This is a genomic window from Streptomyces sp. NPDC057623, assembly GCF_042800355.1.
GTDB lineage: Bacteria > Actinomycetota > Actinomycetes > Streptomycetales > Streptomycetaceae > Streptomyces.
In genome coordinates this window covers 1-48,474 of the sequence record NZ_JBHVGZ010000074.1, presented here as the reverse complement: position 1 = coordinate 48,474, position 48,474 = coordinate 1, and the positions used below count along the sequence as shown (strand labels likewise).

At 70.6% G+C, this 48,474-nt stretch carries 49 protein-coding genes; 20 read left to right on the top strand and 29 right to left on the bottom strand.

Translation table 11 applies throughout. The annotated features are described in order from the left end of the window. Positions 1–57 precede the first annotated feature (57 nt). The 8 genes from ACFU95_RS42505 to ilvA form a co-directional block, all read right to left on the bottom strand. Entirely contained in the window at positions 58–747 is a 690-nt protein-coding gene (locus ACFU95_RS42505) for a methyltransferase domain-containing protein (RefSeq protein ID WP_383840322.1), read from the bottom strand. Further along, positions 744–875: a hypothetical protein gene (locus ACFU95_RS42500; RefSeq protein WP_268248680.1), complete on the bottom strand. Its 132-nt coding sequence runs from the start codon at positions 873–875 to the stop codon at positions 744–746. The genes ACFU95_RS42505 and ACFU95_RS42500 overlap by 4 nt, the downstream gene beginning before the upstream one ends. 397 nt (positions 876–1,272) lie before the next feature. Further along, on the bottom strand, positions 1,273–1,521 hold the full coding sequence (locus ACFU95_RS42495) for a hypothetical protein (protein WP_383455516.1): 249 nt from the start codon (positions 1,519–1,521) through the stop codon (positions 1,273–1,275). A gap of 93 nt (positions 1,522–1,614) precedes the next feature. After that, positions 1,615–2,850 (bottom strand): helix-turn-helix domain-containing protein, encoded by a 1,236-nt coding sequence (locus ACFU95_RS42490; RefSeq protein WP_383840318.1) that lies wholly within the window; start codon positions 2,848–2,850, stop codon positions 1,615–1,617. A gap of 122 nt (positions 2,851–2,972) precedes the next feature. Continuing rightward, positions 2,973–3,770 (bottom strand): ABC transporter permease, encoded by a 798-nt coding sequence (locus ACFU95_RS42485; protein ID WP_383840337.1) that lies wholly within the window; start codon positions 3,768–3,770, stop codon positions 2,973–2,975. Between the two features lie 5 nt (positions 3,771–3,775). Next, positions 3,776–3,979: an integral membrane transport protein gene (locus ACFU95_RS42480; protein ID WP_383840315.1), complete on the bottom strand. Its 204-nt coding sequence runs from the start codon at positions 3,977–3,979 to the stop codon at positions 3,776–3,778. Next, positions 3,976–4,953: an ATP-binding cassette domain-containing protein gene (locus ACFU95_RS42475; protein WP_383840313.1), complete on the bottom strand. Its 978-nt coding sequence runs from the start codon at positions 4,951–4,953 to the stop codon at positions 3,976–3,978. Before ACFU95_RS42475 ends, ACFU95_RS42480 begins: the two co-directional genes overlap by 4 nt. 174 nt (positions 4,954–5,127) lie before the next feature. Further along, complete coding sequence (gene ilvA / locus ACFU95_RS42470; RefSeq protein WP_383840310.1) at positions 5,128–6,357, bottom strand: threonine ammonia-lyase; 1,230 nt, start codon at positions 6,355–6,357, stop codon at positions 5,128–5,130. A gap of 163 nt (positions 6,358–6,520) precedes the next feature. On the opposite strand from ilvA, the gene ACFU95_RS42465 reads away from it, so the two are divergent. From ACFU95_RS42465 to ACFU95_RS42455, 3 genes are all read left to right on the top strand, one after another. After that, a complete protein-coding gene (locus tag ACFU95_RS42465) occupies positions 6,521–7,027 on the top strand; it encodes a MarR family winged helix-turn-helix transcriptional regulator (RefSeq protein ID WP_383840334.1) in 507 nt (168 codons plus the stop codon). Between the two features lie 136 nt (positions 7,028–7,163). After that, on the top strand, positions 7,164–7,676 hold the full coding sequence (locus tag ACFU95_RS42460) for a sigma factor-like helix-turn-helix DNA-binding protein (protein WP_383840307.1): 513 nt from the start codon (positions 7,164–7,166) through the stop codon (positions 7,674–7,676). Further along, positions 7,673–7,921, top strand: coding sequence for a hypothetical protein (locus ACFU95_RS42455; RefSeq protein ID WP_383840304.1), 249 nt, complete (start codon positions 7,673–7,675; stop codon positions 7,919–7,921). The genes ACFU95_RS42460 and ACFU95_RS42455 overlap by 4 nt, the downstream gene beginning before the upstream one ends. A 9-nt stretch (positions 7,922–7,930) precedes the next feature. Here ACFU95_RS42455 and ACFU95_RS42450 read toward each other — a convergent pair whose 3' ends face one another. Continuing rightward, on the bottom strand, positions 7,931–9,085 hold the full coding sequence (locus ACFU95_RS42450; RefSeq protein WP_383840301.1) for a cystathionine gamma-synthase: 1,155 nt from the start codon (positions 9,083–9,085) through the stop codon (positions 7,931–7,933). Between the two features lie 281 nt (positions 9,086–9,366). Between ACFU95_RS42450 and ACFU95_RS42445 the strand changes: the two genes are divergently transcribed. The 3 genes from ACFU95_RS42445 (at position 9,367) to ACFU95_RS42435 (ending at position 11,895) form a co-directional block, all read left to right on the top strand. Next, positions 9,367–10,485, top strand: a complete 1,119-nt coding sequence (locus ACFU95_RS42445; RefSeq protein WP_383840299.1) for a hypothetical protein — start codon at positions 9,367–9,369, stop codon at positions 10,483–10,485. Positions 10,486–10,636: 151 nt separating this feature from the next. Beyond that, entirely contained in the window at positions 10,637–11,302 is a 666-nt protein-coding gene (gene msrA / locus ACFU95_RS42440; protein ID WP_383840296.1) for a peptide-methionine (S)-S-oxide reductase MsrA, read from the top strand. Then, positions 11,299–11,895 carry a hypothetical protein gene (locus ACFU95_RS42435; RefSeq protein ID WP_383840294.1) on the top strand — a complete coding sequence of 199 codons (597 nt, stop codon included), beginning with the start codon at positions 11,299–11,301 and terminating at the stop codon, positions 11,893–11,895. Before msrA ends, ACFU95_RS42435 begins: the two co-directional genes overlap by 4 nt. 42 nt (positions 11,896–11,937) lie before the next feature. On the opposite strand, the gene ACFU95_RS42430 is transcribed toward ACFU95_RS42435, so the two are convergent. Beyond that, the gene (locus ACFU95_RS42430) at positions 11,938–12,720 is read right to left on the bottom strand and encodes a carbon-nitrogen family hydrolase (protein ID WP_383840291.1); all 783 of its coding nucleotides are present in this window, start codon (positions 12,718–12,720) and stop codon (positions 11,938–11,940) included. Positions 12,721–12,862: 142 nt separating this feature from the next. On the opposite strand from ACFU95_RS42430, the gene ACFU95_RS42425 reads away from it, so the two are divergent. Further along, entirely contained in the window at positions 12,863–13,330 is a 468-nt protein-coding gene (locus ACFU95_RS42425) for an SRPBCC family protein (RefSeq protein WP_383840288.1), read from the top strand. A 4-nt stretch (positions 13,331–13,334) separates the two neighbouring features. Here the strand turns inward: ACFU95_RS42425 and ACFU95_RS42420 are convergent, their stop codons facing one another. After that, positions 13,335–14,324 carry a helix-turn-helix domain-containing protein gene (locus tag ACFU95_RS42420; RefSeq protein ID WP_383840285.1) on the bottom strand — a complete coding sequence of 330 codons (990 nt, stop codon included), beginning with the start codon at positions 14,322–14,324 and terminating at the stop codon, positions 13,335–13,337. 183 nt (positions 14,325–14,507) lie between these two features. On the opposite strand from ACFU95_RS42420, the gene ACFU95_RS42415 reads away from it, so the two are divergent. Then, positions 14,508–15,548: an NAD(P)-dependent alcohol dehydrogenase gene (locus ACFU95_RS42415; RefSeq protein ID WP_383840283.1), complete on the top strand. Its 1,041-nt coding sequence runs from the start codon at positions 14,508–14,510 to the stop codon at positions 15,546–15,548. Between the two features lie 77 nt (positions 15,549–15,625). On the opposite strand, the gene ACFU95_RS42410 is transcribed toward ACFU95_RS42415, so the two are convergent. Genes ACFU95_RS42410 through ACFU95_RS42400 form a run of 3 tightly spaced genes read right to left on the bottom strand, consistent with a single transcriptional unit; the run spans position 15,626 to position 18,758 of the window. Next, positions 15,626–16,681, bottom strand: a complete 1,056-nt coding sequence (locus ACFU95_RS42410; protein WP_383840280.1) for a FecCD family ABC transporter permease — start codon at positions 16,679–16,681, stop codon at positions 15,626–15,628. Further along, positions 16,678–17,664, bottom strand: a complete 987-nt coding sequence (locus ACFU95_RS42405) for a FecCD family ABC transporter permease (RefSeq protein WP_383840331.1) — start codon at positions 17,662–17,664, stop codon at positions 16,678–16,680. The genes ACFU95_RS42410 and ACFU95_RS42405 overlap by 4 nt, the downstream gene beginning before the upstream one ends. A 38-nt stretch (positions 17,665–17,702) precedes the next feature. Beyond that, positions 17,703–18,758 (bottom strand): ABC transporter substrate-binding protein, encoded by a 1,056-nt coding sequence (locus ACFU95_RS42400; RefSeq protein WP_383840277.1) that lies wholly within the window; start codon positions 18,756–18,758, stop codon positions 17,703–17,705. Positions 18,759–18,970: 212 nt separating this feature from the next. Here ACFU95_RS42400 and ACFU95_RS42395 point away from each other — a divergent pair, with 212 nt between their 5' ends. After that, positions 18,971–19,354, top strand: a complete 384-nt coding sequence (locus tag ACFU95_RS42395) for a VOC family protein (protein WP_383840274.1) — start codon at positions 18,971–18,973, stop codon at positions 19,352–19,354. Positions 19,355–19,399: 45 nt separating this feature from the next. On the opposite strand, the gene ACFU95_RS42390 is transcribed toward ACFU95_RS42395, so the two are convergent. From ACFU95_RS42390 to ACFU95_RS42365, 6 genes are all read right to left on the bottom strand, one after another. Further along, the gene (locus ACFU95_RS42390; RefSeq protein WP_383840271.1) at positions 19,400–20,170 is read right to left on the bottom strand and encodes a group II truncated hemoglobin; all 771 of its coding nucleotides are present in this window, start codon (positions 20,168–20,170) and stop codon (positions 19,400–19,402) included. A gap of 101 nt (positions 20,171–20,271) precedes the next feature. Continuing rightward, positions 20,272–23,511, bottom strand: a complete 3,240-nt coding sequence (locus tag ACFU95_RS42385) for a S8 family serine peptidase (RefSeq protein WP_383840328.1) — start codon at positions 23,509–23,511, stop codon at positions 20,272–20,274. A gap of 266 nt (positions 23,512–23,777) precedes the next feature. Beyond that, a complete protein-coding gene (locus ACFU95_RS42380) occupies positions 23,778–24,461 on the bottom strand; it encodes an ABC transporter ATP-binding protein (protein ID WP_383840268.1) in 684 nt (227 codons plus the stop codon). Between the two features lie 446 nt (positions 24,462–24,907). Next, positions 24,908–26,386, bottom strand: a complete 1,479-nt coding sequence (locus ACFU95_RS42375) for an ABC transporter permease (RefSeq protein WP_383840265.1) — start codon at positions 26,384–26,386, stop codon at positions 24,908–24,910. A 158-nt stretch (positions 26,387–26,544) separates the two neighbouring features. Further along, the gene (locus ACFU95_RS42370; protein ID WP_383840262.1) at positions 26,545–27,795 is read right to left on the bottom strand and encodes an Ig-like domain-containing protein; all 1,251 of its coding nucleotides are present in this window, start codon (positions 27,793–27,795) and stop codon (positions 26,545–26,547) included. A 219-nt stretch (positions 27,796–28,014) separates the two neighbouring features. Beyond that, a complete protein-coding gene (locus ACFU95_RS42365) occupies positions 28,015–28,368 on the bottom strand; it encodes a hypothetical protein (protein WP_383840258.1) in 354 nt (117 codons plus the stop codon). 109 nt (positions 28,369–28,477) lie between these two features. Between ACFU95_RS42365 and ACFU95_RS42360 the strand changes: the two genes are divergently transcribed. Beyond that, the gene (locus tag ACFU95_RS42360) at positions 28,478–28,816 is read left to right on the top strand and encodes a hypothetical protein (RefSeq protein ID WP_383840255.1); all 339 of its coding nucleotides are present in this window, start codon (positions 28,478–28,480) and stop codon (positions 28,814–28,816) included. A 42-nt stretch (positions 28,817–28,858) separates the two neighbouring features. Next, positions 28,859–29,623 carry a hypothetical protein gene (locus ACFU95_RS42355; RefSeq protein ID WP_383840252.1) on the top strand — a complete coding sequence of 255 codons (765 nt, stop codon included), beginning with the start codon at positions 28,859–28,861 and terminating at the stop codon, positions 29,621–29,623. Between the two features lie 54 nt (positions 29,624–29,677). Here the strand turns inward: ACFU95_RS42355 and hutH are convergent, their stop codons facing one another. The 3 genes from hutH to ACFU95_RS42340 all read right to left on the bottom strand — a co-directional run bounded on the left by hutH (position 29,678) and on the right by ACFU95_RS42340 (position 33,936). Further along, a complete protein-coding gene (gene hutH, locus ACFU95_RS42350) occupies positions 29,678–31,216 on the bottom strand; it encodes a histidine ammonia-lyase (protein WP_383840325.1) in 1,539 nt (512 codons plus the stop codon). 137 nt (positions 31,217–31,353) lie between these two features. After that, positions 31,354–32,499 (bottom strand): diguanylate cyclase domain-containing protein, encoded by a 1,146-nt coding sequence (locus ACFU95_RS42345; protein ID WP_383840249.1) that lies wholly within the window; start codon positions 32,497–32,499, stop codon positions 31,354–31,356. 627 nt (positions 32,500–33,126) lie between these two features. Next, on the bottom strand, positions 33,127–33,936 hold the full coding sequence (locus tag ACFU95_RS42340) for an enoyl-CoA hydratase/isomerase family protein (protein ID WP_383840246.1): 810 nt from the start codon (positions 33,934–33,936) through the stop codon (positions 33,127–33,129). Between the two features lie 192 nt (positions 33,937–34,128). On the opposite strand from ACFU95_RS42340, the gene ACFU95_RS42335 reads away from it, so the two are divergent. Beyond that, positions 34,129–34,752 carry a hypothetical protein gene (locus tag ACFU95_RS42335; RefSeq protein WP_383840243.1) on the top strand — a complete coding sequence of 208 codons (624 nt, stop codon included), beginning with the start codon at positions 34,129–34,131 and terminating at the stop codon, positions 34,750–34,752. 63 nt (positions 34,753–34,815) lie between these two features. Here the strand turns inward: ACFU95_RS42335 and ACFU95_RS42330 are convergent, their stop codons facing one another. Further along, positions 34,816–35,949 carry an adenylate/guanylate cyclase domain-containing protein gene (locus tag ACFU95_RS42330; protein ID WP_383840240.1) on the bottom strand — a complete coding sequence of 378 codons (1,134 nt, stop codon included), beginning with the start codon at positions 35,947–35,949 and terminating at the stop codon, positions 34,816–34,818. 98 nt (positions 35,950–36,047) lie between these two features. Then, positions 36,048–36,908 carry a biotin--[acetyl-CoA-carboxylase] ligase gene (locus tag ACFU95_RS42325; protein WP_383840237.1) on the bottom strand — a complete coding sequence of 287 codons (861 nt, stop codon included), beginning with the start codon at positions 36,906–36,908 and terminating at the stop codon, positions 36,048–36,050. A 110-nt stretch (positions 36,909–37,018) separates the two neighbouring features. On the opposite strand from ACFU95_RS42325, the gene ACFU95_RS42320 reads away from it, so the two are divergent. Then, positions 37,019–38,632: an acyl-CoA carboxylase subunit beta gene (locus ACFU95_RS42320; protein ID WP_383840234.1), complete on the top strand. Its 1,614-nt coding sequence runs from the start codon at positions 37,019–37,021 to the stop codon at positions 38,630–38,632. A 17-nt stretch (positions 38,633–38,649) separates the two neighbouring features. Continuing rightward, positions 38,650–38,859 carry an acyl-CoA carboxylase epsilon subunit gene (locus ACFU95_RS42315; RefSeq protein WP_383840231.1) on the top strand — a complete coding sequence of 70 codons (210 nt, stop codon included), beginning with the start codon at positions 38,650–38,652 and terminating at the stop codon, positions 38,857–38,859. On the opposite strand, the gene ACFU95_RS42310 is transcribed toward ACFU95_RS42315, so the two are convergent. After that, a complete protein-coding gene (locus ACFU95_RS42310) occupies positions 38,856–39,986 on the bottom strand; it encodes an SGNH/GDSL hydrolase family protein (protein WP_383840228.1) in 1,131 nt (376 codons plus the stop codon). The two genes, ACFU95_RS42315 and ACFU95_RS42310, sit on opposite strands and share 4 nt — an antisense overlap. 120 nt (positions 39,987–40,106) lie before the next feature. Between ACFU95_RS42310 and mmpB the strand changes: the two genes are divergently transcribed. Both mmpB and ACFU95_RS42300 read left to right on the top strand, forming a co-directional pair. Next, positions 40,107–40,235, top strand: coding sequence for a morphogenic membrane protein MmpB (gene mmpB, locus ACFU95_RS42305; RefSeq protein WP_093747104.1), 129 nt, complete (start codon positions 40,107–40,109; stop codon positions 40,233–40,235). A gap of 31 nt (positions 40,236–40,266) precedes the next feature. After that, entirely contained in the window at positions 40,267–40,887 is a 621-nt protein-coding gene (locus ACFU95_RS42300) for a Maf family protein (protein WP_383840225.1), read from the top strand. Here the strand turns inward: ACFU95_RS42300 and ACFU95_RS42295 are convergent. Beyond that, complete coding sequence (locus ACFU95_RS42295) at positions 40,856–41,377, bottom strand: hypothetical protein (protein ID WP_383840222.1); 522 nt, start codon at positions 41,375–41,377, stop codon at positions 40,856–40,858. The genes ACFU95_RS42300 and ACFU95_RS42295 overlap by 32 nt on opposite strands. 418 nt (positions 41,378–41,795) lie before the next feature. Here ACFU95_RS42295 and ACFU95_RS42290 point away from each other — a divergent pair, with 418 nt between their 5' ends. Next, positions 41,796–43,568, top strand: a complete 1,773-nt coding sequence (locus ACFU95_RS42290; protein ID WP_383840219.1) for an acetyl/propionyl/methylcrotonyl-CoA carboxylase subunit alpha — start codon at positions 41,796–41,798, stop codon at positions 43,566–43,568. A 117-nt stretch (positions 43,569–43,685) separates the two neighbouring features. Then, complete coding sequence (locus tag ACFU95_RS42285) at positions 43,686–44,291, top strand: TetR/AcrR family transcriptional regulator (RefSeq protein WP_383840216.1); 606 nt, start codon at positions 43,686–43,688, stop codon at positions 44,289–44,291. A gap of 27 nt (positions 44,292–44,318) precedes the next feature. Here ACFU95_RS42285 and ACFU95_RS42280 read toward each other — a convergent pair whose 3' ends face one another. Together ACFU95_RS42280 and ACFU95_RS42275 are read right to left on the bottom strand one after the other, a co-directional pair. Continuing rightward, the gene (locus tag ACFU95_RS42280) at positions 44,319–45,254 is read right to left on the bottom strand and encodes a DeoR/GlpR family DNA-binding transcription regulator (RefSeq protein ID WP_383840213.1); all 936 of its coding nucleotides are present in this window, start codon (positions 45,252–45,254) and stop codon (positions 44,319–44,321) included. A 166-nt stretch (positions 45,255–45,420) separates the two neighbouring features. Then, positions 45,421–46,869: an NAD(P)H-quinone dehydrogenase gene (locus ACFU95_RS42275; protein WP_383840211.1), complete on the bottom strand. Its 1,449-nt coding sequence runs from the start codon at positions 46,867–46,869 to the stop codon at positions 45,421–45,423. Between the two features lie 98 nt (positions 46,870–46,967). On the opposite strand from ACFU95_RS42275, the gene ACFU95_RS42270 reads away from it, so the two are divergent. Together ACFU95_RS42270 and ACFU95_RS42265 are read left to right on the top strand one after the other, a co-directional pair. Continuing rightward, the gene (locus ACFU95_RS42270) at positions 46,968–47,405 is read left to right on the top strand and encodes a gamma-glutamylcyclotransferase (RefSeq protein WP_383840208.1); all 438 of its coding nucleotides are present in this window, start codon (positions 46,968–46,970) and stop codon (positions 47,403–47,405) included. A 130-nt stretch (positions 47,406–47,535) separates the two neighbouring features. Continuing rightward, on the top strand, positions 47,536–48,372 hold the full coding sequence (locus tag ACFU95_RS42265) for a purine-nucleoside phosphorylase (protein ID WP_383840205.1): 837 nt from the start codon (positions 47,536–47,538) through the stop codon (positions 48,370–48,372). Positions 48,373–48,474: the final 102 nt, after the last annotated feature.

The window sequence follows — 48,474 nt, the reverse complement described above, 5'->3', positions numbered from 1 at the left end:
CGTATACGGACTTGGACGTGCCACTTGCTGCTTCCCTCGATTCCTTACAGGACAACCCTATTGGGTCCCTGTCCGGGATCTTCGGGGCCCCTCAGTGGTGGCGTACGGGGCGACGATGACCCCGCCCGTGCGGACCTGGCCGATCACCCGGTACGGCACTTCGGTCAGAGCGGCCGTGACGAGGACACGGTCATACGGCGCCCCTTCGCGGTACCCCTCGAAGCCGTCGCCCACTATCAGAGTCGGGTGGTAGCCCGCCGACTCGATCCGCTCACGTGCCGATTTCGCGTTCTCCTCGTCGACCTCTACAGAGACGACGTTGCCCGGACCGACCCGCTCAGACAGGAGCGCGGCATTCCAACCGGTACCCGTGCCGATCTCCAGGACTCGACTGGATTCCTGGACGTCGAGTGCAGCGAGCATCGAGAAGACCATGGACGGTTGCGAGTTCGAACACGTCGGCGTCCTCCCCTTGCCGGTGCCCGAGTGCTGCCCGTCGTCCCATTGCGTCGTCAGGGACACGTCCGAGTAGACCGCGCGGAACCATGCCTCAGGGTCCTCGTTGCGGTCGATCGCATCGCCCTGCCCCGTGCCCTTGGACTGGCCCGGCCACATCAGATCCGGCACGAACGACTCGCGCGGAACGGCGGCGAAGGCCGGTAGCCAGTCCGAGCGCAGCGCACCCATCCCCTTGAGCCGGGAGGCCAACCCGTGAAGGCTGGCCTCCCGCATTTCGTGCTCAGTCACCGGCTGGAGCCGCCGTTCGTGTCGCTGTGGCCCGAGTCGTCGCCCTCACTGCCTCCACCGCCGTGCTTGTTGCCCGAGTTGCTGTCGTCCTCGCCGCCGCGCACGATCCAGGGGCACTCGTCGCGCATGTGACACTCCTCGATTCCGTAGGGATGGTGCTCTGCACTTGCTGACCCGCCTCGGCCATCAAGACTGGCCGGGGCGGGGGTTGGGCGGCCTTTCCCGCGCGCCCGGGGGAACACTGCTCGGAAAAGGCCAGTCTCAGGGATTCGCCATCACGTACGTGGCGACCAGAACGAATCCGATAGTGGGGGCCTCGATCCGCCATCTCTGGCGGATCGAGGGTCTAGGGGGACGTGGTCCCGGATGCAGCGGTGACGCCCAGCACGAAGCCGCACGAGCCCGAGATCATGATGATCAGCAGCGGGGCTGTGAAGCGGGCTAACCAGCCAAGCGCGCGCCTCATCACGCGTGCCACACGCGGGCGATACGTGTGCCACACGAGGGTGATGATCTCCCTGCACATCACAGGCCCGCCCTGGACATGGCATTTCTTATGTCGTTGCGAACCGACAGCTCTTCGCGTTGGGTCAGGTGCCTCACTCGGAAGGCTTCCCACTCCCGGCCCCCGCGAACGGGGCGGAGCTGTACGCGGTCCGGGCCGTGATGCCCCATCACTACGCCAACTTTGCCGGTCTCAATGTCCATCACCAGGCTGTCGAGCGCGCAGCTTTCCGGGGCCACGGCCGTCTGGTCTCTCTCCGTCGTGGCCATGCATCGAAACTACGAGCCGCGACCGAACGGCTCCAGACAGCAACGTTGGTAGTTACCCAACGCTCCGTCAACTACTACCAATTTACTTGGTAGTTACCCGGCAATTCCCAGGTGGGAGGCCATGTCACGCATGTCCTGAGTAAGGGTCCGTTTCCGGTTGGCAAGGATGTCCCGCATGATCCGCCGGGCCATCGACTGATGCTTAAGCCATTCCGGAGACGACGCCTTGATGCCGGTCAGTTCGTCCATGGCGTCCTGGTGTGACCCGAGCAGGACGTGAGCCTTCGCGACGTCCAAGCGGTGCCTGTCCCAGTTGTTCGGGCTCGTCCGGCCGAGCTTCTTCAGGGCCTTACCGCTCACAGGGCCATCGTCGGCCCGACTGAGGACACCCCGCGCATCACCGATAAGCGCCAGATCCTCAATCACCTTGGTCTCGGCAGTCACCGGCCCGAACGTAGCCCAGTGCTCCCGGAAGTCCATGTGCTCCCGCCCCAGCGCACTCGCGGCCGTCGTCGCCATGCGGCGGGCCTCCCTGGCGACGTCCGGACGGTTGTTGCGGAACGAGGCGGACGCCACGCGCTGAAGCAGCTCACCCCAGACGGCCAGTTCGCCAGGAGTGGCCTTCGACATGCGCGGCTCGACGCTGTCAGCGGTTCGGGTCGCCAGTTGCTCGGCCTCGTCGAAGCGGTCTTGCCGAAGGAGTAGCCAGCCCATGCCGACGACGCCGTTCGTGGCGAGCTGGACCTGTCCGGTCTCCCTTGCGTCTTGGATGCCACGCGAGAGGGCGTGGTACGCCATGTCGTAGCGCCTCACCTGGGTCAGGTACTTGCCCGCGAGCAGGAAGGCCCCGGCACGCACGATGACGGCACGCCGGCGGTCCTCTCCGTCGTCGCTGGTGGCAACCGCAGCCTCGGCGGCGCGCAGGATGCCCGGCAGCTTCTTCGCCACGCTGTCGTAGCGGTCGGTGCGATAGAGAGCGTGCTGATCGTCAATGTCCCGCTGGATCGTGGACAGAGCGACAGGTTGCACCGGCTCCATGATCGTCTCGGACAGACCCACCGGCGGCATGAGGGCTCGGCGCAGTTCCATGAGCCTGGGGCCCTCACTGGAGTCCACCTCAATGGGTGACGGCACCTCAGTTGCAAAGAGACTCGACGTCGTGGTGTCCAGTGCACGGGCGAAGGAGTTCAGCATCTCGACGGACGCATTTCCGCCCTGCTCGACGATGCGGACTGTACCGACCGAGGCGCCCGCAGCTTCGGCAAGCTGCTCTTGCGTCCAGCCCTTCAGACGGCGGTAGTTCTTGACGTTCTCTCCGAGCGACGACATCGAATCACCTCCACTTCAGCGTACGACGCTTGGCCTACTGGCAGTTGTTCCTCCAGTGAGAGATACCCGAACATGAACAAGCCCCCGTCCTTGAGGGCGGGGGCCTGCGGGAAGGTGGAGCATCAACCGTCTGCCCGGCGGTACTTGCGGACCGCGAGCGTGCGGAAAATGGCGATGATCAGGATCGAGTAGATCAGCGACGCCCACACCGGGTGCTGCATCGGCCAGGCGCCGGATTGGGACAGGCCAGGGTCGCCGAAGAGTTGACGGCATGCCTGCACGGTCGCGCTGAACGGGTTCCACTCGGCGATGTGTCGCAGCCAGGGCGTCATCTGACCGGCGTCCACGAACGCCGTCGAGATGAACGTCACCGGGAAGAGCCAGATCAGCCCTCCCGAGGTCGCCGCCTCCGGAGTGCGTACGGTCAGACCGATCAGCGCGCCGATCCAGGTGAAGGCGTATCCCAGAAGAAGCAGCAGGCCGAAGCCGCCCAAGATGTTTCCGAAGTTGGTCGGCTCCGCAGAGCCGGGGCGCCAGCCCACGAGCAGCGCGACGATCGCGAGGACAAGCAGGGTCAGGGCCGTCTGGACGAGATCCGCAACGGTACGACCGGTCAGCACCGCACCACGCGCCATCGGCAGCGAGCGGAACCGGTCGATGAGGCCCTTGTGCATGTCGTCTGCAATACCGGCCCCCGCGCCCGCAGTGGCGAAGGTGACCGTCTGGGCGAAGATGCCCGCCATCAGGAAGTTCTTGTAGACGTCCGGATCGGTGGTGTTGCCGATCTTCATCGAGCCACCGAAGACGTAGGTGAAGAGCACCACGAACATCACAGGCTGAATCAGGCCAAACAGAATCATCTCAGGAATTCGGGACATCCGAATCAGATTCCGTCGGGCGATGACCAGGGAATCGTTCATCACGCTCACTTCGCCTGCCCCTTCCCGGCGCTCACGTGCAGGTCTCGGGTGCGCGACGAGATGAATCCTGACCGACCCGAGCGAACAGGATTCGGAATCCGGGACATCCTGATCAGATTGCGCTGCGCGACGACCATCGAGTCCCGGAAGGACTGACTGATCGGGTTCGTGCTCGGCGCGACCCGCACGGCGTCGGTGAGGGCACTCATTTGACGGCCTCCTTGCCGGTCTCCTCGGACTTCGCCTCGGCCAGGTGTCCCGTCAGGGACAGGAACACGTCGTCGAGGGTCGGGCGGCGCAGGCCGATGTCGTCGATCTCGATGCCGCGGGTGTCGAGTTCGCGGATGACCTCGGCGAGGAGCTTCGCACCTCCGGTCACGGGAACGGTGAGCTTGCGCATGTGCTCCTCGACCGTCGTCTCGCCCTTGCCGAATCCGCCCAGCACCTCGGAGGCGGCCTGGATGTCGGCGCGTTCGTGCACGACGACCTCGACGCGCTCTCCGCCGGTGCGGGCCTTGAGCTGGTCGGAGGTGCCCTGGGCGATGACATGGCCGTGGTCGACGACCGCGATGTCGTGCGCGAGGTGGTCGGCCTCTTCGAGGTACTGGGTGGTCAGCAACAGGGTCGTGCCACCTGAGACCAGCTGCTTTATGACCTCCCACAGCATCTGCCGGTTGCGGGGGTCGAGGCCGGTCGTCGGTTCGTCCATGAACATCACGGGCGGGGAGACGACCAGGGCGGCCGCCAGGTCGAGGCGGCGGCGCATGCCGCCGGAGTAGGTCTTGGTGGGGCGGTCGGCGGCGTCGGCGAGGTCGAACTGCGCCAGCAGCTCGTCCGCGCGGACCTTCGCCGGCTTCGCCTTCATCTGGTACAGCCGGCCGACCATCTGGAGGTTCTCGCGGCCGGTGAGGTACTCGTCGACCGCCGCGAACTGACCGGACAGGCCGATCGAGCGGCGCACGGCGTCGGGATGCTTGAGGACGTCGATACCCGCGACGACCGCCGAGCCGCTGTCGGGGCGCAGCAGGGTGGTCAGGCAGCGGACGGTCGTCGTCTTGCCCGCGCCGTTCGGCCCGAGCAGGCCCAGGACCGCGCCCTCGGGAACGTCGAGGTCGACGCCGTCCAGAGCCCTTACGTCACCGAAGGTCTTCACCAGGCCTTCGGCATAGATGGCGCCTGGCATATGAATCTCCACGTCATCGGGGAAACTTCGGAAAGCCTAGGTTTGCACTTTTCGTTCCGCCGGGTGGCGGAATCACGAGACACACCATAACGCGATGTATCGCGTCTCTCAATGGAGTTGCCCGAACGAGTGACGCGAGGGACTCCCGCCTACACCCTGGCGCCCGTCGGCGCCTCAGCCGATGACCGTGTAGCCCGCCTCGCGCAGGGCCTGGCCGACCTCGACGCAGTGCGCACGGCCCTTCGTCTCCAGGTGCAGCTCGACCTCCGCCTCCGTGAGCCCGAGCCGTGGGTCGGTCCGTACGTGGCTCACGTCCAGGACGTTGGCGTCTACCACGGACAGCACCCCCAGCAGCGTGGCGAGCGCGCCCGGCCGGTCCGTCAGCCGCAGCCGTACGGCCAGGTAGCGGCCCTGCGCGGCCATGCCGTGCCGCAGGACGCCCTGCAACAGCACCGGGTCGACGTTGCCGCCGGACAGCACCGCGACGACCGGCCCCTCGAAGGATCCCGGGTCGCTCAGCAGCGCCGCGACGGGGCTCGCCCCGGCCGGTTCGACGACCAGCTTGGCCCGCTCCAGGCACAGCAGCAGGGCGGTGGCCAGCTCGTCCTCGGTGACCATGCGAACCTCGTCCACCAGGTCTGCGATGATCCGGAACGGCACGTCACCGGGCCGGCCGACCTTGATCCCGTCGGCCATCGTCACCGGGTGGTCGACCGCGACCGGGTGCCCGGCCGCCAGCGAGGGCGGGTACGCCGCGGCGCCCGCCGCCTGCACACCCACGATCCGCACGTCGGGGCGCAGCGTCTTCACCGCCATCGCGATGCCTGCCGCGAGCCCTCCCCCGCCGATGCCGACGACGATCGTCCGCGCCTCCGGGCACTGTTCGAGGATCTCCAGGCCCACCGTGCCCTGGCCGGCGATGACGTCGGGGTGGTCGAAGGGGTGGATGAACACCGCGCCCGTCTCGGCGGCGTACTCCTGCGCGGCGGCGAGCGTCTCGTCGACCACCTGGCCGTGCAGCCGCACCTCGGCGCCGTAGTCCCGGGTGGCGCTGATCTTCGGCAGCGGGGCGCCATTCGGCATGAACACCGTGGCGCGCACCCCGAGCAGCGACGACGCCAGGGCGACGCCCTGCGCGTGGTTGCCGGCGCTCGCGGCCACGACCCCCGCCGCCCGCTCCTCCGGGAGCAGCCCGGCGATCCGGACGTAAGCACCGCGCAGCTTGAACGATCCTGTCCGCTGGAGGTTCTCGCACTTGAAGTGCACCGGCGCGCCCACCAGCTGGGACAGGTGCCTGCTGCCCTCCATCGCCGTCACCCGCGCCACGCCCGTCAGCATCTTCTGAGCGCCGCGCACGTCGTCGAGCGTGACGGGAGGCAAGGAGTCAGCCGTGCTGTAGCTCATGACTCAAGTCTCGCAGTTCACAGGCGCGGCGCCGCGTTGTGACCAAGCTCCGAGATGGGTTTGCGCAGCGCTGGTACACCCCGCGTCCGGGCCGCGTACCCTGTCCCCCAACCCAGCACCCCCTTCATGAAGTGAGCCTCCGGCCATGCCCACAACACCTGAAATGTCGATGGACATGACGACCGTCGCCGACAGCGGTCTCCTCGACACGCTGCAGCACGAGGTGGCAGTTTTCGCCCGTCGTGCCGAACAGACCCGGCTCGGGGGGGTCGGGCAGGTGCGCAACTCCATGGACCGCGCCGCGTACCTGCTGCTCAACCGCCTCGACAAGGAAGGCCCCATGGGCGTCAAGGCGCTCGCCGCGAGCATGGGGATCGACTCGTCGACGGTCACCCGGCAGGTGGCACCGCTCGTCGACACGGGGCTCGTCAAGCGCACCTCCCACCCGGAGGACGGGCGGGCGGTGGTGCTGCAGCTGTCCCCGCGCGGGCAGTCGCGGCTGGAGGAAGTGCGCTCCTCGCGACGTCAGTTGATGGCCGAGCTGACGCACGACTGGGCCCCGGAGGAGCGTGAGGCGTTCTGCACGCTCCTCACTCGCTTCAACACGGCGCTCTCCACGCGGATGGCGGCCCAGGGAATCGCGGGCGCGGAGTCCCCCACGGCGTCCTGAGGGGTGATCCGGTCCCGGCTCTTGACCCCGGGCCGTCGCTGGCCTCATATGAAACCGGGTCCTCCTTGTGCGCGACCGACGCGTCTCGTGTGTCGCCGGGGCCCGGTTCCTCGGGGTCGGTCAGGCGGGAGGAGCGGTGGGACGACGACGTGTGGTCCAGGACGCTCGCCGGGACCGCGAGTTCGAGGCGTTCGTCGCGGGCGCGGCCGGGCGGCTGTCGCTCGCGGCCACGTTGCTCACGGCGGAGCCGCCGGACGACAACCCACGCGCGCGACGCCTGCTGACGCTGTCCCTGGCGCACACGTACGCGTGCTGGGACCGGCTGCGCGGTGAGGACCCGTACGACCGCGCCCGCGGGTACCTGGCCACCCGCTTCTCCCGGGCCGCCTGGCATCAGTGCGGCGGCTGGGGCGCCCTCGGCCGGTCGCGCCCGCACCCTGACAGCCCGCTCGCCCGTCTCTCCCCGCGGGAACGTCTGATCCTGGTCCTGCGGCTGTACGAGGGGGTCCCCGAGGAGCAGACCGCGGCCCTGCTCGGTCTGCCCCGGGAGCGCGTCCACGCGATCTGCGACCGGGCGACGGCGACGCTGCTGCATCCGCCGCGGAGGGCCGCGCCGGCCGTGCTGGGCGCGAAGGCGGTGTCGCCGTGAACCGACCCCAACGGGAAGCGGCCGCACGACAGATCATGGAGCGCGCGCCGTCGCCGGTGCCGCCGGAGGTGTACGGCGAGGCCGTGCGGCGCGGTGGCCGCATGCTGCGCCGCAGGAGGGCGGCCGTACGGCTGATGTGGCTGCTGCTGTTCGCCGCGACCGTGGCGTTCGTGGTGTGGGCTGTGGCGGCCCGCCCGTGGGTGGAGCCGCCGTCGGAGACGACTCCACCCCTGACGGGCTGGTGAGCCCCGCGACTAGCCGAGGGCCTGCTGCAGGTCCTCGATGAGGTCGTCGACGTTCTCGATGCCCACGGAGAGGCGGACGAGGTCGGCGGGTACCTCCAGGGCCGAGCCGGCCACGGAGGCGTGGGTCATGCGGCCGGGGTGCTCGATGAGGGACTCGACGCCGCCCAGGGACTCGCCGAGCGTGAACACCTTGGCGCGGTTGCAGACCTCGACGGCCGCCTCCTCGCCGCCCGTGACCTGGAAGGAGACCATGCCGCCGAACGACTTCATCTGCTTGGCGGCGACCTCGTGACCGGGGTGGTCGGGCAGGCCGGGGTACAGGACGCGGCTCACGCGCGCGTGCCGGGTGAGCATGTCGGCGATCTTCGTGGCGTTCTCGCTGTGCCGGTCCATGCGCACCGAGAGCGTCTTGGCCCCGCGCAGCACCAGCCAGGAGTCGAAGGGCCCGGCGACCGCGCCCATCGCGTTCTGGTGGTACGCCAGCTCCTCGCCGAGCGCCTCGTCGCCGACGACCAGCGCGCCGCCGACGACGTCCGAGTGGCCGCCCATGTACTTGGTGAGCGAGTGCACCACGACGTCCGCGCCGAGGGACAGCGGCTGCTGAAGATACGGCGTGGCGAAGGTGTTGTCGACGACGAGCCTGGCGCCGGAGTCCCGGGCGATCTGCGCGACGGCGGCGATGTCGGTGATGCCGAGCAGCGGGTTGGAGGGGGTCTCCACCCAGACGACCTTGGTCTTCGGGGTGATGGCGGCCCGTACGGCGGAGGGGTCGCTGGTGTCGGCGACCGACCACTCCACCCCCCAGCGGGCGACGACCTTGGCGAAGAGGCGGAAGGTGCCGCCGTACGCGTCGTTGGGGATGACCACGTGGTCGCCGGGGCTGAGCAGCGTACGCAACAGGCAGTCCTCGGCCGCCAGTCCGGACGCGAACGCGAGGCCGCGGCGACCGCCCTCCAGGGCGGCGAGGTTCTCTTCGAGGGCGGTCCTGGTCGGGTTGGCGCTACGGCTGTACTCGTAGCCGCCGCGCAGGCCGCCCACGCCGTCCTGCTTGTAGGTCGAGACCTGGTAGATCGGCGGGACGACCGCGCCGGTGAGGGGATCGGCGGTGTTGCCCGCGTGGATCGCGAGGGTCTCGAAGTGCTGACTGATGTGCCTGTCGCTCATGGGCACCGAGCGTAGTCCGCGAACGAGGCGGATGCCGGTCGGCGGGCACACCCGGCGGCCGTCCTGCCCCGGAGGGCAGGATTCCGCGGCGGGCACCCGCGGCGGGCACCCCCGACGGGTTGCGACCACCCGGTCCGTTCGCACGGTCCGCCTGCACGATCGGCTTGCGCGGCCCGCTTTTCCACAGGCCCGATCCCGCTGGTCCGTCCCCACCGGACTCGTTGTCCACAGGTCGCCGACCTCGTTGGCCAATTGTCCGCGGCGTCTGGAACGCTGGAGGCATGGAGATTCTCTGGGTCCTGATCGCGCTGCTCATGATCGGCTTTGTGGCCGTGCCGTTCATGCGGCGCAGGCGGGGCATGATCGAGCAGGTCCCGCCGGGACACCCGGACGCCGCGGACCCGGCGAACTACGGCTTCGTGCGCCAGGAGGAGCTGGACGTCCGCATGCCCGGCCCCGACCAGGACCTGCTGGACGTCCTGGACCTGGTGCAGCGCACGCAGGACTACAAGGCGGCGTCCCAGCTGCTCGCCGGCACCGAGACGGAGGGCGAGCTGCGCTGGCAGCGCGTGCAGGCCTTCGCCGGGGCCGCGTCGCTGGAGCTCCAGCAGCGGCCGGGCGGGGTGAGTGAGTCGCCGGGCGGTCAGTGGCTGCGGGTGTGGCGGACCGAGCAGCCCAAGGACGCGGGCGGGGCGGCCGTCCACGCGGAGTTCCTGGTGCAGCAGGCGTGGCGGACGGCGACGCCGGGCACGGACGAGTTCCGGATCATCATGGAGGAGGCCAGGTCGGCCTGCGGCGACGCGGCACTCCTGGCCCCCGGTGACCCGATCCCGTACATCATCGAGCTGTCGGTCGCGCGTGGACTCGCCTATCCCCGGCCGGAGTTCGAGCAGCTCTGGCTGAAGATCCTGGACCGGGCCCCGGCCCACATGGGCGCGCACCTGGCGGCCCTGCACTACTGGTGCGAGAAGTGGCACGGCTCGCGGCAGCTGGCCTACGACTTCGCGGAAGCGGCGGCGGCCCGCGCACCCCAGGGCTCCCTCCTCGCCGCCATGCCGCTGTTCGCGGTCTTCGAGCACCTGCCCGAGGTGAACCTGGTCAGCGGCTTCTACCAGAGCGAGGTCGTGACGAAGGCGGTCCACGGCGCGCTGTTCGCGGTGCACGCGGCCCGCCACGACGACCCGATGCTGGCGCACGTACGCCATCTGCTGGTCTTCTTCCTGGTCCGCGGCGAGCGCTGGGCCGAGGCCATGGACCAGCTGATACACGTCGACGGCCATGTCGGCGCCCTCCCCTGGACGCTCTCCCCCGACCCGGCCGGGGAGTTCGCGGTCTACCGCGCGCTGGCGGTGGCGGGCTACGAGGCCAACGGCGGCAGCCCGGCGACACTGCCGCACTGAGGTCCCGCCGAGCCCCGCGGAATCCGGGGGCCCGGCCGTACGTTGAAGGGGGTACCGCCCGGCGGGGAGTGCCCCGAGCACCCCCGCCGCCGTACCGCAGCACGCGCCCCCGGCCCGCGAGGTCCGTGTGGCCCGCGAGGAAGGAACCCTCATGCTCTTCGGCCGTACGCCCGTCCTGCCCACCCCCGAGCAGGCACTCCAGGGCCGCCCGGAACCGGCCTTCTCCGTCCCCGACCGCCACACCGTCCTCGGCAACCCGCTGCTGGGCCCCTACCCCGAGGGCCTGGAGGTCGCCGACCTGGGGCTGGGCTGCTTCTGGGGCGCCGAGCGCAAGTTCTGGCAGCTTCCGGCGGGCGTGTGGACGACCCTGGTCGGCTACCAGGGCGGCCACACCGAGCACCCCACCTACGAGGAGGTCTGCTCGGGCCTGACCGGCCACACCGAGGCCGTCCGCGTGGTCTTCGACCCGAGCGTGATCTCGTACGAGCGTCTGCTGAAGACCTTCTGGGAGGCCCACGACCCGACCCAGGGCTTCCGCCAGGGCAACGACGTCGGCACGCAGTACCGCTCGGCGATCTACCCGCACACCCCGGAGCAGGCGAAGACGGCCGAGGCGTCCCGGGACGCGTACCAGAAGGTCCTGACGGGCTCGGGCTACGGCACGATCACCACGGAGATCCTTCCGGCGGAGGGGCGGGCCTTCTACCCGGCGGAGGGGTACCACCAGCAGTACCTCGACAAGAACCCGGCGGGATACTGCGGGATCGGCGGGACGGGCGTCTCGTGCCCGATCGGTGTCGCCAGGGCCGAGGGGTGAGCACCGGCGTCATACCGACGCGGCTGGCAGCACTGTGGCGGGAACGACGGAGTTCGGGCCCGCCCGTCGCCCACACCTTTCGCGGCGCGTACGCGGATCGCTGGGTGCGCTTCCACACCCTCCCCGGCTCCAAGCGCCATCCGGAGTCCGAGGACGAGTACGGGATCGTGCTGGAGCGGTACAACACGGTCCTCGACGAACTGTTCTCGGGCCTGGACGTGTTCGTCGTGACCATGGACTGGTCGTACACACCGGACGGTCCCGCCACATTTCCGACGCCGCGAGAGGACCTTCATCCCGACGGCCTGCGCTGGTGGACCGAGGTGGACGAGGAGGAGCCGGACCCGCGGTTCCACACCCATACACGCCTGTACGCCGACCGGCGGCGGTGGCGGCACGGATGTGCCGATGGCCTGCTGCGTGCCGTCGCCGACGAAGCGGTCGTCGAGGTGTTCATCACCGACACGGAACTTCGCCGCATCCATCATCCGTACGACGGCGGCGCGGACGTCGTCCTCACCACACCCGCGGAGCGCGACGAGATGCGCGCCCGGCACACCGAGTGGCTCTCCGCTCATCCAGCCGGGCTGTGACACCTGTGGCGGCTGGGCGGGGCACCGGTCGACGCGGTCGCCTCACCTGGACGTGAGGACGCGGTCGCGCAGGACAGGGAGTTCGGCGCGGATGCGGGCGACCTCGGCCATGTCGAGATCCACCGTCACCGTCTCCTGCGCGGTGCGGGCCTCGCCCAGGACGGTTCCCCAGGGGTCGACGACCACACTGTGTCCGCCCTGCCGCATCCCGCCATGGGCGCCCGCCGCGCAGCAGGCCAGCAGGAAGACCTGTTCCTCCAGGGCCCTCGTGCGCGTGAGGAGCTGCCAGTGGCTCAGGCGGGCCGCGGGCCAGGCGGCGGGCACCACGACCAGCTCCGCGCCCGCGTCGAGCAGGCCCCGGAAGAGTTCGGGGAAGCGCAGGTCGTAGCAGATGGCGAGGCCGATCACGCCGAAGTCGGTGGGCACGGTGACGATGTCGCTGCCGCCGCCCATCAGGGTCGCCTCGCCGGTGTCGAAGCCGTACCGGTGGATCTTGCGATAGCTGCCGCGCAGGTCGCCGGCCCGGTCGAAGAGCAGCGCGGTGTTGTACAGCGTCCCGTCCCCGTCGCGTTCGACGATCGACCCGGCGTGCAGCCAGGCCCCGGCCTCCCGGGCCGCGGCGGACATGACCTCGGCGGTGGGGCCGTCGACCCCTTCGGCATCGCTCCCCCAGCTGTCGTACGACCACGCGCCGGCCGTCCAGAGCTCCGGCAGGACCACCAGGTCGTCGCCCGCCCGGCCGCGGACCAGCGAAGCAGCTCGGTGACGGCGCTCGTCGGCGGATTCCGACGAGTCCACGGACAGCTGTATCAGCGAGGCGCGCATGGCTCTCACCTCCGAGACCGTTCACGCACGGCTCAAGGGAACCTGTTCCCTACGAGCCTACGGAGCCCCCCGTCCATCTCGCGCCCCGTGGCAGGACCTCGCAGGCGGGCGAGGGTCGGACCCTGCTGCTTTCATGGAGGGCATGAGCAGCAGAAGCGTCGTCGTGGAGCGCCGTATCGCCGCAGGCCAAGGGCCCGTGTGGGAGGCCTTGACCGACCTCGGGGGCATGCCGCACGTGCTCAGTGGTGTCACCCGTGTCGAGGTCCTGACGGCCGGGGCCTTCGACGTCGGTACGCGGTGGCGCGAGACGCGGCGCATGTTCGGGAAGGAAGCCACCGAGGAGATGTGGGTGACCGCCAGCGAACCGCCCGAGCGTTATGTGGTGGAGGCGGAGTCGCACGGCACCCACTACATCTCGGAGTGGCGGCTGCGGGCGGACGGCCCGTCGGCGACGACCGTCCGGATGACGTTCACGGGCGTGACCTCCGGCGGCGTCACCGGCCTGCTCGCCAAGCTTCTGGGCACAGTGGGCGCGCGGGCGGTGAGCAAAGCCGTCGCCAAGGATCTGGAGGACATCGCCGTGGCGATCGAGGGCCGCCGCGCGGGCTGACCGCCTACGGCGCCGGGGTCCCCGACCCCGTCCCCGCTCCCGAACCTGTTCCTGTCCCCGCTCCCGACCCTGTTCCCGGCCCCGCCCCGGTCCCCGCCTTCGTCGCGTCCGCCCCCCAGCTGGCCAGCAACCGCAACGCCTCCGCCGACGGCGACCCCGGCTCCGCGTGGTAGGTGATCAGGACCTGTTCCGTGCCGTCGGTGAGGCGGAACGACTCGAAGTTCAGGGTCAGCTCGCCCACCAGCGGATGCCTGAGGTGCTTGACGCCGTAGGTCTTCTCCTTGACGTCGTGCCTGGCCCACAGCCGGCGGAACTCCTCGCTCTTGACGGAGAGTTCGCCGACCAGGGCGGACAGCCGCGGATCGTCCGGACGGCAGCCCGCGTCCATGCGCAGGAAGCTGACCATGTCGGACGCCTTCTGGTCCCACTCCACGAACAGGTCGCGGTACTCGGGCTGGAGGAACACCAGCCGCGCCCAGTTCCGCTCCCGCTCCGGCAGTTCAGCCCAGTCACCGAAGAGCGCCACCGCCATCCGGTTCCAGGCGAGGATGTCCGAGCGCCGGCCCGAGATGTACGCGGGTACGTCGTTGATCGAGGCCAGCAGCTGCGCCAGGGCCGGCCGCACCTGCTCCGTGCGCGCCGTCGGCTTCTTCTTGTGCTGCTTCGGCTTCGCCAGATGCATGAGGTGCGCGTGCTCGGCGTCGCTCAGGCGCAGCGCCCGTGCGATCGCGTCGAGGACCTCCGCCGAGACGTTCCGCCCGTTGCCCTGCTCCAGGCGCGTGTAGTACGCCACGGACACCCCGGCCAGCTGCGCCAGCTCCTCGCGCCGCAGCCCCGGCACCCGGCGATGCCGCCCGAAGTCCGGCAGCCCGAAGTCCTCCGGCTTCAGCCGGGCTCGTCGGGTGCGCAGAAACTCGCTGAGCTCGGCACGCCGGTCCAGGCCGGGGCCAGGGCCGGCCGCGGGTCCCGTCACGGCATCGGGCTTTTCGTCCATGCCTCAAGTATTCCCGGTCCTACGCGCACCAGCCTGACCCCGCCAGTGGTAGGACCAGCGGACGTACGCACAACCGGGGTCTGGGTGGATCCGGCGCGTTCCAGCAGGCTGAATGCCATGCCCGGCCGGAAAGACGAAGTCAGAAGGCAGCCGGGCGTGAGATCCCCGCTAGGAGAACCCGGCATGACCTCCGTTGCCGCATACGCAGCCCCCTCCGCCAAGGCTCCGCTGGAGCGCACCACCATCGAGCGCCGTGCCGTCCGCGAGCACGACGTGCTGATCGACATCAAGTTCGCGGGCATCTGCCACTCCGACATCCACCAGGCCCGCGAGGGCTGGGGCGAGGCGATCTTCCCGATGGTCCCCGGCCACGAGATCGCGGGCGTCGTCTCCGAGGTCGGCCCGGGCGTCACGAAGTACCAGGTCGGCGACCGTGTGGGCGTCGGCTGCCTGGTCGACTCCTGCCGTGAGTGCGACAACTGCAAGGCCGGCGCCGAGCAGCACTGCACCGGCGGCTCGGTCGGCACATACAACGCCGTCGGCAAGGACGGCGAGCCCACCTACGGTGGCTACTCGCAGAAGGTCGTCGTCGACGAGAACTTCGTCGTCCGCATCCCCGACGGCCTGGCCCTGGACGTCGCCGCGCCGCTGCTGTGCGCCGGCATCACCACGTACTCGCCGCTCAAGCACTGGGGCGCGGGCCCGGGCAGGAAGGTCGCCGTGATCGGCCTGGGCGGTCTCGGCCACATGGGCGTCAAGATCGCGCACGCGCTCGGCGCCGAGGTCACGGTCCTCTCGCAGTCGCTGCGCAAGAAGGACGACGGCCTGAAGCTGGGCGCCGAGCACTACTACGCGACCAGTGACCCGAAGACGTTCGAGGAGCTCGCCGGCTCCTTCGACCTGATCCTCTCCACCGTGTCCGCGCCGCTGGACTTCGGCGCCTACCTCAGCCTGCTCAGGACGGGCGGCGCCCTGGTGAACGTGGGCGCCCCGGAGGAGCCCGTCGCCCTGAACCTGTTCTCGCTGATCGGCGGCAACAAGACCCTCGCCGGCTCGATGATCGGCGGTATCGCCGAGACCCAGGAGATGCTGGACTTCTGCGCGGCGCACGGCTTCGGCTCCGAGATCGAGCTGATCAGCGCGGACCAGATCAACGAGGCGTACGAGCGGGTGCTGGACAGCGATGTGCGGTACCGGTTCGTGATCGACACGTCGACGATCTAGTACGGGCGCCCGGTCCGCCACGGCCGCCGTTCGGTACAGACCGTCGAGGGCCCCGGAGCCGCACTGCTCCGGGGCCTTCAGCGTGTCGCCGTACGGCGTCCCAGCAGCCACAGCAGATACGGCCCGCCGACGAGCGCGGTGAGCGCGCCGACCGGGATCTCCAGCGGGGGCAGGAGGGTGCGGGCGGCGAGATCGGCGGCGACCAGCACGATCGCGCCCGTCAACGCCGCGTTCAGGAGCGGGAGTTGGGGTGTACGGGTGAGGCGCCGGGCCAGCTGCGGCGCGGTCAGCGCCACGAACCCGATCGGTCCCGCGGCCCCGGTCGCCGTCGCGGCGAGGACCACGCCGAGAACGGTGAGCCCGAGCCGCACCCGGTCCACCCGTACGCCGAGTCCGGCCGCGGTCTCGGGATCGAGCCCGAGCGGTCGCAGCGCCCGGCTCGCCCACACCAGGGCGGGCAGGGAGAGGACCAGTACGACAGCCGGCGGCCCCGCCTGCTCCCAGCCACGCCCGTTGAGGCTCCCGGTCAGCCACAGCTTGACCTGCTCGGCGGCTTCCAGCTCGCTGTCGGTGAGATAGAGCTGCACCACCGCCGACAGCGCGACACCGATCCCGACGCCGGTGAGCACGAAGCGGCTCGGCTGCATCCCGCGCCGCCAGGCCAGCACGTAGACGAGGGCGGCCGCGACGAGTCCGCCGAGCACGGAGACGAGGGGCAGGGCACTCGGCGAGCTCACCGCGCCGGTCGCCAGCGCGAGCACGGTCGCGGCCGCGGCCCCGTGCCCGACACCGATGACATCGGGACTGGCCAGCGGATTGCGCGTCACGCTCTGCACCAGCGCCCCTGACGTCCCGAGCGCGGCGCCCACGAGGGCACCGACGGCCGCACGGGGGACGCGCAGCTCGTTGACGACGAGGTCATGGGGGCCGGATCCGGTGCGCAGGGCGCGCCAGACCTCGGCGGGCGGGATGTACGTCTGCCCGACGCAGGCCGAGGCCAGCAAGACGGCGCCGAGGAGTGCGAGGAGGACGAGGGCCACGGCGGCGGAACGGCGATGGAGGACCAGGGAGACACGGGGGTGCGGGCGCAGAAGCGTGAGTCCGGCCGGGACGACTGCCGGGCGCCCCCTCATGACACCGCCCCTTTCCTCCGCACCAGCACCACCAACACCGGCACCCCCACCAGCGCCGTCATCACCCCGGCCGGCACCTCGGCCGGCGCACGTACCACCCGCCCCGCCACGTCCGCCCCCAGCAGCAGCGCGGCTCCCAGCAGCCCGGACAGCGGCAGCACCGCCGCGTACCCGCCCCGCACCAGCCGTCGCGCGAGATGCGGCACCGCCAGCCCCACGAACGCCACGGGCCCCGCCGCGGCCACCGCGGCGGCGGTCAGCAGGGTCGCCCCCAGCGCGGCGCTCCCCCGCACCAGCCGTACCCGGTGCCCCAGCGCCCGAGCCGTCTCGTCCCCCAGCGCCAACGCGTCCAGCCCGCGCGCACAGGCCAGCACCAGCACGGCCCCGCCGACGAGGAACGGCAGCATGCGTACGACCGTCCCCGCGTCCCGTCCGCTCAACGCCCCCACCTGCCAGAACCGGAACTGGTCGAGCGTGGCCGAGCTGGAGGTCAGGACGACGGTCGTGCCCCCGGCCGTCATCGCCGACAGCGCGGTCCCCGCCAGGGCCAGCTTCACCGGCGACGCCCCGCCGCGCCCGCGGGCCGCGATGCCGTACACCAGGCACGCGGCGGCGACGGCACCGGCGAAGGCGTACCAGACGTAGCCGCCGAAGCCGCTCGCGAGGCCGAGGGCGATCGCGAGTACGACGCCGGCGGCGGCCCCCTGGCTCAGCCCGAGGATGCCGGGATCGGCGAGCGGATTGCGGGTGACGGCCTGGAGTGCGGCCCCGGCCATGCCGAGCGCGGCACCGGCCGCCAGCCCCACCTCGGTGCGCGGCAGCCGCAGCGACCGCACGACGAGTGCGTCCGGCGACCCCCCGCCGTGCAGCAGGGCGTCGAGCACGGCCGACGGCGGCACCGCCCGGGTGCCGACGGCGAGGCTGAGCAGCGCCGCCGCGACCACCACGAGGGCGGTCACCGGAAGAGCCAGACGGGCAGTCAGAGGGTGCGAACCGCCCCGTACGCGACTCGGTACGCGACTCACTCGCCGACGTGTTCGGCGAGCTGTCGTATCACCAGACGCGCGGCCGCCGGACCGGCGTTGAGGTACCAGGGGTCGTCGTCGACCTTCACGGCGTGCCCGGCCTCGACGGCCTTCATCGACTTCCACAGCGGTCCGGCCACGACGCTCGCGGCATCGGTCTTCGCCGCGTCCCCCTGCACGGAGTAGAAGATCCAGTCGCCGTCGGCGGTGTCGACGCTCTCGGGACCGATGTCCTCGGAAATGGCGTGGAACCGCTGGGACTCGGGCCGCTCCAGTCCCATGTCCACGGCGATGGACCCGGTGAAGGAGGAGACGCCGAACATACGTGTCCGGTCCGGCGTGAAGCGCACCATGGAGACGGCGGGATCCCCTTCGATCGCCTGCCCCTCCGCACCGGCCTCGGCAACGATGTCGTCCAACAGCCCCCGCGCTTGCCGCCCCTTGCCGACGGCCTCGCCGACGAGCAGCAGGTCGCGCTTCCAGTTGATGCCGTTGCCGGCGGTGATCACGGTCGGCGCGATCTTCGACAGCTTGGGGTAGAGGTCGCCGAGCGAGTCGTTGGCGAGGATCAGGTCGGGCCTGGCCGTGGCCAGCGTTTCGAGGTTGGGCGCCTGCCGCGTGCCCGCGTCGGTCATCCCGGCGAGCCGCTCCTTGTCCTTCGGGAAGGCGTCGGCGAGGTAGTCCGGCACCAGCCCGGCGTTGTCGGCGCGGGTGGTGGCCGCGGGAACGATGCCGAGAGAGAGCAGGTCGTCGAGCTGCCCGGTGCTGAGGACGGCGATCTTCTTGGGCTCGGCCTTGAGGGTCGTGCTGCCCCGGAAGTGCTTGACGGTGCGCGGGAAGGAGCCGTCCTCGTCGGTGTCGGCACCCATGCCGTCGGCGAGGGCGCTGGGCGCGGCGGACGGTCCGTCGCCCTCGGCGGCACCGATCACCTGACTGCGCGAGCCGTCCTCCTTCCGGGCCCCGCCCCCGCCGTCCGACGCGGACGAGCAGCCGACGAGTAGCCCTCCGACGACGACCGTGGCCAGGACGGCCTTCCTTCCGACTGCACGCACGACTGCTCCCACGACGATCCACGACTACCGGCACGGCCACTAAGGCGAGGCTTACCTTATCCCGGTGGACCTCATGCGGAACGGGCGGCTCCGAGGCGGAGTACCGAAGGAGTAGAGCCGCCCCCTCCTCGGGACCGATGTGCCGTGCGGCGGCCCCGCCTAGCGTGAGGTCAGGAGCCCGACCGAACCGTGCACACGAGGAGGCAGCCCCGATGACCGTCCAGCTCAACCACACCATCGTCGCCGCGCACGACAAGAAGACATCGGCCCGGTTTCTCGCCGACATCCTCGGCCTGGAGGTGAGCCCGCAGTACGGCCCGTTCATCCCGGTCGGCATCCCCAACGGCGTGACCCTGGACTACGTGGACGCATCTGACACCATCACGCCGCAGCACTACGCGTTCCTGGTGTCGGAGGACGAGTTCGACACGATCTTCGGTCGGATCCAGGAGGCCGGCCTGACGTACTGGGCCGACCCGTACCACCGCCGCGCCGGCGAGATCAACCGCAACGACGGCGGCCGCGGCACGTACTTCGAGGACCCGAACGGCCACAACCTGGAGATCCTGACGAGGCCGTACGGCAGCGGCGGCTGAGTCCGGGCGCCCGCGGCCTTCGACGCGCTCCTCGGCCGACTGCCCTCACCCCTGATACGGCGGTGCCGCCCCCCAGTTCCACCGCGGGACCGGCTGCTCCGCCGGCGGCACCGCGTCCGGCCCGGAGAAGTACACCGCCAGCCGCGTCCCCCACTCCACGTACGCCAGGAACGCCGAGCGGAACTCCGCGTCGGTCGGCAGGCCCGCCTCGTCCGCCGCGTCCTGGATGAGGTTGACCCAGCGGCGGCGCTGCGGCTCGGTGATGCCGCGCCCCATGTGCTTGGCGACCATGTGGCCGTGCCCGCCCTGGGTCTCGGAGTAGGCGGGCGGGCCGCCGAACACCTCACCGAGCCAGAGGGCCACATGTTCCGCATGGGCGGGGTCCAGGCCCGCGAAGAGCGGGGCCAGGAGGTCGTCCTTGAGGACCTTGTCGTAGAAGACGGACGTCAGGCGGGCGAACGCCACCGCGCCGCCGGCCCAGGCGTAGAGCGTGGGTACCGACGCGCCCGCGCCACGGACCGTCGTCGGCTTGTAGTGGCGCATCTCCTGGATGTAGGGGATGTAGGGGCGGATCTCGGCGAGGAAGTCGGGGAACAGCTCCGACTCGCGGAAGCCCTCCATGTGGTCCCGCGTCGACGTCCAGGTGATGCGCAGGACGTAGTGCTCGAAGTCCTCCTCGCAGCGGGCGAGTTCGTAGTCGACGCAGTGTGGGGACGCGGCCAGCTGGGCCGCGGCACGGGTGTAGGCGGCCAGGAACTCCGCCGACTGCTGCTCGGGAATGTGGTACCGGATGTACTCCACCGTGTGAGCCGTCATGGCCTCACGGAAACACGGACCGCCCGCCGGAAGCTGCACTTCCGGCGGGCGGTTCGCTCACGGCCTACTTCTTGTAGTGGGCCTGCATCACGTCGTACGGCCTACTTCCCGTAGTACGCGTTGTAGATCGAGATCGTCGACTTGTTGCCCTTCTTGTCGGCGATCTTGGCGTGGAAGGAGACGGCCTTCCCCTTCGCCGGGTTCTTCACGGTGATCTTGCCGTTCCTGACGTCGAGCTTCTTCCAGCTCTGGCCGTAGTCGTACGACACGTACACGTGCAGCGACTTCAGGTTGCTGCCCGCGGCCGCGCCCACGACGGTGACCGGGAACGTCACCTTCCGGTCCGCCTCGACCCGGCTGTCCAGGCCCGTCCTGGCGTTGAAGCGGACCGTGGAGGCCGGGAGCGTGGCCTGGTCGGCGGACGGCTTCTTGGAGCGGAAGGTCCAGCTCGCGTCGATCCGCGTGGAGGCGGCCGCGACCTTGACGGTCCGCTTGACCGAGGTCGTCAGCTTGTACTCGGCGTCCCCGGCCGGGACCTTGAAGGTCTCTCCGCCGAACAGCGGGTCCTCGTTGGTGCCGACCTTGGTGCCGTTGCGGTAGAGGTTCGTGGTCACCGCGGTGAAGTCGGACGAGCCCGCGTGCTTGTTGGCGTCGGCGAACAGCGGCAGCGAGCCGTAGATCTCGTTGCCCTCCCGGAACAGACCGAACTCCTTGTTGATGTGCGGGCCGAAGACCGCCGTGTTGAAGGTCTTCGCGTAGCTCTGGCCCGCCTTGAAGGTCTGCGGAAGGCCCAGCGTGTAGTACGCGTCGACGATCAGGGCGCCGTCCGCGTCCCGGCCGGCGTACTGCTCCAGGTCGAACGTCCACTGGACCTTGTCCGACGTCGACAGGTACACCGTCCGCGAGCCCGGCAGCTTCTGCTCGACCGGGGTGCCGAACACGACGTCCTCGGGGAAGACTCCCAGGGCCAGCAGCCCACCGGTCTTGCCGGGAGCCGAGGCACCGAGGTTGTTCTTCACCTTGGCCAGCTCGCCCGCCTTGAAGTGGCGGACCTTGTCGCCCTGGATCTTCTTGACCTTGGCGGTGGTGGCGACGTCGTACTCGGTGTCGGCGCCCTTGGTCCACTGCCCGTTCCAGGTCTGGGTGAGACCGCTCGCCACCTCCGGACCGAGATGCGCCAGGCGCAGGTCGGCGAAGGAGTCGTGCACGGCGCCGATGGCGACGAGCGCCGGGGCGTAGTAGTAGTTCGTGCCGGCCAGCACCTGCTTGGCCTGCGCGTCGGGCACCGTGATGTCGGCCGACTCGGTCGTGCGGGCGTCGACCGTCACCGAGGTGTCCTTGGTGACGCTCAGCTTCGGCTGGACCAGCCAGTCGAGGCCGCCCTCCATGTTCACCCAGTCCTTGGCGATCCAGGCGTCCATCAGATACGTGCCCTTGGGCAGCCGCATCTTCGTGGTGCCGGACTCGGTGGGCGGCACCTGGTAGTAGCGGTCCTTCGCCAGGCCGGTGTAGCCGAAGAGGTCCGTGAGGTACTCCGGGGCCGGTTTGCCGTCCTTGCCGATGTGCTGGACGGTGACGTCGTACGACTCGATCTCGCGCTGCACCGCGGCGCCGGTACGGACGCTCTGCCCGCCGCCCGTCGCCGTCACATACGCGGAGTAGGCGCCGTCGACCGTGCCGCCCAGCCTGGTGTCGGCGGTGAAGTCGACGGTGGCCTTGCCGCCTGCCGGGACCGTCACCTTCGTCGCACCGAGCTTGAAGAAGCCCTCCGGGGCCGGCCGGCCCTTGGGGTCGGTGGCCGTGGCGGCCAGCGTGAGCGTGACGTCCTGCGTACCGAGGTTGCGGTACGTCAGCTCCTTGGCGACCGGCTTGTCGTCGGTGTGCGGCCACTGCTGCGTGCCGAAGCTCACCGACACCGGGTCGGCGATCACGGTCTGCTTGATGGCCTTGTCGACCTGGATCCGGCCCGAACCCTGCTGGAACGGCGTGTACTTGCCGCCCTTGGCGGAACCGGTCAGCGCGCCCTTGAGCTCGGCGTACGTCCAGTCCGGGTGCTGCTGCTTGAGGATCGCCGCGGCGCCCGCGACATGCGGGGTCGCCATCGACGTGCCCTCGATGGTCAGGTAGCCGGGCGGGTTCTCGCCGACCTCCTGCTCGATGAGGCTGCCCTTGGCGGACGCCGCCGTGATGGCCACGCCCGGCGCGGTCACGTCGGGCTTGATCGCGCCGTCGCCGACCCGCGGGCCGGTGCTGGACCACGGAGCGAGGACGTCCTTGTCGTCGACGGCGCCGACCGTGAGCGCGGCGTCCGCGCTGCCGGGCGAACCGACCGTCTCCGGACCGGAGTTGCCCGCCGCGATCGCGAACAGGATCCCCTTCTCGGCGGAGAGCTTGTTGACCGCCGCCTCCAGCGGGTCGATCTCCGGGGTGTCGCCGCCGCCGAGGCTCATGTTGACGATCTGGGCGCCCTGTTCGGCGGCCCACTCCATGCCGGCGAGGATGCCGGAGTCGTCACCGGAGCCGGTGTCGTCGAGGACCTTGCCGGCGAGGATGTCGGCGCCGGGCGCCACACCCTTGAACTTGCCGCCGGACCTGGCGCCGGTGCCGGCCGCGATGGACGCGACGTGCGTACCGTGGCCGACCTTGTCGTCCGTGGTGGCGGCGGGGGTGAAGTTCTTGGCCGCGACCACCTGGTCCTTGAGGTCCGGGTGGGTGGCGTCGACGCCGGTGTCCAGGACGGCGATCTTGACGCCCTTGCCGTCGTAGCCGGCCGACCACGCCTTGGGGGCGCCGATCTGCGCCACGGACTTGTCGAGGCTGGCCTTGCGGACGCCGTCGAGCCAGATGTGCGCGATGCCGGAGGCCGTCCGGTCGCCGTTGGTGAGCGCGTCCCACAGTTCGGGCGTGTCCTGGTGCGGGGTCTGCACCGCGTCCGCGTTCAGGGACTTCAGGGTCCGGCGGAGCTTGCCCGCGTCACGGACGTCCGCCTTGGCGCCGGCCGCTCCCCCCTGGTAGCCGACGATGACCTTCAGGCCCTTGGCCTGGGAGGCCCGGGTCGCGGACTTGCCCAGCTCGGTGACGTCGAACAGCCGCTGGTCGAGCTTGCCCGCGGCGACCAGCTGGGCCGCGTCGGCCGGGATCACGAGCGTGTGCCCGTCGGCCTTCCGGATCTTCACGGGTATGTGCTCGCGCCCCTTCGCCCGCTCCATGCCGACCACCCGGCCCTTGGAGTCGACGGAGACCCGGTCACCCGTGATCAGGGTGATGCGGTGTGGGGACGTGAGCGAGGCAGCGGCGCCGGACGGGCGCTGCTCCGGTTCGGCCGACGCCGGGCTGGTCATGCCCGCGGCGAGGGCGACGGCGGCCGCCGTGGCGACAGAGGCCGCGCATACTCTTTTGACCTGTCTGCGCAAGTTTCCCCCTTGCTGAAGGTCCGGGCGAATTCCCGTTCACCCGGCCAGGGGAAGTCACGTACGCATGCGCGTCGCCCCCCGGAATACGCAGTATGCCGAGGGGCGATCAGGCACCTCAATACATGAGAAGAAGGTAAGAAGCACGTCGGCCCTCTGTTACGCGACGGCGTGAACTCCGTTACGCAGTCGCCGGGTTACGCCCCCGTGTTCTCCTTGACACTGATCCGCCCCTTGCGGATGGTCGCCACCCGCGGGGCCTTCTTCGCGATCGCCGAGTCGTGGGTGACCATGATGAAGGTCAACCCGAGTTCCTTCCACATGCGTTCGAGTACGTCCATGATCTCGTCGCGCATCGACTCGTCGAGGTTTCCGGTGGGTTCGTCGGCGAGCAGCACCTTGGGCTGCTTGACGAGTGCGCGGGCGATGGCGACTCGCTGCTGCTGTCCTCCGGACATCTCGGAGGGCAGATGCCCGAGCCGCTCGCCCAGTCCGACGGAGTTCAGCGCTTCGGCGGCCCGCTCGCGCCGCTCCTTCGCCTTGACGCCCAGGGGGACGAGGGCGGTCTCTACGTTCTCCTGGGCGGTGAGGGTGGGGATCAGGTTGAAGGACTGGAAGACGAAGCCGATGTTCTCGCTGCGGACCTTGGTCAGCCGGGCTTCGGACAGCTTGGCCAAGTCGGTGCCGTCGAGGACGACTTCGCCCGCGGTGGGGCGGTCGAGCCCGCCGAGCATCTGGAGGAGGGTGGACTTGCCACCGCCGGTGGGGCCCTGGATGACGAGCCGGTCGCCGTCGGCGATGGTGAGACCGACTCCGTCGAGGGCGTGGACGGTGTCCTTGCCCCGGGTGTAGCGCTTGGTGACGTTTCTGAGTTCGTACATGAGGGTGCTCCTGGGTGGAGTGGACTTCGGGGTGGATCGGATCGTTGTGCGGCTGCGGGTGAGTGGGGGCTGGTCTCGCAGTTCCCCGCGCCCCTGGCGGGGGTGCGGTCCTGTCGGCCGTAACTGCGGGGAGTGGCAGTCCACTTCGGCTGCGGGTGAGTGGGGGTTGATCGCGCAGTTCCCCGCGCCCCTAAGGGGGTGCAGTCCTGTCGGCCGTAACTGCGGGGAGTGGCGCTCCACTTCGACTGCGGGTTCGTGGGGGCCGATCGTGCGGTTCCCCGTGCCTCTGGGTGGCTGTTGGGTGGCACGCTTGCCTGGCTGGCTGTGTGGTCTGCGGGACTGCAACCCCCCAGGGGCGCGGGGAACTGCGCGACCAGCCCCCACTACCCGCAGCCGAAGTCCCCGGCCCCGTCCACGCCCGCAGCCGCAGCCGGCGTCGGCGTCGGCTACTCGACGCGGCGCAGGGCGTCCGCCGGGCGGAGCCGGGACGCCCGCCAGCCGCCGAACGCGCCGGCGATCAGCCCACCCGTCACCGCCAGCCCGACCGCGAGGGCAACCGTCGTGAGGCTGACCGGCGCCGTCAGCGCGACGTCCAGCGTCGTGCTCGCCGTCTGCCGACCAGGACCGCCCCCGAAGCCGCCGCCCGGACCACCGCCCATGCCACCACCACCAGCGCCGCCGCCCAACTGCGCCTGCAACGTCGGGCTGATCGCGGTCACGACATACGCCCCCGCGAGCCCCACCGCGATCCCCAGCGCACCGCCGAGCAGCCCGTTGACGACCGCCTCGCCGACCACCTGCCGGGTCACCCGCCCCGACTTCCACCCCAGCGCCTTCAGCGTGCCGAACTCCCGCACCCGGCGCGACACCGCCGAGGACGTCAGCAGCCCCGCCACCAGGAACGCGGCCACCAGCACCGCGATGGACAGCCACTTGCCGACGCTGGTCGCCAGCGAGGACGCCGTGGACAGGGAGCCGGACACCGTGTCCGCGAGATCGGCGGAGGTCGTCACCGTCGTACCGGAGATGTTCTTCTGGATCGTCGACTTGACGGAGTCGATCCGCTGGGAGTCGGTCGCCTTGACGTAGATCGTGGTGACCTTGTCCTTCGCGTCGGCGAGCGTCTGCGCCCGCTTCAGCGGGATGTAGAGGTTGGCGGCCGCGTCCCCGCTGTCGGGCGTGGCGATACCGATCACCTTGAACTTGGTGCCCTTGACGGTGACGGTGGAGCCGACCTTGAGCTTCTTCTCCTTGGCGTACGACGTGTCGGCGACGACGACCTCGGCGTTCGTCTCCGTCGTCCTGAACGTACGGCCGCTGGTGATCTTCGACGAGGTCAGCGGGCCGAGCGCCGGCTTGGTGACATCGGTGCCATAGACGGAGTAGTTCTTGACGTCGAAGTTGGCGCCGCCGCCGCGCACTTCGCCCTGCGGCTGCCCGGTGCCGCCACCGCCCTGCTGCCCGGGACCGCCGCCCTGCTGGCCCCCGCTGCTCTGGTCCTGCTGGAACTCACCCCGCGTGAACTCGCCGCTGACCTTGATGACCTGGAGGCTCAGCCCGCCCACGGCGTCCGAGACCCCGTTCTGCGAGCCGACCTTGGTGACGGTCGAGCCGGCGAGGGTCTGGAAGCCCTGGACCATCACACGGTCGCTGGACTGCTCCTCGTCGGAGCCGTTGTCCTGCGCGTCGAACTGGAAGCGCGGCCGCTCGGAGCTGTTCGCGGCCGGCTCGGCGGCCTTGGTGACGGTCATGTCCGTGCCCAGGCCGTACAGGGACTGGAGGACCTTGTCCTGGGCCTGGCTCATGCCGGAGGACACGGAGTTGACCACGATGACCAGCGCGATACCCAGCGCGAGTCCGGAGGCGACGACGAGGGCCGCCTTTCTGCGGCGGCGCAGCTCGCGCCTCAGGTAGGTGAAGAACATGGCCGCAAGGTAGGGACGGCGCGTGATGACTGGATAAGGCCGAAATAAGAGAAGGATGAGAAGGCTGAGAACGTCCCCGGAAACAACGATGCCGCCCCTGAGGGCGGCATCGTTGCTTGTGAGCGTGCTGTAGGGCGACTGTGCGCGCCTCAGCGGTGTCAGACGGCCGAACCGGCCTTCCACTGCGCCCAGTCCAGGTTCCAGCCGTTGAGGCCGTTGTCCGGGGCGATGGTCTTGTCGCCGGTGTTCTGGACGACCACGACGTCACCGACGATCGAGTTGGTGTAGAACCAGTAGCCCGCTACGCCCTTGTCGTTGGCGCCCTTGGTGTCGGACAGGCCCACGCAGCCGTGGCTGGTGTTGACGCTGCCGAAGATGGACTTGGCACCCCAGTAGTTGCCGTGGATGAAGGTGCCGGAGCTGGACAGGCGGATGGCGTGCGGCACGTCCTTGATGTCGTACTCGCCCTTGCCGTCGTCGTCCGTGAAGCCCACGGTCGCGCCGTTCATGCGCGTCTCCTTGAACTTCTCGGACATCACCATGATGCCTTCGTAGGTCTTGTTCTCCGGCGAACCGGCGGAGATCGGGATGGTCTTGATGGTCTTGCCGTCCTGCGTGACCCTCATCTGCTTGGTCTTCGCGTCGACGTACGAGATCTGGTTACGGCCGATCTTGAAGGTGACCGTCTTCTCCTGGACGCCGTAGACACCCTCGGCGCCCTCGACGCCGTCCAGGGCCATCTTCAGGGTGACGGTCGAGCCGCCCTTCCAGTACTCGTCGGGCCGGCAGTCCATGCGGGTGTCGTTGAACCAGTGGCAGACGACTTCCTGGCCGCTGGTGCTGGTGACGGTGATGCCCTTCTGGACGGCCGCCTTGTTGGCGATCGACTTGTCGAAGTTGATCGACACGGGCATACCGACGCCGACGGTGGAGCCGTCCTCCGGCGTGAAGTAGCCGAGGAAGCTGTTGCTCGGGGAGACCGTGGTGAAGGAGGCGTTCTCGTGGGCCTCCAGGCCCTTGGAGTCCTTCGCGGTCACGGTGACCTTGTAGGTCGTGGAGCGGTCCAGCTGGGCGTTGGGCTTCCAGCTGGTCTTGTCCGCGGATATCGCGCCCTCGACCGCGGCGCCCTCGGCGGTCGTCATCGACACCTCGGTGAGCGTGCCCTTGCTCACGGTGACGGCGGCGGAGTTGTTGATGGAGGCGTTGTCGGTGCCGTCCTTGGGCGTGATCTTGATCTGGGCCGCGGAGGTCTTCTTGGCCGCCGCCTCGTCGACCTTGGACTGCGAGCTGTCGCCGCCGTCGCTGCCGGAGGCGTTGTCGTCGCCGCCGGAGCAGGCCGAGAGCACCAGGACACCGCCGAGCAGTGCGGACGCGACCGTCAGGCCCCTGCGTCGCTTACTGTTCGTCATCACACGCTTCTCCATTGTTCCCGAATCCCCAAAACCCCGAGAGTCCCCGTCAAGATCTTCAACGCTACGACCGGTTCGTCCCGTTCCACATCCCTTGTATGTGTAGCGCACACCACGTCCGCCGAGGCGGGTGGTGCGGGTGTCGGTCAGTGCGCCCCATGAGACGACGAAACCCCGGGCGGCGGTTGCCGTCCGGGGTCACGATTTCCCCAAGACGTCTCAGCCGGCCCGCTCGGCCTCTTCGCCGTCGAAGTCCTCCTCCACATCATCCTCGTCGAGGTCCCACTCGGGCGAATCCGGGTCGTACTCGATGCGCTCGCTGGACCAGGAGGCCTGCGCGAGCTCGACCCCCGGTACCTCGCTGACCAGGTCGAACGGATCGACGAGATAGGCGAGGGCCTCCGCAGTGTCTTCCGTCACAGCGGCCTCGGCGTGGGTCCGTTCGTCGGCCGGCATGGTGGTGTCGTCGGCGATCCGGCGCAGCGCGGCCTTCGTGACGGCGTTCTGGTCGTCCACTTCGAGAACGAGTTCCACGCGAAGCCGTACAAAACGTGATGTTTCTGGTGTACTCATGCCCGGAGCGTACGGCCCTTTTCCCCCGTGACTTTCCCGTGACCCGCGACTTTCACTAACATCGGCCCACACGGCCAATTCGCCAGCGCCACAAGGGGATCGATATTCCGTGTCCGCCGCTCACCGATCGTCGTCCACCGCACGCCGATCGCTGCTGACCGCCACCGCCGCGGGAGCCCTGCTGGGCGCCCTGTGGTTCGTACCCTCCGCGAACGCGACAGGCGACGAACCGGCGAGAACGGAGCCTTCGGCGACCCCTTCGACCCAGGTCACCCAGCAGGCTCGGGCCGCGTCCGAGGGCGTCGACGACACCACCGGGAACGGCACCCGGCTCGCCGACACCGGAAGTTTCGACACCACGCCGTACATCGTCGGGGGGACCGTCTCCCTCGCGCTGGGCGCGGGTTTCGTCGCCTACTCGGTGCGCCGGGAACGTCTCGAATTTTGAACTCGCTTGACGCTCCCTTCACCTGGGCTTCATAGTCCGCCCATGAAGAGATCATCGGGCGTGCGTGTAGCCGCCACGGTTGCCGTGAGCGTGCTGTCGCTCGCCCTTGTCACGGGTTGCGGGGGTGACTCCGGCGGTTCCGACGCGAAGGCGCTCAGTGCCGCGGAGTTGAAGAAGTCGATCATCGCGCAGGGCGATGTCGAGGGTTACAAGGTGGACGCGTCCGGCAAGCAGCTGCCGAAGTCCAAGGACCAGGTCAAGAGCAGCGACGAGCAGTGCACGCCGCTGGCCTACGCCATGAGCGGCCAGGCACCGGGCGACGCGGCCTCGCAGACGGCCGTCATGGTCACGCAGGACAAGAAGAAGCCCACCGACGACGCCTCCAAGTCCCTGGAGGACCTGACGGAGAGCGAGATCGAGGACTCGTTCACCAGCGCGCTGGACCTCACCATGACGGTCGTCGGGCTCTCCTCCTACGACGGTGACGGCGCCGAGGAGACCTTCAAGTCCGTGTCGGACGCGGTGGAGAAGTGCTCCAAGGGCTTCCCGCTCGTCATGCAGGGCACGGACCAGAAGCTGACGGGCATCACCGCCGAGAAGCCGTCCGGCGCCGGTGACGAGTCGGTCGGCTTCACCGCGAAGAGCGACGCGGAGGACGGCGACGTGGCCACCACGCACGTCGAGGTGGTGCGGCACGGCAGCACCATCGCCACGTACTACACGATGAACCTCGGTCTGATGATGACCGACAAGGCGTACGACGTCCCGGCCGCCGTCCTCGACGCGCAGGCCGCCAAGCTGAAGTAACCCGCGCCTACCGCTTCGGGGCCCTGTCGTTCGTACGACGGGGCCCCTTCTCCGTCACTGGAGCGGCCCGGTGACCTTCTCCGCCGCGGCGAGCAACTCACCGCGGCGCACGAACGCGTCGGCCGCGGCGAGGTCGGGTGCCAGGAACCGGTCCGGACCGGCGCCCTGGACCCCGGCGGCCCGTACGGCGTCGATGACGGCCCGCGAGGCCGGCGCCGGGGCGAGGCCGGCCCGCAGCTCGATGGCGCGGGTGGCGGCGTAGAGCTCCACCGCCAGAACACGCGTGAGGTTGTCCACGGCCGTACGCAGCTTGCGGGCGGCGGACCAGCCCATGGAGACGTGGTCCTCCTGCATGGCGGAGGAGGGGATCGAGTCGGCGGACGCCGGCACGGCCAGCCGCTTCAACTCGCTGACCAGGGCGGCCTGCGTGTACTGGGCGATCATCAGCCCCGAGTCGACGCCCGCGTCGTCGGCCAGGAACGGCGGCAGTCCGTGGCTGCGGTTCTTGTCCAGCAGCCGGTCGGTGCGCCGCTCGGCGATGGAGGCGAGGTCCGCGACGGCGATGGCGAGGAAGTCCAGGACGTAGGCGACGGGCGCCCCGTGGAAGTTGCCGTTGGACTCGACCCGTCCGTCGGGCAGCACGACGGGATTGTCGACCGCGGACGCCAACTCCCGCTCGGCGACGAGCCGCGCGTGCGCCATGGTGTCCCGCCCGGCGCCGGCGACCTGCGGGGCGCAACGCACCGAGTAGGCGTCCTGGACGCGGGGCGCGTCGTCCTGGTGATGCCCGGTCAGCCCCGAACCCTTCAGCACGGCCAGCATGTTGGCGGCGGAGGCGCCCTGCCCGGGGTGCGGCCGGATGGCGTGCAGCTCGGGTGCGAGCACCCGGTCGGTCCCGAGGAGCCCTTCGAGGCTCAGCGCGGCGGTGACGTCGGCGGACTTGTAGAGGGTGTCGAGGTCGGCGAGGGCCATGACCAGCATGCCGAGCATGCCGTCGGTGCCGTTGAGAAGGGCGAGCCCCTCCTTCTCGCGCAGCTCCACCGGCGCGATGCCGTGCGCGGCGAGCAGCTCACCGGCGGGCCGCACGGTCCCGTCCGGGCCCTCGGCGTCGCCCTCCCCCATGAGCGTGAGGGCACAGTGCGACAGGGGGGCGAGGTCGCCGGAGCAGCCGAGGGAGCCGTACTCGTGGACGACCGGCGTGATCCCGGCGTTGAGGATGTCGGCCATGGTCTGCGCGACCGCGGGCCGTACGCCCGTGCGTCCCGAGCAGACCGTCTTGAGCCGCAGGAACATCAGCGCCCGTACGACCTCCCGCTCCACCCGCGGCCCCATACCCGCCGCGTGCGACCGGACGATGTTGCGCTGCAGCTGGGCGCGCAGCTCCGGGCTGATGTGCCGGGTCGCCAGGGCACCGAAGCCGGTGGAGACGCCGTAGACGGGGTCGGGCTTGGCCGCCAGCGCGTCCACGATCTCGCGGGCCGCGGCGAGCGCCGCGACGGCCTCCGCCGAGAGCTCGATCCGGGCCCCGCCGCGTGCCACGGCGAGAACGTCGGACGCGGTGACCCCGGACGTCCCCACCACCACAGTGTGCATATCCATATTCAGGAGCGTACGCAGTGAAGACGAAGATGTCACTAGTGGGTGGGCGGTACACCCCTTACAACGTTTTCAGCCAAGGACGGGACGGGTAGGGGCGGCGAGGGCGAGAACCCGCCCGGCCCGCACCGGTGTCACGGCAGACGCCCCCGGAAACGTCGCCGCTCCCCGCCCTCGTCCCCGAAGGGCTCGTCGGCGAGCCGCACGACGGGATCGTCCGGCCCCTCCCGCCCGGCGACCACGGGCCGGTCGGCCCGCACCGCCTTGGCCTGGTACTGCGCGGCATCCGCGAGCCGGAACAACCGCCGCGCGGACCGCACGGCCCCGATGGGATCCTCGGTGGACGCGACCCCGCACGCGACGCCCTCGCCGAGCTCCAACTCACCGGCACGCCGGCACAGTTCGTCAGCGGCCTTCACGACGTCGTCGGCAGGCAGTCCGACGGCGAGCAGACAGAACTCGTCACCGCCGAGTCGCGCGGCGAGCGCGCCGGGCAGCATGGCGCCGCACAGCGACAGCACCGACCCGAACCGCTCCAGCAGCCGGTCGCCGACCGCGTGCCCCTGGGTGTCGTTGACCCGCTTGAGCCCGTTGAGGTCGCAGACCACAAGACTGACGACGACGCCCTGGTCGCGATGCCGCTCGACGGCCTCCTCCAACCGCACGTCTACGGCCCGCCGGTTCGCGAGCCCGGTGAGCGCGTCGGTGAACGCCAGCCGCCGGGCCTCCTCCAGCCGCTCGCTCTGCGCGAGTCCGGCGGCCACGACGGAGGCCAGCACGGTGGCGAAGTCGGCGTCGCCCCGGTCGAAGACGGGCGAACCCGCCGGACGGGCGACGTAGAGCTCCCCCCAGGCGCGCCCGTGCAACACGAGCGGCGCGACGACACAGCACCCCCGTCCACGCCGCCGGAGAGCCGCGACCCGCTGATGGCAGTACCCGGGATGCCCGGTGGCGGGACCGGCGGCCGTCTCCACCCAGGCGTTGGGCTCGCCCCCGGCCGCCCACCGCTCGTGCAGGAACTCGGCGATCTCCGGGAACTGGTGCACCGGGTAGGTCTCGTCACCCGGGAACTCCTCCTCCCCCTCCGCCCGGTCCCCCACGTTCACGAGCACCCGCAACCGCCCGAGCTCCCGCTCCCACACCGACAGCGCGGCAAAGCTCCCGGCCAACGCCCGACACGCCCCGAGCGCCGCCGCCCGCCAGGACTCACGCGGGGTGTGCGCCGCCGCCATCCCCTGCGCCAGCGTCACCACGGCCGCGAGACGTCTGTCCTCACCCATCACTCCAGGCTAGGGAGCTTTGGGGTGAAACGGGACATTGATGCGGCGAACAGGTGCCGCACCCGGAACGGAGACGCCCCACCAGGACCGGCCCGCAGGGCACGAGCCCGCAGCCCGCGCCCCGCGCCCCCGGCCTTCACCTCACGGCCACGGGACGCAGCCACCCAGCACCCGCCCTGGACCCCAGCCCGGGGCCCTGGACCCCCGGCCCCCAACGCCGATTCCTGACCGCAGGCCCTCGACCCCGGCGCCCGATTCCCGACCGCCGCCCTCCAGCCTCCGACCTCCGGCCCCCGACCTCCACCGCCCAGCCCCCGGCCCCCGGCCCCCTCGGCCTTCAGCTTTGGGTCCCCGGCCCTCAGTCTTCAGCCTCCGGCCCCCCAGCCTCCGCCACCAGCCCTCAGCCGCAGCCCGCGGCCTCCGCCCCCGACCCTCAGCCTTCAGCCTTCAGCCTTCAGCCGCCGGGCCTCCGCGCCCCCAGCCCTCAGCCCTCGCAGCCCCTGCCCCTCAGCCCCCGGCCTCCTACCCTCAGCCTCAGTTCTCAGCCTCCGACCTCCGACTCCGACCTCCGGCCAGCTCCCGGTCCACCCCCCTGCCCCCAACCCCCAACCCCCGCCCCCTCAAGCCCTACTCCCCAGGCCACACAGGCTTCCGCTTCTCGTTGAACGCGGCCACCCCCTCCGCGCGGTCCCCCGAGAACGCCGTCGCCCGCCAGGCCGCGTCCTCGATCTCCAGCCCGGCCCGCAGATCCAGCCCGTGCCCCACCCGCAGCGCGCGCTTGGCGGACCGCAGCCCCACCGGCGAGTTCACGGCGATCCGGGCCCCGAGCGCCAGCGCCTCCTCGCGGTCGCGTCCCTCCTCCACCAGCTCATCGACCAGCCCCAGTTCCCGGGCCTCGACGGCCTCGACCCGCCGCGCGGTGAAGATCAGCTCCGCGGCCCGGGCCGCCCCCACCCGCCGCGGCAGCAACTGCGTCCCACCACCGCCCGGGATCACCCCGACCGACACCTCGGGCAGCCCCACCACGGCCGTACGGTCGGCCACGATCACATCGCACGACAGCGCCAGCTCGAAGCCGCCCCCCAGCGCGAAGCCGTGGACCGCCGCGATCGTCGGCACCGGCAGCTCCAGCACGCCCGTGTAGGCCGCCCGGGCCACGGGCCGCTGCCGCACCAGATCGGCGTCGCTGAACGAGTTCCGCTCCTTCAGATCCGCCCCGACACAGAACGCCCGCTCATGGGTCGAGGTCAGCACCACCACCCGTACCTCACGGTCCGCCCCCAGGGCCGCGCACGCCCCCGCGATCGAACGCGCCATCTGAGTCGACACGGCGTTCATGGCCTTGGGCCGGTCGAGGACGAGCTCCGCGACATGCCCGGCACCCCCGTCACCGTGCCGCCTCACCAGCACGAACTCCCCGAACCGCTCCTCGCTCATGACACCCTCCGGTTAACGCGGGTTAACAACACTCGCCCCGATCATCGCAGCCGGACCCCGCCGGGGAAAGGCCAGTCCCGACACCCCGTTCGAGTGACATCCCGCCCAACTCCCGTCCTACCGCCAATGACAGCGCATAACGTGCGCGAGCCACGGCGCTTCGGGGGCGCGAGCGGGTCGGGAGGGGTCGTGATGAGCGGGACGAGGGAAACAGCGACGGAAACCGGGACGGCCGGTGCGGACGGACAGCCCACCGCCCGCCTCTTCGGCTCCCGCGGCCGCCATCGGCGCCCCCGCCCCCGCAAGGTCCTCCTGGCGGCGGGCGGCCTGGCCCTGGCGGCCGGCGCGCTGAGCCTCGTGCGCCTGACCCCCGACGCCGAGGTAGCCGGCCTCGGCGCGACGGAAACGGAGCCCGCCCGGGACTCCGACACCCTCGCCGACACAGCCGCGGACACGGACACCGACACGGACCGCTCGGCGAACGCCGCCGCCACCGTCCCGACACCCGGCCCCAAGGCAAGCCCGTCCGCGACCTCCGTCATGGGCGGCCTGAACGCGACACCGACAACCACCACGATCGTCGTACCGACCACGCACAAGACCGCGGCACCACGCCCCGGCACGACGCTGACCGACACCCCGGCCGCACCCCGCCCACCAGCGACGACCGACCAGGCACCCCAGCCGACCCCGACCCTGCCCCCCAGCCGACCGCCGACGAGTCCCCCAGCCTCCCAGCCGGACCACCCCGACGAGGACTCAGTCTGCGTGCCCTTCATCGGCCTGTGCGTAGACCACCTGTCGAACGGTGACTAGGAACGCCGAGCACAGGGGCGCCCCCGAAGGGGCGCGGGGCTGTATCCGCCACCCCGACGGCGCTCACTCGCCCCCGCCGGACGCCCTCCGTGTCAACAGCCAAGGCTCCACCACACCAAGCCCTCGCACCGGCCGCTGCCACATCGGCTGGAGCGCGAACCGATAGGCCGGGGGCTCCTCCCCCTCCTTCTCCGCAGCGGCAGCGGCCTCCGCCGCCTCCGCCTCCGACGCCGGCGCCTCACCCGTTCGAATGAGTTCCTCCGCGAACGCGCTGTCGACGAGGACGGCGTCACGCGGAGCTATCGACGTCAGCCGGGAGGCGAGATTCACGGTCGTACCGAAGACATCGCCCATTCGGGTGGTCACCGTGCCGAAGGCGATGCCGACGCGCAGCTCGGGCATCGTCTCGTCGCCCGCCATCGTCTCGATGAGCCGCAGGGCGATCTCCGCGGCGACCCCCGCGTCGTCGGCCGCGTACAGGACCTCGTCGCCGAGCGTCTTGATCAGCCGTCCCCCGCGCGCGGCCACCAGGTCGGCCGCCGTGGTCTCGAAGGCCTCGACGAGTTCGCCGAGTTCCTCCTCCTCCATCCGGCGGGTCAGCCGGGTGAAGCCGACCAGGTCGGCGAAGCCCACGGCCAGCCGCCGGTCGACCATCTCCTCGTCGTCGGCGGCCTGGATGACCCGGCCGGCGGAGGCGGCGAGCTGGCGGCGCCAGACGTAGACGAGGAACTCCTCCAGCTCGGGCAGGAGCAGCTCGATGATCGGGTACGTCACCTCGGTGCGCGTCATGCCGGGTTCCGGGGGCTCGGTCAGGCCCTCCAGGAACGAGTCGATCTGCCACTCGGCCAGCCGGGCGGTGGTCTGCCCGGTGGACCGTGCCACCTGCACGGCCATGGCCTCGCTGAGCAGCCCCGCCTCGACGAGACCGGCCAGGCGCCGCAGCGCCAGTACGTCGGCCTCGGTCAGTGCCTTGGCCTGCCCGATGTCGGCGAAGCCCATGGCCCGCCAGAAACGGGACGCCAGTTCCATGGAGACGCCGGCGCTGCGGGCCGCCTGAAACGGTGTGTAGCGCCGCTCGGCGCCGAGAATGAGGCCTTCGAGGCGCAGGGCGAGCGGATTGTCCTCGCCGGGTTCGGCGGCATGGGGGTCCACCCGGCCGTCCGCGCCCGTGCCGGAGCCCGTGTCGTCGACGGTCACGCCTGCTGCCCTTCCGATCTGCCGCGGTCAGTAATCGACCGGCCTTCACTTTACGGCAGGTGTGGGCCACCTCACTCCGGAAGGCCGGGGAGCCGAACTCACACCGACCGCAGGTGCACGATGTCCCCCGCACCCACGGGTTCCTGCACGCCTTCCCCGGTGGCCAGCACCAACCGCCCGTCACCGTCGATCGCGACGGCCTCGCCCATGATCGACCGGTCCCCCGGCAGCTCGGCCCGTACGACCCTCCCCAGCGTCGCGCAGCCCGCCGCGTACGTCTCCTGGAGTTCGCTCACCACCGGGTCGCCCGCGGCGGCCCGCCACCGCCCGTACCACTCCTCAAGGGAGCGCAGCATGCCCCGCAGCAGGGGATCCCGGTCGGTGCTGACGGCCCCGGCCAGCGCCAGTGAGGCCGCCTGGGGCACCGGCAGTTCGTCCTCACGCAGCGTGACGTTGATGCCGACGCCGATGACCACGCCCGCGTTTCCGGCCCGCTCCGCCAGGATCCCGCCGGCCTTGCGCTCCTCGCCGCCGACGGTCACCAGGAGGTCGTTGGGCCACTTGAGTGCCGTGTCGACGCCTGCCGCCCGCGACAGCCCTGTCGCCACGGCGACGCCCGTGAGCAGCGGCAGCCAGCCCCAGCGGGCCGCCGGCACATCGGCCGGGTTCAGCAGCACGGAGAAGAACAGCCCCGAGCGGGCCGGTGCCGTCCACTGCCGGTCCAGGCGCCCCTTGCCGGCCGTCTGCTCCTCGGCGACCAGGACCGCGCCCTCGGCCGCCTTGCCCGCGGCCGCCAGGGCCACCAGGTCGGTGTTGGTGGAGCCGGTGCTCCGCACCACCTCCACCTCGCGCCACAGCCCGCCGTCCCGCACGAGTCCGCGCCGCAGCGCGGCGGCGTTCAGCGGCGGACGGTCCAGGTCGGACCAGCGGCTGTCATCTGATGCATCTCGCGGCGTCATGCAAGCCACCCTAGGTGTGTGAAACGCCGCACTGCTGTTTCGTAGGGCCCCCACTACTCTACGGATGAGTAACCGTCCCCCCTTTTGAGCAGGCAGGGAGCGCCATCCCGATGTCCGAGCCGGAAGAGCGTCACGAGATCCAAGGGATCGACATCCACACCACCGCGGGCAAGCTCGCGGATCTCCAGCGCCGTATCGAGGAAGCGACGCACGCCGGCTCCGCTCGCGCCGTCGAAAAGCAGCACGCCAAGGGCAAGTTGACGGCCCGTGAGCGCATCGAGCTCCTTCTCGACGAGGACTCCTTCGTCGAGCTCGACGAGTTCGCCCGGCACCGCTCCACCAACTTCGGCCTGGAGAAGAACCGCCCGTACGGCGACGGTGTCGTCACCGGGTACGGCACGGTGGACGGCCGGCCCGTCGCCGTGTTCTCGCAGGACTTCACCGTCTTCGGCGGTGCGCTGGGCGAGGTCTACGGCCAGAAGATCGTCAAGGTCATGGACTTCGCGCTGAAGACCGGCTGTCCGGTCATCGGCATCAACGACTCCGGCGGCGCCCGCATCCAGGAGGGCGTGGCCTCGCTGGGCGCGTACGGCGAGATCTTCCGCCGCAACACGCACGCCAGCGGTGTGATCCCGCAGATCAGCCTGGTCGTCGGGCCGTGTGCGGGCGGTGCGGTGTACTCCCCCGCCATCACCGACTTCACGATCATGGTCGACCAGACCTCGCACATGTTCATCACCGGCCCGGACGTCATCAAGACGGTCACCGGCGAGGACGTCGGCTTCGAGGAGCTGGGCGGCGCCCGCACCCACAACTCGGCCTCCGGCGTGGCGCACCACATGGCCGGCGACGAGAAGGACGCCATCGAGTACGTCAAGCAGCTGCTGTCGTACCTGCCGTCCAACAACCTCTCCGAGCCCCCGGCGTTCCCGGACGAGGCGGACCTCGCCGTCACCGACGAGGACCGCGAGCTGGACACGATCGTGCCGGACAGCGCGAACCAGCCGTACGACATGCACACGGTGATCGAACACATCCTGGACGACGCCGAGTTCTTCGAGACGCAGGCGCTGTTCGCGCCGAACATCCTCACCGGCTTCGGGCGGGTCGAGGGCCGTCCGGTCGGCATCGTCGCCAACCAGCCGATGCAGTTCGCCGGCTGCCTCGACATCCAGGCCAGCGAGAAGGCGGCCCGCTTCGTGCGGACCTGCGACGCCTTCAACGTCCCGGTCATCACCTTCGTCGACGTCCCCGGCTTCCTCCCGGGCGTCGACCAGGAGCACGACGGCATCATCCGCCGCGGCGCCAAGCTGATCTACGCCTACGCCGAGGCGACGGTCCCGCTGATCACGGTCATCACCCGCAAGGCCTTCGGCGGCGCCTACGACGTCATGGGCTCCAAGCACCTGGGCGCCGACATCAACCTCGCCTGGCCGACCGCCCAGATCGCCGTCATGGGCGCCCAGGGCGCCGTCAACATCCTGCACCGGCGCACCATCGCCGAGGCGGAGGCGAACGGGGAGGACCTGGAGGCGGTGCGCGCGCGGCTGATCCAGGAGTACGAGGACACCCTCCTCAACCCCTACATCGCGGCCGAGCGCGGCTACGTCGACTCGGTGATCATGCCGTCCGACACCCGCCGCCATGTCGTCCGCGGCCTGCGTCAGCTGCGTACCAAGCGGGAATCCCTGCCTCCGAAGAAGCACGGCAACATCCCCCTCTAGTCCGGCCGGGAGCCGTCATGAACATCAAGGTCATACGGGGCAACCCGACACCGGAGGAGCTGGCCGCCGCACTGGCGGTGGTTCGCGCCCGCGCCGCGGCGGCGGCAGCCACGCCGCCCGGCGCACCCAAGCCGCGGGACGGGTGGTCGGACCCGTCCCGCATCGCCTCGCACAGGCTGCCGCAACCGGGGCCGACGACCTGGGCCCGTACCTACTGGCCCGGTTAGAGGAGCGCTGACACGGCTTCGGCCATCACCTCGTACCCGGCGTCGTTCGGGTGCAGGTGGTCGCCGAAGTCGTACGCCGGGAGCAGCCGGTCCGGGTCCTCCGGATCGGCCAGCGCCCGGTTCAGGTCCACCACCGCGTCGTACTCCCCGCTGCGGCGGATCCACTCGTTCAGCTCGTGACTCACCTTGGCCGCGTGCTCGCCCCAGTGGTCCGAGCCTCCGAACGGCGGCAGGGTCGCCCCGATCACGCGCAGCCCCGCCACCCTGCCCTGCCGGATCAGCTCCCGGTGCCCGGCGATCAGCTCCTCGGCCTCCAGCACCGGCGCCGGCTTGTACGTCGGCTGCTCGTCGGTCTCGCTGAAGCCGATGTCGTTGAGCCCCAGGAGCACGACGAGCGTGTCCACGCCGGGCTGGTCGAGGACGTCCCGGCGCAACCGGTGGATGCCCTTCTCGCCGTACCAGGCGGAGTCGTTGAGCAGCAGGTTCCCGCCGATCCCCGCATTCAGAACGGGCCGCCCCGTGCGCTCGGCGAGGGCGTCCGACCAGCGCCGGTCGGCGCCCGGCGTCGACCCGAACCCGTCCGTGACCGAGTCGCCGAAGAGGGCGACGGCGTCGGCGCGCCCGCTGTCGGCCTCCACCGCCGACAGGAAGTACCAGGACTCCGTGGCCGCGTCGAAGCCCGCTCCGCCGGTGTCCGCCGTCAGGTCGCCGTCGCCCCGATGACTGCTCGTGAAGGCCTGGGCGTGAAAGGTCGCGGGACCGGTGGTGGTGTCGAAGTACAGCGTGACGGTCACCGACTCGCCGGCGGCGACGGTGAGCGGGACGTCGTCGCTGACCAGCTCCCCGCGCGCCGGCAGCGTGGCGTCCCCGGCACCCCCGAAGGCGAGCGGCACGAGCGACCCCGGCCGCACGGCCGCCCCCGCGGCCGTACGCCCCACGCTCGCACCCGCGATGCGGACGGGCGAGGTGCCGTACGCGTGGGACAGCCGCACCCGCACCCGGGCGCCCCCGGCCGACAGCCGTACGGCCTGCCGCACCGACTGGCGCCAGAAGCCCTCTCGGGACCAGTTGGGCGTGAACCCCTCGCTGGGCAGCTGCGGTGACGCGATCCAGGAAGCGCTGAACATGACACATCCCCCAAACGGAACTGTAGACCCTTTAGCTAATGGAACAGTAACACCATTTAGGGGAAAGTTGAGTATGCGTACTCAGGCGTCGCCGCGGACACCCGGCCGACGATGGAAGGCATGCTGTGGTCCGACCCCGAGAACGAGCCGCCCAAGGAACTGCGTGACATGCAGGAGATGTTGCGGCGGCTGGGCGTTCTCATGGCGCTGGCCATGGTGCTCACGATGATCGTGCTCGGGCTGAGGTGAGTCCGGCCGGGTACGCCGATACGCTGACCGCATGACTGATCAGCCGCGCCGCCGACTCGTCCTCGCCTCCCAGTCCCCCGCCCGGCTCAACCTGCTCCGCCAGGCCGGGCTGGCCCCCGAGGTCATCGTGAGCGGCGTGGACGAGGACGCCGTCACCGCCCCCACCCCCGCCGAGCTGGCGCTGGCCCTGGCCGAGGCGAAGGCCTCCGTCGTGGCGGCGAGGCCGGAGGTCAAGGGCGCGATCGTGATCGGCTGCGACTCGGTCCTGGACCTGGACGGCCAGGCCCTGGGCAAGCCGGCGGACGCCGAGGAGGCCACCGCGCGCTGGAAGTCGATGCGCGGCCGGGCGGGCACACTCCAGACCGGCCACTGCGTCTACGACACGGTCACCGGCCGGTACACCTCCGCCACCGCCTCCACGGTCGTACGGTTCGGCGAACCGACCGACGAGGAGATCGCCGCGTACGTCGCCTCCGGCGAACCGCTCTACGTCGCCGGGGCGTTCACCCTCGACGGCCGCTCGGCCCCGTTCATCGACGGCATCGACGGCGACCACGGCAACGTGATCGGCATCAGCCTGCCGCTGGTGCGGCGACTGCTGGGGCAACTGGGCATCGGCATCACGGAGTTGTGGGCGCCGGCGGAGGCGTGACCGGGGAGCCACCCGCCGGAGGACCACCCGCCGGGGCGCTGTCGCCGTCCGTGCCCCCGTCGGGGGCGGCGTCGGCGGGCTCCCCGGAGCCGGGCGCGCCCTGGGCGTCGTACGTCATGAGCAGCAGCACTATCAGACCGAGCACGCCGACCATGAACAGGAACGCCGTCCAGCCCACGAGCCCCCAGGCGAACGCGCCCAGCAGCGCGTGCACCACGGCCGCGCTGATCAGCAGGATGCGGCCGAAGCCGGCCGGCGCGCGGTCGCGCAGGGCCACGAGCAGGGCGACCAGGCCGCACAGCGCGAAGTAGGCGCCGAAGACGAGCCCGCCGATCTTCGAGGACAGCGACATCACGTCCGGGTCGAGACCCGCCAGGGACATGTCCTGACGGTCGACGACCACGCCGAGGAACCACTGAAGCGCCGCGATGCCGAGCCCCTCCACGAAGAGCACAACCGCCACCAGCCACGCCACCGGTCTGCGTACCACCGGTCCCCACCCACTTCCGAGCTCCGCGCTGTTACCCCAAGTACGCCCACCCGCCGCCCGACCACCACCCCTCAAGGGGGCCCTCCGGGCCGCTGCGTTTGATTCAGCATCGCGAACGCTACTAACGGGTAAACCCCGGGACAAGGGTTCGGGCGCCAGCAAAGAATCATTGGGCCATTCGTAGGGATTCCACAAAGAAACCGAGTGGCCCGCAGCACGTGATGACAGAGACCTTGACCACAGCGGAGGGCTAGGGTTTTCCGGGAGAGACCTGCGTGCCGAGGCGCGACATGGGATTTCGCAGGTCGAGCAAGCCTGGAATCACGCTCCGTGTGGGCAAGCTCACCACTGGGGACGGGTCGATGTGGCGTGTCGGCAGTCCCTAAACTCGGCTTGTTTCAAGGAGGGAGCCTCAATCGTGCGCAAGGTGCTCATCGCCAACCGTGGCGAAATCGCTGTCCGCGTGGCCCGGGCCTGCCAGGATTCCGGGATCGCGAGCGTGGCCGTCTACGCGGACCCTGACCGGGACGCATTGCATGTCCGCGCCGCGGATGAGGCGTTCGCCCTGGGCGGTGACACTCCGGCGACCAGTTATCTGGACATCGACAAGGTCCTCAAGGCCGCCCGGGAGTCCGGCGCGGACGCCATCCACCCCGGCTACGGCTTCCTGTCGGAGAACGCCGACTTCGCCCAGGCCGTGCTCGACGCCGGACTGATCTGGATCGGCCCGCCTCCGCAGGCCATCCGCGACCTCGGAGACAAGGTCGCCGCCCGGCACATCGCCCAGCGCGCCGGCGCCCCGCTCGTCGCCGGCACCCCCGACCCGGTCTCCGGCGCCGACGAGGTCGTCGCCTTCGCCGAGGAACACGGCCTGCCCATCGCCATCAAGGCCGCCTTCGGCGGCGGCGGACGCGGCCTCAAGGTCGCCCGCACCCTCGAAGAGGTCCCCGAGCTCTACGAGTCCGCCGTCCGCGAGGCGGTGGCCGCCTTCGGCCGCGGCGAATGCTTCGTCGAGCGCTACCTCGACAAGCCCCGCCACGTCGAGACCCAGTGCCTGGCCGACTCCCACGGCAACGTGGTCGTCGTCTCCACCCGCGACTGCTCCCTGCAGCGCCGCCACCAGAAACTGGTCGAGGAAGCCCCCGCCCCGTTCCTGTCCCCGGCACAGGTCACCGAGCTGTACTCCTCCTCCAAGGCCATCCTCAAAGAGGCCGGCTACATCGGCGCCGGCACCGTCGAGTTCCTCGTCGGCCTCGACGGCACCATCTCCTTCCTGGAAGTCAACACCCGCCTCCAGGTCGAACACCCCGTCACCGAAGAAGTCGCCGGCATCGACCTGGTCCGGGAGATGTTCCGCATCGCCGACGGCGAAGAACTCGGCTACGACGACCCGCCCCTGCGCGGCCACTCCTTCGAGTTCCGCATCAACGGCGAAGACCCCGGCCGCGGCTTCCTGCCCGCCCCCGGCACCGTCACCGCCTTCACCGCCCCCACCGGCCCCGGCGTCCGCCTCGACGCCGGCGTCGAGTCCGGCAGTGTCATCGGCCCCGCCTGGGACTCCCTCCTCGCCAAGCTGATCGTCACCGGCGCCACCCGCGCGCAGGCCCTCCAGCGTGCCGCCCGCGCCCTGGCCGAGTTCCAGGTCGAGGGCATGGCCACCGCCATCCCCTTCCACCGCGCCGTCGTCACCGACCCCGCCTTCGCCCCGGAACTGACCGGCAGCACCGAACCGTTCACGGTCCACACCCGCTGGATCGAGACCGAGTTCGTCAACACCATCCCCGCCTTCGCCGTCCCGGCCGCCGCCGAGACCGAGGACGACACCGACCGCGAGACGATCGTCGTCGAGGTCGGCGGCAAGCGCCTGGAAGTCTCCCTGCCCTCCTCACTGGGCATGTCCCTGGCCCGCACCGGCCTCGCCGCCGGCGCCAAGCCCAAACGCCGCGCCGCCAAGAAGTCCGGCCCCGCCGCCTCCGGCGACACCCTCGCCTCCCCGATGCAGGGCACCATCGTCAAGGTCGCCGTCGAGGAAGGCCAGGAGGTCAAGGAAGGCGACCTCATCGTCGTCCTCGAAGCCATGAAGATGGAACAGCCGCTGAACGCGCACAAGTCCGGCACCATCAAGGGCCTGTCCGCCGACGTCGGCGCCTCCCTCACCTCCGGCGCCCCCATCTGCGAGATCAAGGACTGACGCCTACGGCATCCGGGGCGCCCGGCGGACTGAGCGAACAGTCCGCCGGGCGTCTCCTCTTTTCCCGGGTGGCATCCTGGAGGCACACCCGGGCACGGGAGAGGGCAGGTGAGAGCGATGGTGAGCGCGACCTCACGCGAGGGCGCGGGGAGCGGGCCGGCCTCGCCGCGCGCCATGCGTGCCGACGCCCGCCGCAACTACGAGCGTCTACTCACCGAGGCCCGCTCCGCCTTCGCCGAGCGCGGCACCGACGCGTCGCTGGAGGACGTGGCCCGCCGGGCGGGCGTGGGCATCGGCACCCTGTACCGCCACTTCCCCAACCGGGACGCCTTGTTGAGCGCGATCTTCGAGGACGCGGTCGGCGACCTCCTGACCCGCTCCCACGAACTCCTCGACGCCCCCGAGCCCTGCGCGGCCCTGGTGACGTGGCTGCGCGAGATGGTCACGCACGCCGGGGAGTACCGGGGCCTGGCGCGGTCCTTGATGTCCGTCTCCTACGACCGCACCTCAGCACTGGCTCGTTGCAGCGACCCCATCCGCGAGGCGGGCGGCGCGCTGCTGGCCCGGGCGCAGGAGGCGGGGAGGGTCCGGCAGGACGTGGCGATTGCCGACCTCCTCCAACTCACCCACGCGATCGCGTTGGCGGCGGAGGAGACACCGGGGGATCCGGGGTTGGCCGACCGACTGCTCATGCTGACGTTGCGGGGCTTGAGAGCAGGCTGAGTGGCGTCCGGCCGAGCCGTCGGCGGACTACCGCCGGCGCAGATCCGCGACCCGGGCCCGCTCCCGCTCCGCCACCCCCTGCTCCCCGAGCACCGCCGCGGCGGGCCGCAACCCCTGCCCCCGCCTGGGTCCCGGCAGGGCACGCCGCCGCGCCGGGACCTCGTCACCCCCCGGGCTCCCGGTCGCCCCGGCCACGGCGATCTGCACCCCCTGATCGGCGAGGGCCTGGAGCTCGGTGTGGGCGCGGTCGTCGTGGACCGGCGGCTCGTCGGTGACCAGCCGGGTGATGACGTCCGTGGGCACCGTCTGGAACATCGTGTCGCTGCCGAGCTTGGTGTGGTCGGCGAGGACGACGACCTCCGCGGCCGCCTGGACGAGGGCCCGGTCGACGGACGCCGAGAGCATGTTGGACGTGGACAGCCCACGCTCGGCGGTCAGGCCGCTCCCGGAGAGGAAGGCCCGGGACACCCGCAGCCCCTGGAGGGACTGCTCGGCACCACTGCCCACCAGCGCGTAGTTCGACCCGCGGAGCGTACCGCCGGTCATCACGACCTCGACCCGGTTGGCATGGGCCAACGCCTGCGCCACCAGGAGGGAGTTGGTGACGACGGTCAGTCCGGGGACGCGAGCGAGCCGACGGGCCAGCTCCTGTGTGGTGGTCCCCGCCCCGACGACGATCGCCTCGCCCTCTTCCACGAAATTCGCGGCGAGGTCGGCGATGGCCGTCTTCTCGGCGGTCGCGAGATGTGACTTCTGCGGAAAGCCGGACTCCCGCGTGAACCCGCCCGGCAATACCGCACCGCCATGCCGGCGGTCGAGGAGTCCTTCTGCCTCCAGTGCGCGCACGTCCCGCCGTACGGTCACTTCGGAGGTCTGGACGACGCGGGCGAGCTCACGGAGCGACACGGCCCCGTTCGCTCGCACCATTTCGAGGATCAATTGGCGACGTTCTGCAGCGAACACGAAACTGACAGTAACCCCAACGACCGTCTGGTTTCAGCAGTTTGCGCCGAATAACAGAAGTTGTTCGCACGCAAGGGCGAGAAGTGGTATACGGCCTAGTCCCGCCGCCTATGCCGTACGCATGCTCGACAACTCCCCGTGACCAGCGGGGAGTTGGCCGCGGCCGTCAGAGTTCGCCGTCGGACTTCCGAGTGTGCAGCTGTCGTGCCACCTCGGCGATCGAGCCCGAAAGGGAGGGGTACACGGTGAAGGCGTTCGCGATCTGTTCGACCGTCAGATTGTTGTCGACCGCGATCGAGATCGGATGGATCAGTTCCGAGGCGCGCGGCGACACGACCACACCGCCGACCACGATGCCCGTACCCGGCCGGCAGAAGATCTTGACGAAGCCGTCCCGGATGCCCTGCATCTTGGCGCGCGGGTTGCGCAGCAGCGGGAGCTTCACGACCCGGGCGTCGATCTTGCCCGCGTCCACGTCCGCCTGGCTGTAGCCGACGGTGGCGATCTCGGGGTCGGTGAAGACGTTGGAGGACACGGTCTTCAGGTTCAGCGGGGCCACCGCGTCGCCGAGGAAGTGGTACATGGCGATACGTCCCTGCATCGCCGCCACCGAGGCGAGGGCGAAGACTCCGGTCACGTCACCGGCGGCGTACACACCGGGAGCGGTGGTCCTGGAGACCTTGTCGGTCCAGATGTGCCCGGACTCGCGCAGCTTGACGCCGGCCTCCTCCAGGCCCATGCCCGCGGAGTTCGGGATGGCGCCGACGGCCATCAGGCAGTGGCTGCCGCTGATGACACGCCCGTCGGCGAGGGTGACCTCGACCCGGTCGCCGACCCGTTTGGCGGCGGCGGCACGCGAGCGGGCCATGACGTTCATGCCGCGCCGCCGGAAGACGTCTTCGAGGACGGCGGCGGCGTCCGGGTCCTCGCCCGGCAGCACGCGGTCCCGGGACGACACGAGGGTGACCCGCGACCCGAGCGCCTGGTAGGCGCCGGCGAACTCGGCGCCGGTGACACCGGAGCCGACCACGATGAGTTCCTCGGGCAGCTCGGTGAGGTCGTAGACCTGGGTCCAGTTGAGGATGCGCTCGCCGTCGGGCTGGGCGTCGGGCACCTCGCGCGGGTGACCGCCGGTGGCGATCAGGACGGCGTCGGCGGTGAGGGTCTCCTCGGTGCCGTCGGCGGCACGGACGACGACCTTGCGGGACCCGTCGAGGCCCTGCATACCCTCCAGCCGGCCGCGGCCGCGCAGGACCCGGGCGCCGGCGCGCGTGACGGAGGCCGTGATGTCGTGGGACTGGGCGAGCGCGAGCCGCTTCACACGCCGGTTGACCTTGCCGAGGTCGACCCCGACCACCCGGGCGGGCGTGTCGATGTGCGGCGTGTCGTCGGCCACGATGATGCCCAGCTCCTCGTACGAGGAGTCGAAGGTGGTCATCACCTCGGCCGTGGCGATAAGGGTCTTCGACGGTACGCAGTCGGTGAGCACCGACGCCCCGCCCAGACCGTCGCAGTCGACGACGGTCACCTCCGCGCCGAGTTGGGCGGCCACCAGGGCCGCCTCGTATCCGCCGGGTCCGCCACCGATGATCACGATCCGAGTCACGTACTCCATTGTCCCGCACGCAACAGGGTGGCACCGCCCCCGGGGCCCCGCCCGAGACACCACTGTTACGGGAGGGGCGGACGATTCACCTGCCGTACCCTCTCTCCATGTCGCTCTACGCCGCGTACGCCGGCAATCTCGACGCGCGGCTGATGACCCGCCGCGCCCCCCACTCGCCGCTGCGCGCCACCGGCTGGCTGAACGGGTGGCGACTGACGTTCGGGGGCGAGCAGCTGGGCTGGGACGGCGCGCTGGCGACGCTCGTCGAGGAGCCGGGGGAGCAGGTCTTCGTCGCGCTGTACGACATCGCCCCGATGGACGAGGAGTCCCTGGACCGCTGGGAGGGCGTCGGCCTCGGCATCTACCGGCGGCTCCGGGTACGGGTGCACACGCTGGAGGGCGAGGAGCCGGCGTGGGTGTACGTGCTGAACGCCTACGAGGGCGGGCTGCCGGCGGCGCGGTACCTGGGCGAGATCGCGGACGCGGCGGAGTCGGCCGGTGCGCCGCACGACTATGTGATGGAGCTGCGCAAGCGCCCGTGCTGAGGGACGCCCTGAGCGTCCCCTGCCGCCCTGCTCCCTTCCCGCCCTTCGTTGGAAACGACAAGACAACGATCGCCATCCCGTGAGCTCTGTCATCTACGCGCGTAGGCCCAAACCGGCTACCCTCAGTCGCGTGAACGCATCTCTTCTTCCGGACGACATCCAGGGCGCCACCCCGAATGAGCCAGGGGCCGCCGCCGACGCCGCCGCCGCGCGCCTGCGCGAACTCACCGGCGCCGAGACCCACGACGTCGCCCTCGTGATGGGCTCCGGCTGGGCACCGGCCGTGGACGCCCTCGGCGCACCCGAGGCCGAGTTCCAGGTCACCGAGCTGCCCGGTTTCCCGCCGCCGGCGGTGGAAGGGCACGGCGGCAAGATCCGCTCCTACCGGATCGGCAACAAGCGCGCGCTCGTCTTCCTGGGCCGCACCCACTACTACGAGGGCCGCGGCGTGGCGGCGGTGGCGCACGGTGTCCGCACCGCCGTGGCGGCCGGCTGCAAGACCCTGGTCCTCACCAACGGCTGCGGCGGTCTGCGCGAGGGCATGCGCCCCGGCCAGCCGGTCCTGATCAGCGACCACATCAACCTCACGGCGACGTCCCCGATCATCGGCGCGAACTTCGTCGACCTGACGGACCTGTACTCGCCGCGGCTGCGTGCCCTGTGCAAGGAGATCGACCCCACGCTGGAGGAGGGCGTCTACGCCCAGTTCCCCGGCCCGCACTACGAGACGCCGGCGGAGATCCGGATGGCGCGGGTCATCGGGGCGGACCTGGTGGGCATGTCGACGGTGCTCGAGGCCATCGCGGCGCGGGAGGCCGGGGCCGAGGTCCTGGGCATCTCCCTGGTGACGAACCTCGCCGCCGGTATGACGGGCGAGCCCCTCAACCACGAAGAGGTTCTGCAGGCCGGGCGCGACTCGGCCACGCGGATGGGTTCGCTGCTGGCGCAGGTGCTGGGCCGGCTGTAGGGACTTTCTCGCCCCCGCCGCCCCTACCCGTCCCATCCTTCTGGGGCTCCGCCCCAGACCCCGCTCCTCAAACGCCGGAGGGGCTGAGTACTTCAGCCCGTC

Bases quoted from the DNA above. Each gene is read 5' to 3' on its own strand.
- ACFU95_RS42500 (WP_268248680.1), bottom strand. From the start codon at position 875: ATGCGCGACGAGTGCCCCTGGATCGTGCGCGGCGGCGAGGACGACAGC.
- ACFU95_RS42495 (WP_383455516.1), bottom strand. From the start codon at position 1,521: ATGGCCACGACGGAGAGAGACCAGACGGCCGTGGCCCCGGAAAGCTGC.
- ACFU95_RS42490 (WP_383840318.1), bottom strand. From the start codon at position 2,850: ATGTCGTCGCTCGGAGAGAACGTCAAGAACTACCGCCGTCTGAAGGGC.
- ACFU95_RS42485 (WP_383840337.1), bottom strand. From the start codon at position 3,770: ATGAACGATTCCCTGGTCATCGCCCGACGGAATCTGATTCGGATGTCC.
- ACFU95_RS42480 (WP_383840315.1), bottom strand. From the start codon at position 3,979: ATGAGTGCCCTCACCGACGCCGTGCGGGTCGCGCCGAGCACGAACCCG.
- ACFU95_RS42475 (WP_383840313.1), bottom strand. From the start codon at position 4,953: ATGCCAGGCGCCATCTATGCCGAAGGCCTGGTGAAGACCTTCGGTGAC.
- ilvA (WP_383840310.1), bottom strand. From the start codon at position 6,357: ATGAGCTACAGCACGGCTGACTCCTTGCCTCCCGTCACGCTCGACGAC.
- ACFU95_RS42465 (WP_383840334.1), top strand. From the start codon at position 6,521: ATGTCGATGGACATGACGACCGTCGCCGACAGCGGTCTCCTCGACACG.
- ACFU95_RS42450 (WP_383840301.1), bottom strand. From the start codon at position 9,085: ATGAGCGACAGGCACATCAGTCAGCACTTCGAGACCCTCGCGATCCAC.
- ACFU95_RS42445 (WP_383840299.1), top strand. From the start codon at position 9,367: ATGGAGATTCTCTGGGTCCTGATCGCGCTGCTCATGATCGGCTTTGTG.
- msrA (WP_383840296.1), top strand. From the start codon at position 10,637: ATGCTCTTCGGCCGTACGCCCGTCCTGCCCACCCCCGAGCAGGCACTC.
- ACFU95_RS42430 (WP_383840291.1), bottom strand. From the start codon at position 12,720: ATGCGCGCCTCGCTGATACAGCTGTCCGTGGACTCGTCGGAATCCGCC.
- ACFU95_RS42425 (WP_383840288.1), top strand. From the start codon at position 12,863: ATGAGCAGCAGAAGCGTCGTCGTGGAGCGCCGTATCGCCGCAGGCCAA.
- ACFU95_RS42420 (WP_383840285.1), bottom strand. From the start codon at position 14,324: ATGGACGAAAAGCCCGATGCCGTGACGGGACCCGCGGCCGGCCCTGGC.
- ACFU95_RS42415 (WP_383840283.1), top strand. From the start codon at position 14,508: ATGACCTCCGTTGCCGCATACGCAGCCCCCTCCGCCAAGGCTCCGCTG.
- ACFU95_RS42410 (WP_383840280.1), bottom strand. From the start codon at position 16,681: ATGAGGGGGCGCCCGGCAGTCGTCCCGGCCGGACTCACGCTTCTGCGC.
- ACFU95_RS42395 (WP_383840274.1), top strand. From the start codon at position 18,971: ATGACCGTCCAGCTCAACCACACCATCGTCGCCGCGCACGACAAGAAG.
- ACFU95_RS42390 (WP_383840271.1), bottom strand. From the start codon at position 20,170: ATGACGGCTCACACGGTGGAGTACATCCGGTACCACATTCCCGAGCAG.
- ACFU95_RS42385 (WP_383840328.1), bottom strand. From the start codon at position 23,511: ATGACCAGCCCGGCGTCGGCCGAACCGGAGCAGCGCCCGTCCGGCGCC.
- ACFU95_RS42380 (WP_383840268.1), bottom strand. From the start codon at position 24,461: ATGTACGAACTCAGAAACGTCACCAAGCGCTACACCCGGGGCAAGGAC.
- ACFU95_RS42375 (WP_383840265.1), bottom strand. From the start codon at position 26,386: ATGTTCTTCACCTACCTGAGGCGCGAGCTGCGCCGCCGCAGAAAGGCG.
- ACFU95_RS42370 (WP_383840262.1), bottom strand. From the start codon at position 27,795: ATGACGAACAGTAAGCGACGCAGGGGCCTGACGGTCGCGTCCGCACTG.
- ACFU95_RS42365 (WP_383840258.1), bottom strand. From the start codon at position 28,368: ATGAGTACACCAGAAACATCACGTTTTGTACGGCTTCGCGTGGAACTC.
- ACFU95_RS42355 (WP_383840252.1), top strand. From the start codon at position 28,859: ATGAAGAGATCATCGGGCGTGCGTGTAGCCGCCACGGTTGCCGTGAGC.
- hutH (WP_383840325.1), bottom strand. From the start codon at position 31,216: ATGCACACTGTGGTGGTGGGGACGTCCGGGGTCACCGCGTCCGACGTT.
- ACFU95_RS42345 (WP_383840249.1), bottom strand. From the start codon at position 32,499: ATGGGTGAGGACAGACGTCTCGCGGCCGTGGTGACGCTGGCGCAGGGG.
- ACFU95_RS42340 (WP_383840246.1), bottom strand. From the start codon at position 33,936: ATGAGCGAGGAGCGGTTCGGGGAGTTCGTGCTGGTGAGGCGGCACGGT.
- ACFU95_RS42335 (WP_383840243.1), top strand. From the start codon at position 34,129: ATGAGCGGGACGAGGGAAACAGCGACGGAAACCGGGACGGCCGGTGCG.
- ACFU95_RS42325 (WP_383840237.1), bottom strand. From the start codon at position 36,908: ATGACGCCGCGAGATGCATCAGATGACAGCCGCTGGTCCGACCTGGAC.
- ACFU95_RS42320 (WP_383840234.1), top strand. From the start codon at position 37,019: ATGTCCGAGCCGGAAGAGCGTCACGAGATCCAAGGGATCGACATCCAC.
- ACFU95_RS42315 (WP_383840231.1), top strand. From the start codon at position 38,650: ATGAACATCAAGGTCATACGGGGCAACCCGACACCGGAGGAGCTGGCC.
- ACFU95_RS42310 (WP_383840228.1), bottom strand. From the start codon at position 39,986: ATGTTCAGCGCTTCCTGGATCGCGTCACCGCAGCTGCCCAGCGAGGGG.
- mmpB (WP_093747104.1), top strand. From the start codon at position 40,107: ATGCTGTGGTCCGACCCCGAGAACGAGCCGCCCAAGGAACTGCGTGAC.
- ACFU95_RS42300 (WP_383840225.1), top strand. From the start codon at position 40,267: ATGACTGATCAGCCGCGCCGCCGACTCGTCCTCGCCTCCCAGTCCCCC.
- ACFU95_RS42285 (WP_383840216.1), top strand. From the start codon at position 43,686: ATGGTGAGCGCGACCTCACGCGAGGGCGCGGGGAGCGGGCCGGCCTCG.
- ACFU95_RS42275 (WP_383840211.1), bottom strand. From the start codon at position 46,869: ATGGAGTACGTGACTCGGATCGTGATCATCGGTGGCGGACCCGGCGGA.
- ACFU95_RS42270 (WP_383840208.1), top strand. From the start codon at position 46,968: ATGTCGCTCTACGCCGCGTACGCCGGCAATCTCGACGCGCGGCTGATG.